We start from the raw sequence: 55,607 nt of genomic DNA, 5'->3' as shown, positions 1-55,607 counted from the left end.
TCAGGCCGGGCTCGACCCGGCATTCGCTGGGCACGACGAGGGGGCGGTCGAACTTGCGCAGGATGCGTTGTCGCACAGCCTTGTCGAGTTCGGTGAGCAATGGCTCCACGTTGGAAAGCCCACCACCGACCGGCACGATGGTTGCACCCGTAATGTTGATGGTCAGCGCTAATGGAGAGGCGACGAGATCGACAAAGACGTCGATCGTGCGCGTCGCCTTCTCCTCGCCCCTCAGCCAATCGTCAATGATCTCCTGGCTCGAGAAGTCGAGATCATGGAGGGTCTTGTGCAAGCGTTCCAGGCCACGGGCGCCGCCGACCGTGTCGACACAGCCTTTCTGGCCGCAGCCGCAGGGGTAGTGGGGAATTTCTACCGGCGGGTTGCCGGCACGCAGGGCGACGATCGGGCCGTGGCCCCATTCGCCGGCAAAGCCGCCGGCCTCGTTGATCAGCCGTCCGTTGGCGATCACACCGCCGCCGACGCCGGTGCCGAGGATCGCGCCGAGAACGATGCGATGGCCGCGGCCGGCTCCAAGGCCTGCTTCCGCCATGGCGAAGCAATCCGCATCATTGGCGACCAGCACCGGGATGCCAAGCTCGGCCTCGATATCGGCAGCGAAATTTCGCCCATGGATGCAGGGTATATTGGCGCAGGTCAGTCGCTGCGTGTCCGGATCGACAACGCCGGCGATCGAAAAGGCAAGGCGCGTCGGCTTTTCGCCAGCCTGGTCGATGATGGACCTCAGCGTATCGACGAAGGCGGCAAAGTCGTCGGTGGGCGTGGGGTATCGGCCGAGCGGCGTGATGTCGGTTTCGCAACGGGCGATCCCACCCTTGATGGCCGAGCCGCCAATGTCGAAAGAGATGATCATTCAGATTCTGCTTGTTCAAAGAAGCCCTGCGTCTGCTCGCACCGTTCCGGACGATTTGCAAGCCAAAATCAACGCTCACGCGGGCAGGCTCATGCGAGCCTCGAAACCCGATAGCTGGCCGGCTGCCGGAGACAGCAACTCCAGCGTGCCACCCATCTGCGAGACGATCCGATCGGCAATCGCCAGCCCGAGGCCGGAGCCGGCGGCGCTTGTCTTGCCGCGGCGAAAGCGCTTCTTGAGCGCTGCCATATCCATCTCTTGCACCACGGGCCCGCCATTGACAACGCGGATCGTCCCGTTCTGCTCCAGGCTGACCGTCACCAGCTGCTCCTGGTCGCCGTGCACGAGCGCGTTTTCGATTACGTTGCGAATTACGATACCGAAGGCATCCATGTCTGCGTTGCGGACGAGCGTCGCGTCCGGCTCTGCCGAATAGCGCAGCCGCCCACGCGACCGACTGTCGCGCTCGAAGTCGGTGACGATCATATCGAGCACGGGGCGAAGATCTGTGGCGCTTGCGCTTCCGCCGATCCCGGCTTCGGCGCGAGACAATTGCAGCAGCTTCTCCGCGAGGCGTCCGAGATTGATAAGCGAGGCCTCGACATGGTGTGCCCGAACCTGTGTCGGTCCTGGCGGAAGCTCGTCTGCCAGGCGCTGCGTCTGTGCCAGCGCGCCTGCAATCGGCGTTCGCAGTTCGTGGGCACTATTTGCGGTGAATTCGCGTTCCGCTTCAAGCGCTTGACGCAGCCGTCCGAGCAACAGGTTCACGGAACGGGCGATCGGTTTCAGCTCTTTCGGCAGTTTGCGGCCTTCGACCGCCGCTAGGTTGCCGCCGTCCTTGGTAGCAATATCCTGGCGAAGCGTGTCAAGCGGCTTCAGTGCGCGGCCAACGATGAACCAGATGGCGAAGATACTTGCGGGAATGAGCGCGATCAGCGGTATGAGCAAGGTGACGGCGCTTTCGCGCACGGCTTCGTAACGGTTCTTGAAGCGATCGGCGACCTGGAGGAAAAGCGCGCTGTCTGGGGTCTTCTCGGTATAGATGCGCGCCGTGTCCGTATCATGGAAGCCTGGATCGAGGGGCGCCTGGAAAGGCTCCGCTGGTGCATCGTTGGAGCGAAGGACGATCTTTCCGTTTGCGTCACGCAGCTGATAGGTCAGGTATTCGCGGCTGGCGGCGGTGTTCAGCATGGCTATTCCATGCGGATCGGTGGTCGTACGCTGATCAACGTCATCGAGGATCAGCGCGAGCAGACGTCCAGTTGTCTCCTGCTGGGCGCTGTCGAAGATCTCGTCGAATTCATGCTGCATCACGCGGATGCTCAGTCCGATGGCCAGCAGCCAGAAGACGACCATAACCGTTGTCAGCGCAAGAATAAGCGGGCGGGTGATGCTGCGTTCGAGTTTCATTTTCATCCAAGCGTATAGCCGATGCCACGTGCGGTCCGGATGCGATCCTTGCCGATCTTCTTGCGCAGCCGGCTGACGTAGACCTCGACCGTGTTGCTCTCGATTTCCGAGCCGAAGGCGTAGAGCGCTTCCTCGATGCGGTGTTTGGAAACGATCGCGCCGGGACGGGCGGTCAGCAGATCCAACACGGCCCATTCGCGGCTGGTCAGGATGATCGGCTCGCCGGCTACGGAGATCTTGTGCTGCGGACGGTCGATCTCGATGTCGGTGATGCGAATGACAGGATGCGGATTGGCGTCGTAGCGGCGCGCGACGGCCATGATACGCGCCTCCAGCTCCTCGAGATTGAAGGGTTTTACCAGGTAATCGTCGGCTCCGGCGTTAAGGCCCTCGATACGGTCCGATATCTGGTCTCGCGCGGTCAAAATGATCACCGGCGTTCGCAAATCGCGGCTGCGGATGCGTCTGAGAAAATCGATGCCGCTCCCATCGGGAAGTTGGAGATCGAGCAAGATCAGGCCGTACTCGACAGGTCCGGCGGCTGCGTCGGCGTTGGCGAGATTGCCTACCCAGTCCACAGCATGATTTGAGGCCGCGACGTGATCGCGCACCGCTTCGCCAATCATCCTGTCGTCCTCAACCAGTAGAATTCGCACGGGTATCCCTCTCAACCACAGTTAGCTTGCAGTTTGGCATACGGTCAAGCGAGGCTTCGAAGCCAAAGATGGCACGTTGATGGCGCGCATCGGGATTCCCGCGGCATCAAAATTGGGTTGCACATTTTCGCAACGCACTCGACATTTGTCCGAATTTTGTTTTGATCTGGTTTAATACAGACTCAAAGAGTGTTTTCTCCGGCAGACGCCGGTCCAGGCCGCGCGGTAGATAGAGTTGATGGTAAAACGATCCGAGACACCCGGAAGGCTGGACGACGCGGCGCGCGCCGGCTGGCTGTATTACGTCGCCGGACGAACCCAGGACGAAATTGCTTCCGCGATGGGCATTTCCCGGCAGTCGGCGCAGCGCTTGGTATCGCTTGCCGTTGCCGAGCGGCTGATCAAGGTACGCCTCGATCACCCGATCGCAGCCTGCCTGGAACTCGCGAATGCCGTTCGCAAGAAATACGATCTCAGGCATGTCGAGGTGGTGCCCAGTGATCCGGTTTCGGGTTCGACGACCGTCGGTATAGCGGAGGCTGCGGCGGCGGAGATCGAACGCTGGCTGAAAAAGCCCGATCCGATTGTGCTCGCGGTCGGAACAGGCCGTACGCTGAAGGCGGCTGTCGATCAGCTTCCTGCCATCGAATGTCCAAAGCATCGCATCGTTTCCCTGACCGGCAACATCGCGCCGGATGGCTCGGCCGCTTACTATAACGTGATCTTCAGCATGGCCGATGCTGTCAAGGCGCGGCACTTCCCGATGCCGCTGCCGGTTCTCGTTACCTCGGCGGAGGAGCGGGAAACGCTGCATGCGCAGCAGCTGGTGCGCGCCACACTGGAGATGAGCGCGCAGGCCGACGTCACCTTCGTCGGTATCGGCGAACTCGGCATTGACGGGCCGCTCTGCGTCGACGGTTTCCTCGAGAAGGACGAGATGATGGAGCTGATGCGCAACGGCGCAGTCGGCGAGATCTGCGGCTGGATTTTTGACGCCGAAGGCAAGTTGCTCGACAATCCAATCAATGAACGCGTGGCTTCCGCCTCAATCCCCTCGCGCGATTCGTCGACGGTGATCGGCATCGGCAAAGGGAAGCGAAAATTCAGGGCGATCAAGGCCGCCGTGACCGGGCATCGGATCAATGGTCTGATCACGGATGAAGAGGTAGCTGAGTATTTGCTCAAGCCGTGAGCAAAAATATTTTTCAGTAAAATCATATAGATGGCTCTCTCCTTCGCTGTTGCAGCAACGAATGGTGATTGACATTCTTTGCTTCGCGGTGAGTAATTGCCCATGAGCAAAGCGAATGCTCGCACTCATCTTCTGGGAGGAAGATATGACATTGAGAACTTTCCTGCTGGGCGCATGCTCGGCACTGGCGTTTGCCGGCATGGCTTCGGCCGAAACGCTGACGATCGCGACCGTGAACAACGGTGACATGATCCGGATGCAGAAGCTGACGGATGACTTCAAAACGAAGAATCCAGGTATCGACCTCGAGTGGGTTACCCTCGAAGAAAACGTCCTGCGCCAGAAGGTTACAACCGACATCGCGACCAAGGGCGGTCAGTACGATGTTCTGACGATCGGTACGTATGAAGTACCGATCTGGGCCAAACAGGGTTGGCTCCTGCCGCTCGACAACCTGGGCAAGGACTACGACACCGACGACCTGCTGCCGGCAATTCGCAGCGGTCTTACCGCCGACGGCAAGCTCTATGCGGCGCCGTTCTACGGCGAAAGCTCGATGGTCATGTACCGTAAGGACCTGTTCGAAGCCGCCGGCCTGAAGATGCCCGACGCTCCGACCTGGGATTTCATCGCGGAAGCCGCGAAGAAGATCACCAACAAGGACAAGGAAATCTACGGCATCTGCCTGCGCGGCAAGGCCGGCTGGGGCGAGAACATGGCTTTCCTGACGGCTATGTCGAACTCCTTCGGCGCACGCTGGTTCGATGAACAGTGGAAGCCGCAGTTCGATCAGCCGGAGTGGAAGGACACGCTGAGCTTCTACGTCGACCTGATGAAGGAAGCCGGACCTCCGGGCGCTTCTTCCAACGGCTTCAACGAAAACCTGGCGCTCTTCCAGACCGGCAAGTGCGGCATGTGGATCGATGCGACCGTTGCTGCGTCCTTTGTCAGCAACCCGAAGGAATCCACCGTGGCCGACAAGGTCGGCTTCGCGCTGGCTCCGGACAAGGGCCTCGGCAAGCGTGGCAATTGGCTCTGGGCCTGGAACCTTGCCATCCCCGCAGGTTCGCAGAAGGTCGAAGCGGCTGAGAAGTTCGTCGCCTGGGCAACGAGCAAGGACTACACCAACCTCGTCGCAGAGAAGGAAGGGTGGCTGAATGCACCTCCCGGTACTCGCTCTTCGCTCTATGCGAATGCCGACTACCAGAAGGCAGCACCATTCGCGAAGATGACGCTCGACAGCATCAACGCGGCTGACCCGACGAAGCCGACCGTAAAGCCGGTCCCCTATGTCGGCGTCCAGTTCGTGGCGATCCCGGAATTCCAGGGTATCGGCACGGCCGTCGGCCAGCAGTTTTCCGCAGCACTCGCCGGCCAGGTATCGGTCGACCAGGCTCTGCAGAGTGCCCAGCAGCTGACTACCCGCGAAATGACCAAGGCTGGTTACATCAAATAATAACCTCCTGAGAACGGTGGGAGCGTTGACCTCCCGCCCCTCTAGGCCGCCGGATGCCCGAATTGCGTCGGCGGCCCTTTTTACATAGCTGCCCAGCAGCCGTTCGCCCCTCCAGACATGATCGGTCGTCGCCATGGCAACGTTACATACCCGCTCCGCAGCCCGGCTGATGATAGCACCCTCCGTCGTGCTTCTCTTCCTGTGGATGATCGTCCCGCTTGTGATGACGATCTATTTCTCACTTCTGAACTACAACCTGCTCAGCCCGGGAATGGAGAGCTTTGTCGGCTTTCTGAACTACAAGTACTTCCTTACCGATCCGGCTTTCTTCGCAGCGCTGCTCAATACGCTGCTGCTGGTGCTCGGCGTGCTTCTGATCACTGTCGTCGGCGGCATCCTGTTCGCGCTGCTGCTTGACCAGGACATTTACGGTCAGGGGATCGTTCGCATCCTGGTGATCGCGCCCTTCTTCGTCATGCCGACGGTTGCGGCGCTGGTCTGGAAGAACATGTTCATGAACCCGGTGAACGGGCTCTTCGCCCATCTTGCCAAGGCGGTTGGTCTGCAGCCCTATGACTGGCTGGCGAACGCGCCGCTGTTCTCGATCATCCTGATCGTCGCCTGGCAGTGGTTGCCCTTCGCGACCCTCATCATGCTGACGGCGTTGCAGTCGCTCGACGAAGAGCAGAAGGAAGCCGCCGAAATGGACGGCGCCGGCGCGATCTCGAAGTTCATCTACATCATTCTGCCGCACATGGCGCGCGCGATCACGGTGGTAATCCTGATCCAGACGATCTTCCTGCTTTCCGTCTTTGCCGAAATCCTGGTCACCACCAATGGCGGCCCCGGCACGCAGAGCACGAACCTTACCTACCTCGTCTATGCACAAGCTCTGCTGCAGTTCGATATCGGCGGCGCTTCGGCGGGGGGTATCGTTGCGGTCATCCTTGCCAATATCGTCGCTATCTTCCTTGTCCGCCTTGTCGGCAAGAATCTGGAGGCTTGAGATGGCTAGAAAAGTCACCACTCGGCGCAAGGTCGTCATGACCGCGATCGCCTGGTCGATCGGCATCCTGATCTTCTTCCCGATCCTGTGGACGTTCCTGACGAGCTTCAAGACGGAGGCCGACGCGATCGCCTCTCCGCCGCAGTTCCTCTTCTTCCATTGGACTACGGAGAACTACGCCGAGGTGCAATCTCGGTCGAACTATCTGAACCACTTCATGAACTCCGTGATCATCTCGTTCGGTTCGACGCTGATCGGACTGATCATTGCGATCCCGGCCGCCTGGGCCATGGCGTTTTCGCCGACCAAGCGGACCAAGGATGTGCTGATGTGGATGCTGTCGACGAAGATGATGCCGCCGGTCGGCGCGCTCATTCCGATCTACCTGATGTTCCGCAACACGGGTCTCCTCGACAGCCGCCTCGGCCTGGTGATCATCCTGACGCTGATCAACCTGCCGATCATTGTGTGGATGCTCTACACCTACTTCAAGGAAATCCCCGGCGAGATCCTCGAGGCGGCGCGTATGGACGGTGCATCGCTCGCCAAGGAAATCATCTACGTGCTGACACCGATGGCTGTGCCGGGCATTGCCTCGACGCTGCTTCTCAACATCATCCTGGCCTGGAACGAAGCCTTCTGGACGCTGAACCTCACTGCTTCCAAGGCCGCGCCGCTGACGGCGTTCATCGCTTCCTATTCCAGCCCCGAGGGCCTGTTCTATGCCAAGCTCTCGGCGGCCTCCACAATGGCGATCGCTCCGATCCTGATCCTGGGCTGGTTCAGCCAGAAACAACTCGTCCGCGGCCTGACCTTCGGCGCGGTGAAATAAGACTTAAGGGAGAGAAACATGGGCAGCATTACCCTTCAGAAGGTTTCGAAGGTCTTCGGCGAAGCCAAGGTCATCCCTTCGATCGACCTCGAGATCAAGGACGGCGAGTTCGTCGTCTTCGTCGGGCCTTCGGGCTGCGGAAAGTCCACACTGCTGAGGCTGATCGCCGGGCTTGAGGACGTCACCGGCGGTAATATCGTTATCGACGGTAAGAATGCGACGGAGACCATTCCCTCCGAGCGTGGCCTTGCCATGGTGTTCCAGTCCTATGCGCTCTACCCGCATATGAGTGTGCGCAACAACATCGCGTTCCCGTTGAAGATGGCCGGTATGAACAAGGCCGAGATCGACCGCAAGGTTGCGGATGCCGCCCGCGTACTGAACCTCACCGACTATCTGGAGCGCAAGCCGCGCCAGCTCTCTGGCGGTCAGCGCCAGCGCGTCGCCATCGGACGTGCCATCGTGCGGCAGCCGTCGGCCTTCCTGTTCGACGAACCCTTGTCTAACCTCGATGCAGCGCTTCGCGTCAACATGCGCCTCGAGATCAGCGAACTTCACCAGCAGCTTAAGACGACGATGATCTACGTCACCCACGACCAGGTGGAAGCCATGACCATGGCCGACAAGATCGTGGTGCTGAACCGCGGCAACATCGAGCAGGTCGGCTCGCCACTGGAACTCTATAGCAGGCCGCGCAATCTCTTTGTCGCCGGCTTCATCGGCTCACCGAAGATGAATTTCATCATCGGACAGAACGCTGCCGCGCATAACGCCCATACGATCGGCGTTCGCCCCGAACACATGCAGCTTTCGACCGAAAGCGGCGAGTGGAAGGGTAAGGTCATTGTTGCCGAGCACCTCGGCTCCGACACTTTCCTGCACGTCGATGTCGCCGGCATCGGCCAGATGACGGCACGCGGCGACGGCAATTTCCCGGCAAGGGCGGGCGATACCGTCTACCTGACCCCGGACAAGTCGCGCATTCACAGGTTTGGCGAAGGCGGCCTCGCCATCTGAGGGCCGGTTGCCGGGTTGGGGACGACAGCGCGCGCCGGACAAGGTGCCCGGCGTGCGATACCGGGATCGTCAATGATCCCCGGGGTCAGCCGTGATCCCGAAGACCTTCAAGAGGACTGAGACATGACGTGCAAACTATCGCTGGCAACGCTTTCCGAAGCGGCAAAGACCGCCGCTGTACCGGCCTATGAGCGGGCGTCGCTGAAGGCAGGCATCGTGCACTTCGGCGTGGGGAATTTCCATCGCGCCCACCAGGCGGTCTATCTCGACGACCTTTTCAACGAAGGTCAGGATCACGACTGGGCAATCATAGGTGCAGGCATGCTGCCCTCCGACGCGGCCATGCGCGACAAGCTCGCCGCGCAGGATTTCCTGACGACTGTCGTCGAGCAGGACAACAACAAGACGGCAGCGCGCGTCACCGGGCCAATGACCGACATCCTGCCGGTCGGCGATTGCAAGGCGATCATCGCCAAACTCACCGATCCGGATATCCGCATCGTGTCGATGACGATCACCGAGGGGGGCTATTTCGTCGATGCTTCAGGCAAGTTCAATCCGGCCCACCCGGCGATCGCCGCGGATGGCGACAATCCGTCCGAGCCGAAGACGGTGTTCGGCCTTATCGTGGCCGGGCTGAAGGCGCGCAGGGACAAGGGCCTTGTCCCATTCACCGTCATGTCCTGCGACAACATCCCCCACAACGGCAGCGTCACCTCGAATGCCGTCGTCGGCACCGCCAAGCTGTCGGACCCGGTTTTCGCCGATTGGATCAAGGCGAACGTGGCCTTTCCGAATGCGATGGTGGATCGCATCACGCCGGCGACTGGCCAGCGCGAAATCGATCTGTTGAAGGATGCCTTCGATATCGACGACAACTGGCCGGTCTATTGCGAAGAGTTCAAGCAATGGGTGCTGGAGGACAAGTTCACCGCCGGTCGCCCGGCGCTGGAAAAGGTAGGCGTGACCTTCGTTCCAGATGTGACGCCATACGAGCATATGAAGATTCGCATCCTCAACGGCGGTCACGCGGCGATCGCCTATCCGGCGGCGCTGATGGACATTCATTTCGTGCACGATGCGATGATGGATCCGCTGATCCGTGCGTTCCTGGCCAAGCTCGAGAAGGATGAGATCATTCCGATCGTGCCGCCGGTTCCCAACACTTCGCTGGCGGACTACTTTGCCCTTATCGAACATCGCCTGCTCAATCCCAAGATCGCCGACACGATCCCGCGTCTGGCGCAGGACGGATCGAACCGTCAGCCGAAGTTCATCCTGCCCTCGACGGTGGACAACCTGCGTCAGGGGCGCGATGTCATCGGCCTTTCGTTGGTGTCGGCGCTATGGTGCCGCTATTTCGCGGGAAAGACCGACAGCGGCGCAGAGATCGCTTTCAACGACGCCAGTGCGGACCGGCTGCATGCAGCCGCTCTGAAGGCCGAGGACGATCCGATGGCCTTTCTCGCCTTCGACGACATCTTCGGCGAGGTGTCGACATCCGACCTGTTCCGCAAACGCTTCGCGCATGCACTGAAAACCTTGTGGGAAAAGGGCACGCGCGAAACGCTGCAACTCTATCTCGACAACAAGCTCGCGGTGTAAGGATTGGATGGCGGCATTCCTTGCAGCCGTCCGGCCCACCCTTGGTGAGGCTGGTTCTTTCGCACCAAACTCCGATTGGGTCTGCCATGGCTGACGCTGAAACACGGCTGGTTATTTTCGATTGCGACGGCGTGTTGGTCGATAGCGAGCCGATTTCCGTCAGCGTGCTCGTGAAGGCGATGAACGATCTCGGTGTGCCGATCACCGAGGCGGAGGTCTATGGCCGTTTCCTCGGGCGAAGTCTCGCGACAGTCATCGACACGATGAAGAACGAGTACAACGTTCATCCCGGCCAGGAATTCCTCGATCAGATCCGAACGGATCTCTATGCCCGCTTCCGAAACGAGCTGAAGCCGATCGAGGGGATTGCCGCGACGATCGACGGGATCGGCATCCCGTGCTGCGTCGCGTCGTCCAGCCAGGTGGAACGTATCCGCCTGTCGCTGACTGTGACCGGCCTGATCGACCGGCTGCCTGATATTTTCAGCGCCACGATGGTCAAGAACGGCAAGCCGGCACCGGACCTTTTCCTGCATGCGGCGCGCGAAATGAATGTCGAACCGGCCAACTGCCTGGTCATCGAAGACAGTCCCGCCGGGATCGAAGCAGCCAAGGCGGCCGGCATGACGGTCTTTGCCTTCACCGGCGGCTCGCACGCCAATTTTGCAGGCTATCGCGCTGAACTTGACCGGCTTTCCCCCGATGCCGTGTTTGACGCGATGCCGGATTTGATACACCTTGTCCTAAAACATAAGCAGGACGGGATGCACCTTTAATGCCGAAGCATGTGGTCGCGGTCGATATCGGCACGGGCAGTGCGCGCGCAGGCGTGTTCGACGCTGATGGCCATCTGTTGGGCAAGGCCGAACACCCCATCATCATGAACCGCCCGCGGGAGAACCACGCGGAACACGATTCCGAGGATATCTGGTCGGCCGTCTGCATCGCGGTACGCAAGGCGATGGAGCAGTCGGGTGCAGCGCCCGAGTCTGTCGGCGCGGTCGGGTTCGATGCCACCTGCTCACTCGTGGTTCGAGACATCGAGGGTGGCCAGATCAGCGTTTCGACAGGGGGCGAGCGGCGTTTCGATACGATCGTCTGGCTCGATCACCGGGGTCTCAAGGAAGCCGATTTCTGTACCGCCACGAAGCATCCCGTGTTGGAGCATTCGGGGCATTTCATGTCGCCGGAAATGGAAATGCCGAAGCTGATGTGGCTGAAGACGAAGCTGCCCGGCACGTGGATGAACACCGGCTATCTCTTCGATCTCGCGGATTTCCTGACCTGGAAAGCAACGGGCGCGCTTGCGCGCTCGCGCTGCACGCTGACGGCAAAGTGGAACTATCTCGCGCACATGGAAAAGGGGTGGCAGCCGGATTTCCTTGAGCAGATCGGACTTGCCGATCTGCAAGAGCGCGGGCGGCTGCCCGACGCTACGGTGCCGGTCGGCGACAGTGTGGGGACGCTGACGCAGGAGGCAGCCTCGGCGCTTGGCCTGACGATCGCCTGCCACGTGTCAGCAGGGATGATCGATGCCTATGCCGGCGCACTCGGCACGCTTGGCGGCGATGCGCACGACCCGCGCATGCTGGAGCGCCAACTGGCGCTCATTGCCGGCACGTCGAGCTGCATCGTGTCCTTTTCACGCGAGCGAAAGCCAAGCCACGGCATGTGGGGGCCATACTACGAAGCGGTATTGCCCGACTCCTGGCTGGTCGAGGCCGGCCAGTCGGCAACCGGCGCGCTGCTCGATCATATGGTCCGCATGCATGCGGCGGGTGGCGAGCCGACCGCCGCGCTGCATCAGAAAATCGTCTCCCGCATTGCGCAGCTTCGCGCCGAGGAAGGGGACGAGTTCGGCGCCCGCATCTTCGTGCTGCCCGATTTTCACGGCAACCGCTCGCCGCTTGCCGACCCGCATGCGGTGGGCGCCATCAGCGGGCTGACGCTCGATACGTCCTTCGACGGGCTCTGTGCGCTCTACTGGCGCACGGCCGTTGCGATCGCGCTCGGCGTTCGCCACATCCTCGAGCAGATGAAGGAATACGGCTATGTCCCCGATACGCTTCATGTCGCAGGCGGTCATGTGAAGAACCCCGTCCTGATGGAGCTCTACTCGGACGCGACGGGCTGCAAGGTGGTGGTTCCGAAAATGAACGAGGCCGTTCTGCTCGGCACGGCAATGGCCGCATCAGTCGCGTGCGGCCATCACAAGGATCTAGCTGTCGCGGGCATGGCGATGTATCCGGGCGGAGATGTGCGGGTGCCGGATGAGGGCAAGCGCGCGGTCTACGATCGGGATTACCGCCGGCTTCTGGCAATGTACCGCCACCGTGCCGAACTCGAGGCAATGGAGTGAGCGCACGCGCGGTCCGTCGATCAGCGAGCCTTTGAACTGTTCAGGTCTGCGGCGGCGCTTATGAGCGCCTTAAGGGCATCCTCATCTATCTCGTCATCCTCATGGATATCGATAGCGCGTCTGGTGTTGCCTTCGAGGCTGGAGTTGAACAGTCCCTTGGGATCCTTGAGCGAAGCGCCCTTGGCGAAGGTCAGCTTCACGGCGGCCTTGTAAGTCTCGCCGGTGCAGATCATGCCATCGTGATACCAAACCGGAACGCCTCTCCACTTCCACTCCTCGACCACCTCGGGGACAGCCTGTTTGATGAGAGTGCGGACGTGGGAGAGCGTTTTGCCTCTCCAATCGTCCAGCTCCCTGATTCTGGCATCGATCAGCCGAGAAGGGGATTGTGCGTTGCTGGTTTCACTCTTCTTCATCTTGCTTGCACCTCTTTTGGCGGCCTTTGCATCCTGGTACCCATCACGCATCATCCGCGCCCGCCCGAGTGAGGCCGGCATTCGTCTTCGCATTCTTTCTAAAATCCACTCTATGAACGGGCCAAGGCTTGATGTGTGCCGGCAAACTTCAATCCATCCGCGCCAAGACCTGATCCAGATTTGCAAAGAACTGCGGCCACCCGGCCTTGGCGCCCTTGTAGGCCTGCTGCTGATCCGGCCGGAAGCCTGACTGCTCCATGCGCAGATGTGTCCCGGTGCTCGTCGGGGTAAGTGTCCAGGTGACGACGCTCTCAAGACCATTGGCCGCCCATGTGTAAGACAGCGTCTTGTTCGGCTCTACGGCCATGACCTGGCAATTGACGGCGCCCCAATCTGCGCGAAGGTTGAAACTGTGGGCTACGACGGGCTTGAAATCGTTCTTCATAAGCCACTCCTCGATCAGGTGGGGTTGGGTGAGCGCGCGCCAGATTTTCTCAGGCGGAAAAGCTACCTCCCGTTCTACGACGACGGAAAGTGTTTCGGTCGCGGTGTCGGTCATTGGTCCATCCTTTTGAGTAGGTCTTCCAGGTCGTCGAACCGGCTCTGCCAGAATCCCGCCATCTGGCTTGTCCAGTCGATCAGCGGGCCAAGAGCGCCGAGCTGCGCGCTGTAGTGCGTGTTGCGGCCTTCGTGGCGGTCGCGCACCAAGCCTGCCTGCTTCAGGACCCCGAGATGCTTCGAGACGACCGGTTGCGAGACACCGGCCCGAGCCGTCAGAGCCCCGACTGTCTTCTCTCCTTCGCGGCAAAGCCGTTCGAAGAGCGCCCTCCGAGTCGGATCAGCGAGCGTTTTGAAGAGCACGTCGTGAGCGTCCGTCATCCTGCATGCATTCCCCGCTGGCTATTGATTTTCGTATAACCGAGAAGGTATGAAACTGTCAAGACGGGGAATCGGTAGCCCGTTCTGGACGAGTGAGGCTTGATTATATACCATGTTGGCTATGAATCATGCGCTGCCGTCCGCGATCCTTCGGGGTGACACGCTTAGTGCTGCCTCAGCCGCCGATGCCTTCGCCGAGCATGACGCCGAATTCGGACATCCGCCGGGTGCGCAGCGTCGCCTCGTCCCCCGCGGCGGCGACGGCGGCCGTGGACAGACAGTCGAGCAGAGCCATCAATGGTGGCAGGTTGTCGACATCGCCCGCTCGGGGGGCGGGCAAAGGAAGGATGAGATTGGCCTGGTCCGGCATCCAGTTTGTGCTCTGGGCCGTTATCAATATGACCTTGTATCCATAGCGTCTTGCGGTGCGCGCCAGCAGGCGCGCCTTGCTGAAACGGCGGCTGTCGATGATGACCAGCAATGCTTCGTTACCGTTCAGCCGTGCGAAGAGCTCGGCGAAACGGCTGCCTGTGCCGTTCAACGGATGGACGCCGTCGCGAGCATGGGTCAATTGCTGGCAGAAATGGGCGGCAAAACCCGAAAGAGCCGCGTGCGTCGCAACAAAGATCTCGCGGGCCGCTCCGATCATCGAAACGGCGTCGCTCCACTGTGGCTGGCCGGTCAGATGATAGATGTGATGCAAGCCCTGGATCTGTTCCGACACCAGAACGGCAAGCGGCTTGCCGTCCGACGCATCGCTCTGCAGTTCGGTCATCGCTGCCTGCATCTGCGTTGCCGAAACGGCGGAGGTTTCGCGGATCTGAAACTTGACGCTGTCGAGACCCTGGTAGCCGAGAGCCCGCAGAAAGCGCCCGACTGTCATCGGGCTCAGATCCAACCGGTCGGCCACGGAGGCTGCCGTTTCGAACGGCAGGTCGCTCAGATGTTCGGTGAAATATTTTGCAATGCGCCGCTCGGCCGGCGTGCCGGACTTCGCATATTGTCGAAGCTTGTGAACAAAGTCTTCCACGGCAGCCGTCCTGATCTTCCCGGAAGCGTTTCTCGGATCCGCGAGGGCAATCCTGCCGTTTGCAACTATTCCGGAAGCTGCGTCTCAGGCTCAAGCAATTTCACATGATAGATGACTATATATTAATATAGGTTTTCCGACAAGATTTGCGTTCATTCTGCCAATTTATTTCAGCCTTGCCGTTCAAACTTCATATTCCTACATGGGCGATACAACCGGAGACGCTAAATGATCTTTCAAGCTGCCCGCCTGTCTGCCGCCAATCTGTTTGCGCCGGAAACGCGTTCGGTCTTCTGGAAAGTACTGGGATTGACGCTGCTCGTCCTGTTCGCACTGTGGCTGGCGTTGCGCAGCGTCTTCCTGTCGGTCGTGTTTCCGTGGATAGCCGGTTTCCTTCCGGCCATGCCGGATTGGGCAGGCTGGCTGGGCTTCGTCCTTGCGATCGGGGCCGGTATCGGGCTTGCGCTCGGGCTGGCGTTGCTGCTCTCGCCGGTCACCGCCCTGATTGCGGGCCTCTTTCTAGACGACGTCGCAGAGGTGGTCGAGAAGCGCAACTACCCCTCGGATCCGCCAGGCACGGCAATGCCCTTGGGGCCCGCCATCGCAAGCTCCCTTAAATTCTTGGGCGTTGTCGTGATCGGCAATATCGCCGCGCTCTTCCTCCTCTTCATTCCTGGCGTCAATCTGATCGCATTCTTCCTCGTGAACGGATACCTGCTAGGGCGCGAGTTTTTCGAGTTCGCGGCCATGCGATTCCGCTCGCCCCAAGAGGCGCGGCTGTTTCGGGCCAAGCACGGCTCGACCGTCTTCCTTGCCGGGTTGGTGATCGCGGCCTTTCTGGCGGTCCCGATCGTCAACCTCCTGACCCCGCTTTTTGCCGCCGGGATGATGGTCCATCTTCACAAGCTGGTCTCGCGGAGCGATCCCGGCTTTCGCGGCTGACTGTCACGCCGGGAGGGCCGAGCCGTCGTACATTGCGGCGTAGTCGGCGCTTGGCGGGATCGGCTTGATGATGTCGATCAGAACCCCGTTCGGGTCGGCGGTTATAAAGTGCCGCTGGCCGAAGGCTTCGTTGCAGATCTTCTTGAGGACGGGCAGTCCGCCGTTGCGGCAGGTCTCATAGACGCTGTCGACATCTTCCACCTCGAAGTTCAACAGTAATCCCGAGACCTTGCCGCGGGCTATGCTCGGGATGGTCTCATGGTTGCCATCGTGAATGGCCAGGTTGACATGTTCGTCATCCCTGGATTGCAGATGGACGTACCAGTCGCTGGTGAACAGGGGCTGGAAGCGGAAATGCCTGCCGTAGAAGGCCGCGGTGCCTTCAACATCGCCTGTCATGATGACGGGGTAATAGCTTGTCGATTTCATCTCTTTCCCTCCGCTTGAAAATTACATACAGTCTGCATGTTTTTGACAGTTAACATACGTACAGTATGTATGTAAAGAGAAAGCCATGAGCCGGAGCAACCGCGAGCGCACGGAACAGACCAGGCAGGCGTTGCTCGATGAGGCGCGGCGGCTTTTTGTCGAACGGGGATACGCAGAGACCGCCACGCCCGATATCGTGGCGGCAGCTGGTGTCACCCGCGGCGCGCTCTACCATCATTTCGAGGACAAGAGGGCGCTCTTTCGAGCTGTGATCGAGCAAGAGGCCGCCGCAGTCGCAGCGGCGATCGAAGCCCGCTCCTCGGGTTCGGGGTCGCCGCGTCAGGCATTGCTCGACGGTGCGAGCGCCTATTTCGGGGCGATGGCGGAAAATGGCCGCACGCAGCTTTTGCTTCTCGAGGCGCCGGCCGTGCTCGGGCCGTTCGAGGCGGGGAGTATCGATCAGGAAAATGCCGAGGCAACGCTACGCCGCGGTCTGGAGCACTATCTGCCTGGTGCCGGACCGGTGCTGGAGCCATTGACCGCTCTGCTGTCGGCTGCCTTCGACCGGGCTGCGATCGCAATAGCCGCCGGCGGGGAGAAGGACCGGTACGAACAGGCGATTGCAGCCTTAATCGACGGCCTCGCCGATCACCTGCGGCGGTAGTTCGACCAGCGGGGCGGGAATGTCGCAGCTCTTGTCCGGCGACCTGCAGATGTCGGCGATGATGCAGCGCTCGCATTCCGGCCGACGGGCCTTGCACGTGTAGCGCCCGTGCAGGATCAGCCAGTGGTGGGCATGGTAGAGGTAGTGCCTGGGGATCACCTTCATCAGGCGTGCCTCCACTTCATCAGGCGTCTTGCCGGGGGCAAGCTTGATGCGGTTGGCGATGCGGAAGATATGGGTATCGACGGCCATCGTCGCCTGGCCGAAGGCCATCGACAGCACGACGTTGGCGGTCTTGCGGCCGACGCCCGGGAGCATCACCAGTTCGTCACGGGTTTGCGGCACGACGCCGCCGAAGACCTCGACCAGCATCTGCGAGAGCGCGATCACGTTTTTCGCCTTGTTGCGGTAGAGCCCAATGGTCTTAATGTAGTTGCGGACCCGCTCCTCGCCGAGGGCCAGCATTTTTTCGGGCGTGTCGGCGGCCTTGAACAGTGCTCGCGTCGCCTTGTTGACGCCGGCATCCGTCGCCTGCGCGGAAAGGGCAACGGCGACGACCAGCGTGAAGGGATTGGAGTGTTCCAGCTCGCCCTTGGGTTCCGGACGCTGAACGGAGAAGCGGCGGAAGATCTCGTCGCGCTCGGCTTCGGAATAGATCGAGCGGACCGTTGCCGGCTTCTTGCGGGGGACGATCACTTTTGAGCTCTGCGACAATGTGGCGGCGGATTTGAGTTTCGGATCGGGCATGGAGAACCTATACTCGTCAGCCATGATGGAAAGCAACGCCGACAGAGCCAACGAACAGCCTGTTTTCGCAGCCGAACTCTTCCCCTACCGGTCGCTGGGCCGCAAGGGTTTCAAGGTGCTTCTGCTGGTGACGGGCGGCGTCTGTCTGATGTACGGCATGTTCTTCGTCGCGACCGGTGCCTGGCCGATCGGCTTCTTCTTCGGGCTGGATTTCCTGCTGCTCTACGGTGCCTTCTGGCTGAACTACCGCTCGGCGCGGGCGCGCGAGGAAGTGACGGTGTCGCGCACCGATATTTCGGTGCGCAAGTTCGCGCCCTCGGGCCGCATGATCGAGCACCATTTCAATCCGTTCTGGACCCGCTTCTTCGTGCGCCGCCATCACGAAATCGGCATCCTGTCGATGCATATATCAGGCGAGGGACGCGGCACCGACGTCGGCTCCTTTCTCAACCCCGATGACCGCGAAAGCTTTGCAAAGGCGTTCAGGGGTGCTCTGGCGACAGTCAAGCAGCGGATCTGATCCTGCACTGACGGCTGGGCAAGAATCGGGTGGTTTGCGGACGGCCACTTGACTATCTCCTTGGTACAAGGAGAAAGATCATGAACATGATAGCCAACCTGAACAACGACATCACTCCGCACGGTCCCGACTACGAGACCGTCCGCCGGGTCATCGAGCTGATTACCGAGGACTACCGCGACCAGCCCTCGCTGGAGACGATTGCCGCGCGACTGAACCAGTCGCCGACGCAGCTTCAGAAGACGTTCACGCGTTGGGCCGGCCTCTCGCCCAAAGCCTTCCTTCAGGCGGTGACGCTCGACCATGCCAAGCGGCTGTTGCGCCAGGAGGAGTTGCCGCTGCTGGAGACATCGATCGAAGTCGGGCTCTCGGGCCCGAGCCGGCTGCACGACCTGTTCGTCACGCATGAAGCGATGTCGCCCGGCGAATGGAAGGCCCGGGGTTGTGGGCTCACCATCCGCTACGGCTTCCATCAATCTCCCTTCGGCGTGGCGCTCGTGATGGTCACCGATCGCGGTCTGGCGGGGCTTGCCTTCAGCGATATCGGCGACGAAGCCGCCTGCCTCGAAGACATGACGTGCCGCTGGCCGAACGCGGCGTATGTCAAGGATCGGCAGGCGACGCTGCCTTATGCCGAGAGGATCTTCGAGCCCGGCAAATGGACGTCCGACCGACCCTTGCGCGTCGTCCTGATCGGTACGGATTTTCAGGTGAGGGTCTGGGAAAGCCTGCTGAAAATCCCATTCGGCAAGGCGGTGAGCTACAGCGACATCGCCAATGACATCGGAAAGCCGACGGCAATGCGCGCAGTCGGTGCCGCGGTCGGCGCAAACCCGATTTCCTTCGTGGTGCCATGCCATCGCGCGCTCGGCAAGAGTGGAGCGCTGACGGGCTATCATTGGGGACTGACGCGCAAGCGGGCGATGCTGGGTTGGGAATCGGCGCACGCGTAGGTGCTGTGTTGGATCTTTTGGCACGCCACAACGGGTCTCGTCCCGCCAGCCGCATTCGCCAGCTTCAGAAGTTAGAAGCGCGGGCAGCCGGTAATGCCGAGATGCTGCCCTACAGTTTCGCGTTCTTTGCCAGTTGCCATTCACCTGTCGCGTCCGGCTCCACCCGCTTGTTGCCGCGATAGAAGATTGGCAGTCCGGTCTTCTTGTCCATCGAGAAGCGGCTCGGCGTAAATTTTTCGTTCTCGCGGCCCTGGACAGCGAGGCCGAGCGCGTCCTTGAACTTACCCGCCTTGCACAGGTTGATGAAGAGGGTCTGATCCATCGTTTGCTCCAGTATCCTTACGCATCCATTGATGCCTGCCAGCGTCAGCGGATCGGGTCAACCATTAATGACAATTCTGAAATCGGCATACTCGACCTCCTCGCGGCGCTTGCTGTCGCTCCGGCACTCCTCTCGGATGGGAGAAGAGGCAGTTGGTGCCTGCCGAAGTTGCTAGGCCGGCTCCGCCAATTCCAGCAATGCCCTGGCCGCACTCTCGTCGGTGATTAGTGTGTTGCAGCCGATGCGCCTGATCGTCGCGCGAATGGCGACGGCGCGGTGGGCGCCGCCAGATGAGAGCACGATGTGCTTTGCCTTCTTCAGGGTATCGAGATCGACCGACATGACGCGGCTGTTGATCGAATGGTCGACCGTGTTGCCGTCCTTGTCGAGGAAGTTGAACATCGTGTCGCAGACGCAGCCCGCGTCGATCAGCTGCTGCAATTCCGCCTTCGAGATCCAACCTTCGGACAGAGAGGTCGAGTGGGGGCCGATGTCGCCGCAGCTGACGATCGCGAGATCCAGTGTTTCGGCAAGCCGGTAGATCGCATCGAGGCCGCACTTCTCGATGAGGTTGCGCTTGGTCTCGACGGAATCGACCAGCAGCGGCGCCAGGAACATATAGCATTCCGCACCGAGCTGATTGGCGAGCCGCCAGGTGTAGTCGATCGGATTGGTCTGGTGGACGGCGACGATGCCGCCGAGCAGGGAGACAATTTTGCAATTGTCGCGGCGTGGCGGGCGGAAACTGGACAGCGACGCCGTCATCGTGCGGCCCCATCCGACGCCGATGGTGTAATTGTCCGGGATGGCCTCGGAGAGGAACTGGCCCAGCGCCAGGCCGACGCCCTTTGCCAGTGCGTTGGCATCGCTGCTTGGCGGCGCCGGCACGACGATTGCCTCGTCGAGGCCATAGGCGCGCTCCAGCTTGACGGAAAGCTCGACGCAATCATCGACGGAATCGTTGATCCAGATCTGAACTTCGCTGCGCTTCATTGCCTCGTCGAGCAGACGGATGACGGTAGTGCGACTGATGCCGAGTTGTTCAGCGACATCCTTCTGGGTCAGACCCTGATTGTAATAGAGCCACGCCGCGCGCAGCCTGAGCGACGAGGCTTCGGAATAAGCCGTATGCGTGCCCCGTTTGAGCTTTACCACATCTCCTCCGAAGCGAATTGCGCCCTAGATCTACTCTGAAGTCAGGACCGGTTGATTGTTCCGCCGATAATGACGGGTGTGACACTTATGTCAATTGAAATGCACAAATGTCCTTGACATATCCGGGTCGGAACAGCGATAGTCTCACCAAGAAGGTGCTCTCGTGCCACGAGGAGGAAATGTGCGGTCATACGGGAAGTCACGACCGGCGTTTGCGCCGTGGGCCGGAAGGTCCGCGCTTGCTCGCTCATCGCGTCCCCGAGGCGAGAACGACAAAGCCGTCCCCGGGCCCCAATTTTGCGTGCAGCAGACGGACTGACCGTCTGTAGATCACCTCTTTTCCGGGGCGGCATTCGCACCGGTTCGCAGCTCAAGTCAAAAGGACTATCGATCATGACATCCAAGCTTGACCAACTCCGCGAGATTACCACGGTCGTTGCCGATACCGGCGACATCGAAGCCGTTGCCCGTCTGAAGCCGGTCGATTGCACGACCAATCCGAGCATCGTCCTCAAGGCACTCGGCACGCCGATGTTTGCCGACGCGATCAAGGAAGCCGTTGCCTGGGGCAAGAAGCAGGGCGGCAATCCGGAAGCGGTATCGTCGGCCGTTGCCGACCGTCTGGCGATCTCCGTCGGCGCCGCTCTCGTGAAGCTCGTCCCGGGTCGCGTCTCGACCGAAGTCGATGCGGATCTCTCCTTCGATACCGAAGCATCGCTGGCCAAGGCGCGGGCCATCATCGCGGCCTACAAGGAGCGAGGCATCGAGAAGGACCGTATTCTCATCAAGCTCGCATCGACCTGGGAAGGCATCCGCGCTGCCGAAGTCCTGCAGAAGGAAGGAATCGACTGCAACTTGACGCTTCTGTTCTCGAAGGCGCAGGCCGTCGCATGCGCAGATGCCAAGGTGTTCCTGATCTCGCCCTTCGTCGGCCGTATTCTCGACTGGTACAAGAAGTCGACCGGCAAGGACTACACGCCCGAGGAAGATCCGGGCGTTGTCTCAGTCCGCGACATCTACAACTACTACAAGGCAAACGATATCAAGACGATTGTCATGGGCGCGTCATTCCGCAGCGCTGGCGAGATCGAGGCGCTGGCCGGTTGCGATCGCCTGACGATCGCGCCGAACCTGCTCGATGAGCTTGCCAACGATCAGGGCAAACTCGAGCGCAAGCTTTCGCCTGAAATCACCAAGCCGGCCGCGAAGATCAAGGTCGACGAGAGGACCTTCCGCTGGATGATGAATGAAGACGCCATGGCGACCGAAAAGCTTGCCGAAGGCATCCGTGCCTTCGCCAAGGACCTCGGCACCCTGCGCACCATGGTTCAAAAGGAACTGCAGCTCGCAGCCGCCTAAGGTTCCCGAGCGTTGAAATGAAGAAAGGGTGGTGCCGATGGCGCCGCCCTTTTTCTTTGCTGATGACCGGTTCGCTGGAATTGGGCGCGAAACCTCCTCCACCCTGCCCGTGCCCCGTGCTTGTCACAGGCATCCAGCTGCGGTGCGTCGGCGCTGTGAATGGCCCCTTCGCAACGCGAGGCAGAACGGTCTCTCGCGGCGCAGACGCGCAGCGGCCGGATTCCCGCCAGAAGGGGCGAGAATGAGGGAGGGACGGGACTGGAGCGGACCATCGCCCGCTCTCACCTCTCAGATTGACCAGATGCGCTTGGCGTTTGCCTGGTAGAGCCTGTCGCGCTCTTCTGCGCTGCAGCCTACCGTCAGCGCATGGGTGGCGGCAACCCAGGGTGTCAGGCCGCCGCCCAGCGTGCAGACCGGCCAGTCGCTGCCCCAGACGACGCGGTCCCAGCCGAAGCTTCCGATCGTGTGCTCGACATAGGGACGCAGGCTCTCCACGGACCAGCTTTCGAGATCGCCATAGGCGACAACGCCGGAGATTTTTGCAGTCACGTTCGGGCGGCGGGCGAATTCGGCAATGCCTTTGCGCCAGATATCACTCATGCCATCCTTGATCGGCGGGTTGGCGCAGTGATCGAGGATGAAACGTACGTCCGGGTTGATGTCGACCAGCCTCATGATGCGCTCGAACTGATGCGGCAGGACGCAGAGATCGAAAGTCATGCGCGTCCCGGAGAGACGCTTGATGTTCTCGCGAAACAGCGGCTGCTCTGATGTGTCGTCGGGGGCGACATGCAGCACGCGGCGAAAACCCTTGACGAAGGGATCGGCGAGCAAGCGCTCCAGGTGGGCGGCAAAGCCATCCTCTTCCGGCCGGCATGCGGCGATTGCGCCGCGCACCAGACTTCCAGGCCCGCAGCTGATCTCCTTGACGTAGGCGGTTTCGTCGTCGATGCGCGCGGGTGCGACGTCGACCTCCATGTGAAAGACATTCGAAATGCCGCAACGGAGCGCATCGCGCGCATAGTCTTCGTAGAGATTGTCGCGGTCGAGCGCGCCGGCACCGGAAAGCCAGGGGTAGTCCAGGTTCTTCCTGTCGACGATGTGCAAGTGTGTATCGAAAAGCATGCGATTCCTCCCATTGATACCGGCTATCATGTCGGGTGCGCTCGACGAGCGTCATAGGGCGGAAGATCGATCGACCTTCTTACCTCGCACTGCAGATTGCGGCGGACAATATGATTGACGGCATTCTGAATATAATGTTTGCATATGAATGGATGCGCCGCAAGCGCTTGAATCGCGAGGAGGAATCATGAGCCACGGTTTGCAGGGCAAGAAGGTGGTCATAACGGCGGCCGGCCAGGGTATCGGTCGCGCCAGTGCCGAGCGCTTCATTTCGCTCGGCGCGCATGTCTATGCGACCGATATCAACGAGGCCACGCTTTCCACGCTCGATGGCGCCGACAAGCATGTCCTGAATGCCCTGGATGGCGACGCAGTGCGTGCCTTCGCGGCGCAGATCGGACCCATCGACGTCCTGTTCAATTGCGCCGGCTTCGTCCATGCCGGGACGATTCTCGAGTGCGAGGAGAAAGACTGGGACTTTTCGTTCAATCTCAACGCCAAGGCAATGTATACGACCTGCCGCACCTTCCTGCCCGGCATGCTGGACAAAGGAAAAGGTTCGATCGTCAACATGGCTTCGGTGGCCTCCAGCGTGAAGGGCGTACCGAACCGCTTCGCCTACAGCGCCTCCAAGGCCGCCGTGATCGGCCTTACCAAATCGATCGCTTCCGATTTCGTCGCCAAAGGTATTCGTGCCAACGCTATCTGCCCCGGTACTGTGGATAGCCCCTCGCTGCACGACCGGCTTCGGGCCACCGGCGACTACGAAAAGGCGCTGAAAGATTTCATTGGCCGCCAGCCGATGGGTCGGATCGCAACTCCGGAAGAGATCGCCGCGCTTGTTACCTACCTCGCCGGAGACGAAGCGGGCTTCACCACCGGCCAGATCCACGTCGTCGACGGTGGCTGGACGGGCTGAGTTCATGTTGCTCTTGCTGGTAGCGAGCTGATATCAAAGGCGATCTCGCACAGCGGAGCAATCGATGGTGGACGATACGAACAGCGCGACAAGCCGCTGGATCCAATTGGCGCGCAAGCACGCGGTATTCATCGTGGCTCTGGTGGCTGGTCTGCTTGTCTTCCTGCTCCTGACGACGCGGGAGTTCAATGCCAGCAATCTCCTTGCGGGGTGGAATGTGGCAGCGGTTGCCTTCGTCGCCATCACCTGGCGGCGAATGCTTCGGGCAAATGTGGACAGCATCAGGAAACGCGCCGAAGACCTCGATTTCTCCGATTCCCTGCTGCTGTCGCTGTCGATCGCGGCGGCACTCGCCAGCATTGCCGGTATCGGGCTCGAACTGCATTCCGTGAAAGAGGCCGCGCCGGGCGAGGCGCTCGCAAGAGCCGGCGCGGCGATCGTCACGATCATGATTTCATGGGTTTTCCTTCACACGCTCTTCACGGTGCACTACGCGCATCGATATTATGGCGGTGAAGACACAGCAGAAGGGCTCAAGTTTCCCGACGCGGTGAGCGAACCCATCTATTGGGACTTTCTCTACTACTCGTTCACGATCGGCGTAGCTTCGCAGACCGCCGACGTGTCGACCACGACAACCACCATGCGAAAGCTGACGCTGCTGCATTCGGTGCTGTCGTTCCTCTTCAACACGACAATCCTGGCGCTGGCGATCAACGTCGGCGCGAGCCTGCTCTAATCCAATCTGGGGCGCGGATGGCGGTCTGTGCGTACGCTATAGAACCGCCTGGCCGGCCATCAGGGCAAGAACCAGGAAGATCACGAAGATCACCAGCGCGATGAAGAAGAGGACGCGCGCAATTGTCGCCGTCGCGGCTGATACGCCTGAGAAGCCCAGGAAGCCGGCTATCAAAGAAACCACGAAAAATATGATTGCCCACTTCAGCATGACATCTTCCTCTGTGTTGAACGTCTATAAAGACGCGGGCCAGCGGAAAATGTTCCATGTCAAAAGACACTGGCGTTGGATTGACGCTGGAAGTCGGGCACATGCGTGCGAGGGATGCCCCGCAGTATCCAGCGGCGGCGCCACGGTTGCCTGCGCGGCGACGCCGGATTTCGAGACGGCAGGCCGACTTCAGCCGTGATTGATCATCACGTGCCGAACCGCCGTGTAGTCTTCCAGTGCGTAAACGGACATGTCCTTGCCGTAGCCGGATTGCTTCAGGCCGCCATGCGGCATTTCGTTGGTGAGCATGAAGTGGGTGTTGATCCAGGTGCAGCCGTATTGCAGGCGGGCAGCGGTCTTCATGCCTCGGCTGATGTCCTTGGTCCAGACTGAGGAGGCGAGGCCGTAGTCGCTGTCATTCGCCCACGTGACGGCATCCTCGACATCGGTGAAACGGGTGACCGACACAACGGGGCCGAAGACCTCGCGGCGGACTATCTCGTCGTCCTGCCTGGCGCCGGCAACGACGGTCGGCGCATAGAAGAAGCCCTTGTCGCCAGAGACCTTGCCGCCGGTGGTGATTTCCATGTGCTTGTGTTCGGAGGCGCGGGCGACGAAACTTTCGACCCGGTCGCGTTGGCGCTTGGAGATCAACGGGCCGATCTCGTTTTCGGTGTCGTCTGCCCGGTTGAACTTGATCGAGGAGACCGCCGAAGAAAGGTCGGCGACGAATTTGTCGTAGACCTTGGCGTCGGCATAGACGCGGCATGCGGCCGTGCAATCCTGGCCGGCATTGTAGTATCCGAAGGTGCGGATGCCTGAGACGACCGCATCAATGTCGGCGTCGTCGAAGACGATGACGGGGGCCTTGCCGCCGAGTTCCAGATGGGTCCGCTTGACGGTCTTGGCAGCTGCCTGCAGCACCTTCTTGCCGGTGGCGACATCGCCTGTTATCGAGAGCATGCCGATCTTCGGGTGGTTGATCAGCGCATTGCCGACGCTCTCGCCGCGACCGAGAATGACGTTGACGACACCCTCCGGCAGGATTTCCGAGAGCAGCTTCGCCATCTTCAACGCCGTCAGCGGGGTCTGCTCCGAGGGCTTGAAGACGACAGTGTTGCCGCCGGCAATCGCAGGCGCCAGCTTCCATGCCATCATCATCAGCGGGTAGTTCCACGGCGCAATCGAACCGACGATGCCGATGGCGTCGCGCCGGATCATCGAGGTATGGCCAGGAAGGTATTCGCCGGCGACAGGGCCGTGCAGGTTGCGGACGGCACCGGCAAAGAAGCGGTAGCAATCGACGATCGCGGGGATTTCGTCATTGAGCACGGCGTTTATCGGCTTGCCGCAATTCAGAGCTTCGAGCGCTGCAAAGCCGGCCGCGTCCTTCTCGATCGCGTCGGCGATCTTCAGGAGATAGCCGGAGCGTTCGCCGGGCGTCGTTTGCGACCAGCTCTTGAAGGCCTTTTCCGCGGCGTCGACGGCGTCGTCGATCTGACCGAGCGAGGCCTCCGGGAGCTTCAGCACCGTCTCGCCCGTCTTCGGGTTCAGGACGAGCTCTTCCGTCTCCGTGCCCGCTTCGAAGCGGGATCCAATCAGCATAGCGGTGTCCATGATGTTCTCCCTTGTCGTTGGTCGAGTGGGATGTGGGCGGAAAACCGCTTCACACTTTTCCGCATCCCGCTCTGGGTTATTTGCCGGCTCCGGCGATCTGGTCGCCTTCGCGCGTGAGGTAGTAGGCTGCCAGGATCGGCAGGAAGGTGACGAGTACAACGACCATGGCGACCACGTTGGTGACTGGGCGCTGGCGCGGGCGGATGAGCTCTTCCAGCATCCATATCGGCAGGGTTGATTGCTGGCCGCCCGTGAAGGTGGTGACGATGACTTCGTCGAAGGAAAGCGCAAAGGCAAGCATACCGCCGGCCAGAAGTGCCGTTCCGATGTTCGGCAGGATGACATGCCGGAAGGTCTGGAAGCCGTCGGCGCCGAGGTCCATCGAGGCTTCGATCAGCGACCCGGAGGTGCGGCGGAAGCGAGCGACGGCGTTGTTATAGACCACCACGACGCAGAAGGTGGCGTGGCCGAGCACGATCGTCCAGACCGAGAACGGAATGTCGAACAGGCTGAAGGCCGAGCGCAGCGCAATACCCGTGATGATGCCTGGGAGCGCGATCGGCAGGATGACGAGCAGCGAAATCGCCTCGCGTCCGAAGAACTTCGTCTGGCTGACCGCAGCCGCGCAAAGCGTGCCGAGCACCAGCGCAATCGTCGTCGCGATGACGGCGACCTGGACCGAGAGCCCGAGTGCCGCCCAGACATCCGGGCGATTCCAGGCGATGGGAAACCACTGCAGCGTCAGGCCCGGTGGCGGCCATTGATAGCTCTTCTCCTCCGTCGTGAAGGCATAGACGAAGATCAGAAGGATCGGCAGGTGCAGGAACAGCAGGCCGCCGGCTGCAGCTGTCTTCAAGAGGAGGGGTGAGCGTTGTCCACGGTCAGAGCGCATCGAAGGCTCCCTGTTTCTTCGCAAGCCAGAGGTAGATGGCCATGATGACGATCGGCACGACTGAGAAGGCTGCGGCGAGCGGCACATTGCCGGCGGTGCCCTGTTGCGCATAGACCGCTTGGCCGATGAAGAGACGCGACGAGCCGATGATCTGCGGGATGATGTAATCGCCCAGCGTCAGCGAGAAGGTGAAGATCGAGCCGGCGACGATGCCAGGCAGCGCCAACGGAAACAGCACGGTTCGGAAGGTCTGGCTTGGTGTAGCGCCGAGATCGGCGGAGGCTTCGATCAAGTTTCCCTGAACGCGTTCCAGCGCTGCCTGCGTCGGCAGGATCATGTAGGGCAGCCAGACATAGACGAAGACGAGGAACGTGCCGATATAGCTCACCGACAGCGAGCTGCCGCCGATCACAGGCAGGCCGAGGACGCCGTCGAGCAGCCAGGTGAGGTGCAGCTTCTCGAAGATCCAGGTAAGAATACCTTCCTTGGCGAGGATCAGCTTCCAGGCGTAGATCTTGACGAGGTAGCTCGACCAGAGCGGCAGCATGATGCCGAGATAGAATAACGCCTTCCATTTTCCCTGGGCGTAGCGTGCCGCATAATAGGCGATCGGGAAGGCGACGACAGCGGAGGCAAGCGTCACGAGCGTGGCCATCAAAACGGTGCGGACGATGATGTCGAAGTTCGTCGGGCTCAGGAGTTGAGCATAAGTGGCCAGCGTGAACTCGTAGTTCACGAGGCCGGAGAAATCGTCGATCGAGAAGAAGCTCTGCAGCAGAAGCGCAATCAGGGAGCCGATGTAGATGATGCCGAGCCAGAGCAGCGGTGGGGTGAGCATCAGGAACAGCAACAGCTTCGGATGCCGCCAGAAGGCGTCCGACAGCCTGCCGAAGAAGCCGCCGCGGCCGGGCAGGATCGAGGTGGCGATGTCGGGTTTCGTGAGTGCGAGGGCTGTCATGCCGCATCGTCCATGTAGTGCACGTCGAGAGGCTGCCAGGCGAGGCGCACGCTGGAGCCGACATCGGGCACCTCGGCGCCGGCAGGCAGCATGACGTGCAGGCGATTGCCTCTGACGGCGACGGTCAGGCGCGTTGCAGCACCGAGGAAGCTTGCGTTCTCGACCCTGGATTCGATGCCGTCGCCGGTGAGCCGGATGGCTTCGGGGCGCAGGCTTGCCCAACGTTTTTCGCCTCCGAGCGAGCCCATCATATCGGGCGCGATCACATTCGAGGAGCCGACGAAATCGGCGACGAAGCGGGTCTTCGGGCGGCGGTAGATATCCTGCGGGGCGCCTTCCTGGACGATGCCGCCATTGTTGAAGACGGCGACACGGTCCGCCATGGAGAGCGCTTCGCCCTGGTCGTGGGTGACGAAGACGAAGGTGATGCCGAGTGCGCGCTGCAGGCTCTTCAGCTCCTCCTGCATCTGTTCGCGCAGCTTCAGATCCAGTGCGCCGAGCGGCTCGTCGAGGAGCAGTACCTTCGGCTTGTTGACCAGGGCGCGGGCAAGCGCCACGCGCTGCCGCTGGCCGCCGGAGAGCTGGCCCGGCTTGCGGGCGCCGTAGCCGGGGAGCTTCACCAGTTCCAGCGCCTGTTCGGCGGCCTTGGTGCGCTCTGCCTTGCCGATACCTCTGACCATCAGTCCGTAGGCGACGTTGTCGAGGATGTTGAGGTGCGGGAAGAGCGCATAGTCCTGGAAGACGGTGTTGACGTTGCGGCGATAGGGCGGAACGCCTTCGGCAGTCTCGCCGAAGATCTGGATATGGCCTGAGGTCGGCTGCTCGAAGCCGGCGATCAGGCGCAGGCATGTCGTCTTGCCGGATCCGGAGGGGCCGAGCATCGCGAAGAATTCGCCGGGCGCGATTTCGAGATCGACGCCGTCGACGGCGCGAACCTGGCCGAAGTGGCGCGAGACCTGTTGGAAACGGACGGCGGGGGTCATTGTGAGGCTCCGGTATTCTCGATTGAGGTTAAGTCCCCTCCCCAGGCCCTCCCCACAAGGGGGAGCGGCTTGACTTGCCGCAGCGTTTTAGAACGCCACCACCCTCGTATGCGGGAGGAATGAGGCGGTGCCGCGCAAGCCCCCGCCTTGTGGGGAGGGGTCTTGTGACGCCTACCGTCCGCCTATGACGCCGATATAGTCCGACACCCAGCGGTGGTAGGGCACGCATTCGTTCTGCGTCGTGCACTTCGCCGTCGGGGTTCTCCAGAACTTGATCTTGTCGAAGTGGTCGTAGCCGTTGGTGGCGCAGCCGGTGTCGGTCATCAGCTCGTTACCCTTGCAGGCGGCGGGAACTGAGGGAACGGCGCCGAACCAGGCGGCGGCGTCGCCCTGCACCTTGGCCTGCAGCGAATGCTCCATCCACATGTAGGCGCAGTTCGGATGCTCGCTGTCGGCGTGCAGCATGGTGGTGTCGGCCCAGCCGGTCGCCCCTTCCTCTGGGAAGGTCGAGGCGATCTTCTGCTTGTCGAGCTGCATCAGGTTGACCTGGAATGGCCAGGAGCCGGAGGCGACCACGCCTTCATTCTTGAAGTCGTCGATCTGGATCATTGCGTCGTGCCAGTAGCGCGAGACGAGCTTGCGCTGGCCGCGCAGCAGGTCGAGGGCGGCCTTGTACTGGTCTTCGTTGAGCTCGTAGGGATCCTTGATGGCAAGTTCAGGCTTGTGGGCCATCAGGTAAAGCGCGGCGTCGGCAATATAGATCGGGCCGTCATAGGCCTGGACGCGGCCCTTGTTGGACTTGCCGTCGGGAAGTTCCTGTTCTTCGAAGACAACGTTCCAGCTGGTCGGCGCCTTATCCTTGAAGGCGTCGGTGTTGTACATCAGGACGTTCGGTCCCCAGAGATAGGGAACGCCGTAGTGAACGCCCGATACCGTGTACCATGGCGCGTTCTGCAGGCGCGGATCGACGTTCTTGAAGCTCGGGATCAGATCGGTGTTGATCGGCTGGACGCGCTTGCCGGCGACCAAGCGGAGCGAGGCGTCACCCGAGGCGGTGACGAGGTCGAAGCCGCCTTCGTTCATCAGCGAAACCATTTCGTCGGAGGTCGCGGCGGTCTTTACGGAGACCTTGCAGCCGGTTTCCTTTTCGAAGGAGGTAACCCAGTCGTAATTCTTGTCGCTTTCGCCGCGCTCGATATAGCCGGCCCAGGCCACGATGCTGACCGCACCTTCGCCCTTGCCCAGTGCCTTCAGCGGTTCAGCCGCTGCAACCTGCGTCACGAAGCTCAAGCTCGCGAGCGCAACCGTGCATGATTTCAGAAGATGCTTCATCGTCTGTCTCCCGGTTGGATGCCACTTGTGTGGCGCTTTGTTCCCGGCAGAAAAGGTGACGCGAAATGGTCGCTTTCGCAAATTCATTTATCAGAAAGCCGATATCGGAAATTCCGATATCGTGGTCGCCAAAAGGCTAGCGCGGGCGGCCCGAACGCATCGCTTCGGCAATCCCAACGAAATCACGCGCCGCCTGGGGCAGGCTCGAGCCCTTTCGCCAGACCATGCCGACCTGGACGACCGGCAGGGAGCCGGAGACGTCACGGCTTTCGATGCGATCGCCTTCCAGCGACCATGGTCGATAGACGAGGTCCGGCAGCAGTGCCACGCCGGCGCCCGTCGCGACAAGGCTGCGCACCGCTTCGACCGACCGGGTGCGGAAGGCGACATGCGGGCGGGCGCCAAGCGCCGAAAGCAGCTTGCCGGTGTTCTCCTCGATTTCGTCGACCGTCAACATGATCAGCGGCTCGCGGCCGATGTCGGCAATCGAAATGATGTCGGCCGAAACCAGGGGATGGCCCATCGGCAGCCAGAGGCGATAGGGCGAGGTCTCGAGGATTTCAGCCTGAAGGGCCATGCGGTCGCGAAGGTTCGATATGACCATGACGGCGACATCCAACTCACCACCGACCAGCAGATGCTCCAGATAGCCGCCATTGTCCTCGATGGCGCTCACCTCGACGCCCGGGCAGGCGCGGCGGTAGCGGGCCAGGAGATCGGAGAGCACGTAGCCCGCGACCAGAGACGTGACGCCGATATTGAGCTTGCCCGAAAGTTCGTTCTGCTTGCCGGAGAAGCTGCCGCGTGCGTCGGAAACGCTCGCGAGGATCTTCGTGGCGTGGCGCAGGAACTGGTGGCCGTTGTGGGTGATTGTCAGCCCCCGCGGGTGCCGGTCGAAAAGCTCCACGCCCAGATCGGTTTCCAGCTCCTTCAGCGCCTCTGTAACCGAGGATTGCGAGATCGAGAGATTCTGTGCGGCACGCGTTACCGAGCCCTGCTCGGCGACGGCAATGAAATACTGAATTTGACGCAGCGTGAAGGCCATGCGCTGTTAGAGCATGGCCGCAAGCGCAATGGCAAGCACCCGGAAAGACTGGACCTTTTTTGGTACTAATCCCACACTGACGCAAAGTTGAGGTGCCGATTTAAGTATTCGGAAACGTCATTTCTCTAGCGTCGAACGCAATTATATCGCGTTGGAGTTTTTTGATGGCGGAGCAGTTGGCGTGAAGGCCTTACTGCGCATCTTCCGGCCTTCCCGGAAATTGGTGTTGATTATCGGCGGAGTTGCCCTTCTCACGGGCGTTTCCGGCGGCGCGGCACTTTATATCGGTAAGGACAATATTCTCGGTCCCTCAACAGAGACCGTGAACGGAGCCGCATGCACTGACGTCACTCTCGTCACCATCAAAAAGGAGAACCGGACCTGGATCCGTAAGTATATCAAGACCGAGCCGACGGATGGCGTGACCCGCGTGAAGACCGCGCTCAGGGTGGCAAAGGCAATCTACGACGCGCAGAAGCCGGATCTCGTCCAGGTCGTCGTTCTGGATGCCAACGGGCCAACGCTGCGTTCCGACATCAGGGGCCGGGCAATCGGCGCCGACGTCCTCTATATTCCGCATCCCGATCCGGTCGTGGAAAGCCTGGAAGGGAAGACCTTTACCGCGCGCTACTACGATGGAGCGGCCGCGTCCAACGGGCTCTTCTTCGGCGAGCGGATCGATCTGCCGGAAGACGAGATCGCCGCGCTGAACGCATCGTTCGAGGATTACTCGGATTGCATCGATCCGATCGCCGTCGCCGCAACCGAAGGAGGCGAGGGTGGGGCAAAGGCTGCAAAGGGCAAGGCCAAGCAAGAGAAGCCTGCGGAAAGCGGCGAGGGGGCAGAATCGGCCTCCGCGGAAGCTGCTCCCGCCGGGCACTGATATCGAACTTCATTTTACACGGGAAGAGGGTGCGTCCCTTTCGCGCTGCCGCGTCGTGGCTGGATTCCTGTCACGAGGACAGGAATGAGGGACTTGGAAATTCAATCGGTGGGAGTTGAAATCCCTTGCTGCTACAAACAAAGCGGCAGGCCCTTGCGGGCGGCCGCTCTGTCCGTTCAGCGTCCAGTATCAATCCGTCTTGGCGCGGCGGGCCGGGAAGAGGATGATGTCGCGGATTGAAGGGGCGTTGGTCAACAGCATGATCAGGCGGTCGACGCCAATGCCGAGACCGCCGGCGGGCGGCATGCCCTGGTCGATCGCATCGAGGAATTCGTCATCCAGCTGTTTTTCCTTTTCGCCACGGGCGTGGGCCTGTTCAAGCTGTTCGACCATGCGCTTGCGCTGCTCTTCCGGATCGTTGAGTTCCGAGAAGGCGTTGCCGAGTTCCCAGGCGTTGCAGTAGGTCTCGAAGCGCTCCACCAGCCTCGGCTCGCCCGGCACCTCCTTGGCGAAGGGCGAGATGTCCTTCGGGAAATGCGTGACATGGGACGGCTGGATCAGCGTACCTTCGACCTTCTCCTCGAATATGAAGGCCAGGCATTCGCCCCAGGTCCAATCCTTCTCGACGGCAAAGCCGGCGGCCTTGGCGGCAGTGCGCGCCTCTTCGTCAGTCTTCATCGCGAGGAAGTCGATGCCAGTCGTTTCCTTGACGGCGTCGGGCATGGGCACGCGCTTGAACGGGCCCTTGAAGGAGATTTCATTGTCGCCGAACATGAATTCGGTAGTGCCGTGGATCGATATGGCGAGCGTCGAGAACAGGCGCTCGACGAGGTCCATGATGTCCTCGTAGTCGGCGTAGGCCCAGTAGCACTCCATCATCGTGAATTCAGGATTGTGCCGGGTCGAGACGCCTTCATTGCGGAAGTTGCGGTTGATCTCGAACACCTTGTCGGTGAGACCGGAGACCAGCGTGCGCTTCAGGAACAGTTCCGGCGCGATGCGCAGGTACATGTCGAGCTTCAGCGTGTTGTGATGCGTCTTGAAGGGCTCGGCGGTCGCGCCGCCATAGACCGAGTGCAGCATCGGCGTTTCGACTTCCATGAAGCCGTCGTTTTCCATGAAGCGGCGGATGCCGGAGACGATCTTCGAGCGCTGCTGGAAGCGGAGCTTCGACTCTTCGTTGGTCATAATGTCGAGGTGACGCTTGCGATAGCGGATCTCGATATCGGAAATGCCGTGCCACTTCTCCGGCATGGGAAGCAGCGACTTCGTCAGCATGGTGATTTCGCGGGCGTTGATCGACAGCTCGCCGCGCTTGGTGCGACGCACCGTGCCGGTTACGCCGATGATGTCACCGATGTCGATCAACCCCAGCATATTGCGGGCTTCTTCCGGCGTCACGTCCTTGTGGCTGAAGATCTGGATCTTGCCGCCGGCGTCATGGATGTCCATGAACATGCCGGAGTTGCGGGAGGAATAGACACGGCCGGCGACGGTGACGACGTCCTGCGTCTCGACGTCGGGCTCAAGGTCCTTGTACTTCTCGACCAGTTCCGCGTTGGTGATGGTGCGGTGGAAATGGGCCGGATAGACGTCGCCGATCTGCTCGCGCAGCAGCTTCAGCTTCTGGGCGCGGACTTCCGTCGCGTCGGAGGAAAGGGCGGTCTCTTTTGTCGTGTCGGTCATGTCATTTGCCTCATTGATGCGGCGGCATGGAATTTTGTCGGGTGCGGCTTGCCCGGCTTAACGATCCACCTTGTGGGGAGGGTCGGAGCAAAGCGGAGGGGAGGGGATTTCTTGGCGAAAGTGCCCTCCCCAACCCCTCCCAAAAGGGGGAGGGGCTGCCCGCGGTTCAGTTCTTCGGGCCAACCAGCGAGGCGACGGCCTGCGCGGCGAGCTTAAGGCGCTGGCGCACGACCGAGCGGCCGAGGATCGCCATCGAATCGAACAGCGGCAGCGAGCGCGACGAGCCGGAGACGGCAACGAAGAGCGGTGCCACGATGACCTTGAGCTTCTTGCCCATGCGATCGCTGATGGCCCGCAGCTCGGCTTCAATCGACTCGACGTTCCATTCGAGGATCTTTTCCAGATCCGGCTGCACGGTGTTCAAAATCTCGAGGATCTCCTCCGGCGGCGACTTGATCTTGGCGAAGGCCGAGGGATCGAGGTTGAGGTCCGACTTCAGCAGGAAACCCATCAGGTCGGGCAGTTCGCCGAGCTTGGAAATGCGCGACTGCGACAGCGCGAGGCCCGCCTTGAGCCGATCGTTTTCCATTGCCCAGTCGAGGACGCGGGCCTGGAATTCCTCTTCCGACATCTTCTCGCGGATCCAGCGGCCGTTCAGCCAGTCGAGCTTCTGGATGTCGAAGATCGCCCCTGCCTTGGAGAGGTTCTCAGGGTCGAATTTGCCGGCGAGCTCGTCGATGTCGAGCAGCTCCTCGCCTTCGGCGATCTGCACGAAGAACAGGCCGAGGAAGTTCATCAGCGCTTCGGGGATATAGCCCAGTGCCGTGTAATATGAAATCGAGGTCGGGTTCTTGCGCTTCGACAGCTTCGACTTGTCGGCATTGCGCATCAGCGACAGATGCATGAACACCGGCTGGTCCCACTCGAAATAGCGATAGAGCAAGATGTGCTTCGGCACGGAGGCCAGCCATTCTTCGCCGCGCGCCACATGGGTGATCTTCATCAGATGGTCGTCGATGACGTTTGCCATGTGGTAGGTCGGCATTCCGTCGCCCTTGATCAGGACCTGCATGTCAACGCTGTCCCACGGGATGGAGACATCGCCATAGACGCCGTCGGTGAAGTCGCAGGACCCTTCGGCCGGGATCTTCATGCGGACGACGGAGCTTTCGCCCGCTGCGATCTTGGACGTGACTTCCTCGGCCGACAGGTTCAGGCAGAGACCGTCATATTTTGGCGCCTTGCCGGCGGCGCGCTGGGCTTCGCGCATCTCGGTCAGGCGCTCGGGCGTGCAGAAGCAGCGGAAGGCATGGCCCTTCTCCAGCAGCTGTTGAGCGTAAGGCTGGTACATGTCCTTGCGGTCGCTCTGGCGATAGGGGCCATAGGGGCCGCCGACGTCAGGGCCTTCCGACCACTTCAGGCCGCACCATTTCAGCGCGTCGAGCACCTTGGTTTCAAATTCCGGCGTCGAGCGCGTGGCATCGGTGTCTTCGATGCGCAGGATGAACTCGCCGCCGTGCTTCTTGGCGAAAAGGTAGTTGAAGAGTGCGATGTATGCAGTACCAACATGCGGCTCGCCAGTCGGCGAGGGAGCGATGCGGACGCGGACGCCGGAAGCTGTCATTTTATGTGCCCGTCAAATGAATGCCGGACGGCTTTCCTTAGAAAGCGACGCTCGGCCGGAAGGAATACAGATAACTGGATCAGGAAACCGGCTGGAAAAGGGCATTTTGCGCGCTTTTGCGGCCAATTATCCATTTGGCTGGCCTTAGGCCATATTCATCCGTGCGCGTCAAGGAAAATGGCGCCCGACGTATCAGGTCGCTGCCCAGACGGGCATCAATGCCAGGACATGGTCAAAGTGTGGACGTGTCCCGTTATTGCTGGATTTCCGCCAGCGCGCGCCGCAGCGGTTCGTCGGAAATCTGGATCAGGCCGGCGAACGGAATGTCCATATCAAGCACGAGGTAGAGCGAGGCCGAAATCAGCAGCGCGGACACGACGAACATTGCAACGACGACGATGTTTTTGGGAGCGCGATAGCCGAAACTTGCAAAGATCAGAGTGAGCCATGCGGCGAGCATGACGATCAGTGGCCGGGGGATGACCCCTTCAGACTGTTCGACGATGATCCACCGCTCCTCGACGATTTTCTGGTATTGCAGCCGGGCGTCGTTCCAAAGCGCGACGTGTCCGGGATCGGATGGCGTGATCAGCGAGAGGCTGTCGCCAACTGTGTTGAGCGCAAGTTCGCTCGTCCGGTCGGCCCTGACAAGCGGATCCCGGAGACGGGCCGGGTTGGTCAGTGCCTTTTCGACATACTCGGTCAGCCTCTGGCGAGCCTCGTTGCTCTCCAGGCCGTAGGTGCGCAACGTTCGATCGAGAAGAATAATCTCGGTCGCGAAGGCGTGGACGTTGTTGTCGATCTCCTCGAAGGTATTCTTCGACGAGTTGATCATCAGGCCGAACACCAGAGATGTCATGACGACGAAGATGTTGGCGACCAGCCTGACGACCGCGTTCGTTTCGTCCTGGCGGTGATGTATCGGGAGCTTCGAATAGGTCAGCATCGTTCCGATCGATGCCGCCACGAGACAGACAAAGACCAGGGCAGTCACAAGCAATTCCCGCACCGATTTCCTCCCCCGGATGCATGCCGCCGCCGTTTCGAAGGCAAACTACCCGCTTTGAAACATTTTGCCAGCATGGGGCCACCTAGCCGCTGGACAAACGAGGGAGCGGGTATAGCTTCCGCGTCACGATTTCATCCCGGAGAATGGCAATGACCGATCTTTTGAGTGTTCCCGTCACGTTGGCCGACGGCCGTCAAACGACGCTGAACGAATATCGCGGCAAGGTGGTGCTTGTCGTCAACGTCGCGTCGAAATGCGGGCTGACCGTACAATACGACAGTCTCGAAAAACTCTACGAGGACAAGCGTGGGCGCGGTTTTGTGATCGCGGCCTTTCCGGCGAACAATTTCAAGGGCCAGGAGCCGGGAACGGACGCCGAGATCGTCGAATTCTGCACGCTGACCTATGACGTGAAATTCCCGATCTTCTCGAAGATCTCCGTCAAGGGCGCAGACCAGCACCCGCTTTACAAGAGCCTGACCGGCTCAGGCGTTTCTACGACCGGCGACGGACCGATGCGGGAGAGGCTGCGCGGCCACGTCGAGACCGGTACCGACACCGATATCCTCTGGAACTTCGAGAAATTCCTGATCGGCCGCAACGGCAAGGTCGTCGCGCGTTTTGCGCCCGACGTGACCGCAGACGACCAGCGGCTTGTGTCGGCGATCGACAGGGAACTGGCTGCGGGCTGAGGCGCCACGTTGCGGCGTATGACCTAGGAACGGCGGTGCCGCTGGCGAAATTCGCTCGGCGAGCACCTCTCGCGATCCTGAAACAGCCTGGAAAAATAGAAAGCGTCGTCAATGCCGACAGTCGCCGCGATCGCTTCGATCGAAAGGTCGGATGTGGTGAGCAACTGCTTGGCGCGGTCGATACGCAAGCGCAGTTGAAAGGCCTTGGGCGACAAGCCTGTGGCGGCTGCAAAGCGCCGGCGCAGCGTTGCCGGCGACATGGCGAACTCCTCAGCGAACGCACTGATGTCGACAGGTTGGAATGCCCGTTGCTGCAGTGCATCGATTGCCAGTTCGATCGTGGCATCCGACGCTTTATTGCCTGGCGCGGCGGCTTGCCGCGCGGACTGCACCGCAATGCGATGCAGTGTTGCCGCCGACGAGGCGAGACTGAGCGGATTGTCCTTGGCAAACTCGGAATGAAGAATGGCGAAGAGCTGCTGCATCTCGCGCAGATTGCGCAGAGGCACCAGCGGCGCTGCCTCGACGATCAGCCGCTGGCCAATGAGCGCGCTGGCGAACGATCCGGTGAATAGCGCCCAGCGCTCCTCCCAGCTCTCGCCGTGCAGCGGTCCGTAGCTGTGCAGCGTGCCGGCAGGCAGCCAGAACAGGGAAGGGCCTATGACCTCCTGTGCGCCGGCCTTATCGGTGGACAGCGTGCCGTTCCCCGACTCGATCAGCACGACGGCATGCATGGGTAAGCGCCGGTTGACGACGCGCATTGCAATGCGCTGGCGGCCAAAGCCGACGACCGCGAGCGCCGCGCCGCCGGAAGGTTGCGACCGATAGAGGGCAATTGCTGCGCCTGTCATGAGCGAAAAGTCCAGATACTCTTTCTGTCCATGGTAGAATGCTCTTCCACAAGGGAGACTGCTACATGCTATTTCGCTTTTGGAGTGATCGAAATGTCAAGTCTTGTCCGGAACGAGGAATTCAACGAAGCGCCGGCGGTCCGTCTTGTCGCCAACGGCAAGGTACTTTCGGCAGCGCCGGATCGCCTTGGGCGGCTCGTGCCGACGGAACCGGGCGTCGGCCTTGAAGCGATCCGTGCCCGCTACGAGGAGCACGGCTATGTCTGGCTCAAGGGATTTCTGAAACGAAGAGACGTCATTGCGTTTCGCGGCTGGGTGTTCTCGCATCTGGCGGCTGCAGGTCTTATCGAGGCGGGTTCTGACCCTGCGCTGGGGCTGAATTCCGGCGGGGCCTTGGACAAGGGGCTGGTCGACCGTATCCTGATGTCGCTGGTCCGCTCCGTCGCCTTCGAAGGATTCTGCGCGCAGCCGCGGCTTGCCCGCTTCATGGACGAGTTCCTGTCGGGGATTTCCTACCTGCACAAGCGCAAGATCATGCGCTTCACCCAGCCGGGCACCGCAACGGCTACGCCGGCGCATTACGACCTCGTCTATCTGCGTGGCGGCACCAGCCGGATCGTGACCGCGTGGGTTCCGCTCGGTGACACGCCGGTCGATATGGGCGGGTTGGTCTACCTCGAGGGCTCGCACGCGATCGGCACGCGGATGGAAGCGGAGTTTCGGCAGAAGAACGACGAACTCACGCCCGACGAGCGCATCAGCGCGTTCAATCGCAACATGACCGAAGGTGGCTGGGTTTCGAAAGACCTCCCCGACATGGCGGAGCGATTCAGCTCGCGATGGCTGACCGCCGACTACGAGGCCGGCGACGTGGTCCTGCATAGTCCCTACATGATCCATGCATCTACGACGAACCAGAGCGCCGACAACCGAATCAGGTTATCGACAGACATTCGCTACCAGAACGTCGATGACGAGATCGACGCGCGGTGGGGCAATCACTGGAGTCTTGGAGACATGCTCTAGGGAGAACAATATCCTCTTGCTTCAAATCCGGACACTGATGGATGGAACCTTTCGCATTTGACATTGGCGGCCTTAGCCAACGTGCCGCACACCGCGACGATGCCTCCGTCGTTGCCGGATGGTTTCCTGCCCACGAGGATGCAACCCGCTGGGGCGGTCCTGACATCCCAAACCCGCTGACCGCAGGCTGGCTGGCGAGCGAATTCGCGGATGGCTCTCATTTCATCTGCGATCACAAGGATGAGGTTGCCGCAATATACAGTCTCAAGCGGATGGACGGGGCAGCCGTCCACCTGCGGCGTTTTGCGATTGCGCCGGCCCTGCGCGGCAGGGGCGCAGGAAAGGCGATTGTCGGAGAAATTGCTGGTCTCGCGCGGTCGAAATGTGCACCGTGGCTGTCGCTTTGGGTCTATGGGTCGAACAAGGCTGCTATTAGCCTCTATGAAAACGCAGGATTCGGGGAGGTCGGGAGGCGCGTGGCGGAGGAGGATTCCAGTGGTTTGTGCATCCGCATGAGGCTCGATCTCTGAGCGCCGCTCGTGCGTTGCATGATTGCTTGACACCGAACAGCCCGCAGCGGCCAGCTTCGCTGCGGGTTGTTGTCATCTGTCGGCCTCAGGGAGTTATCCTCAGTGGCCGCCGGCCCTCTTCCGCTTCCGCGCGTTGCGGGCCATCATGTTGAGCACCTCGACGAGCGCCGAGAAGGCCATTGCCGCGTAGACGTAGCCCTTCGGCACATGGAAGCCCATGCCTTCGGCGATCAGCGTCGTGCCGATCATCATCAGGAAGCCGAGCGCGAGCATGACGATGGTCGGGTTCCGCTCGATGAAATTGGCGAGCGGCGTGGCGGCGACCAGCATCACCGTGACGGCAAAGATGACCGCGACGACCATGATCGGCAGATGCGGCGTCATGCCGACTGCGGTGATGATGCTGTCGACCGAGAAGACGAGGTCGAGCACCAGGATCTGGCCGATCGCGGCGGCAAAGCCTGTCGTTGCCGAGCTGGCGATAAAATCCTCTTCATGGTCGGCAGGATCGACACTGTGATGGATTTCCTTGGTCGCCTTCCACAAGAGGAAGAGGCCGCCGGCGATCAGGATCATGTCTTTCCACGAGAAGCCATGGCCGAAAAGTTCGACGACCGGCGTGGTGAGCTTGACGATCCAGGCAACGGTGCCGAGCAGCGCAAGGCGCATGACCAGGGCAAGGCCGATACCCATCTTGCGGGCCCTCTCACGATGCTCGGGCGGCAATTTGTTGGTCAGAATTGAAATGAAGATGAGGTTGTCGATCCCGAGGACCACTTCCATTACCACCAGGGTGACAAGCGCCACCCAGGCGGCTGGGTCCTGAACGAGCATCATGATGTCTTGCATCGGCATATATCCCCTTGCGCCACATAAGCTGACGCCCGCAATGTAAGGACGCGGCCTGCCTTGGCAAGCGCGCAAGGGAGTATACGAAAGCCGAATGGCTTTTATTCCTTTACCGGAATCCAGATTTCCGTCAGGCCCATGCCGGTAAAGGGGTCGAAACGCTCGTCGTAGCGTTCAAACATGTCCGGCGTATCGCCGAATTCGACGCCGGCGTTCGGCATCCAGGTGCCGAAGATCTGATGCATCGTTGCGGGAATGCCGGAGACGTGCCCGTGATGGGCAAAGACGGCATAGCGTTGCGCCGGGATCTTCAGCGTTGCGAAACCGGCCGGCAGGTCGCTTGTATCCTTGACGGCCACTGCGGCCATGTAGCGGAACGTCTCCGTTTCGCCGTCGATATGCGTGCAGAGGCCGTAGCCCGCGCTGCCGTGCTGGCCGGGAATATTGCCTGCGTAGGTGTTGAACCTCTGCCATAGCGAGGGGATTGCGGCGTTGCCGCCGTAGACATAGGTTTCCTGCAAGCCGGCGAAGGTCATCGGCGGCAGGGTTTCGAAGCGGGGCGGTTCAAGTTCGATAGGGCGCGCGGGGTCCATTCTGATCGGCTCCAGGAGTGCGAGGTTGCGAACGTGCCCCTGTTTGCGCACCGTATCAGGGGTAACGCCGAATTGGTCGCGGAAGGCACGGGTGAAAGCCTCGTGCGAGCCGTAGCCGGCGCCGAGGGCAACCTCGAGAATGGTGGACGAGCTGCCGATCAGCGCCAGCGCGGCGCCGCTCAGGCGACGGCCGCGGATGTAGCCACTGATCGAATGACCCGTCACGAGCCCGAAGACCCGCGACAGGTGGTAGCGCGAAAGCCCGGCGGCGTCGGATATCTGGTCCAGCGAGATATCGCTTTCGAAATGGCTTTCGATGAACCATATCGCTCGCCCTATGGCACTCATGTCCGCTCCCTTGGTTGCGCTTCCTTCATAGAGAAGCGGCTGCAGCCGGGTTTGATCGCGATTGCGGGATTCTGGCGCGGAGGGCGAGAAAAATCAAAGGGTCAGACGCGTTCGGTCTGCGTGACGCCATAGGCGGCCATGAAAACGCGGATGGCACCGGAGATCACGCGTTCCATCTCGGCCATCGACGGTGGGTGTTCCATGCTACCGAAGAGGCGGAACTTGAAGAAGCTGCCACTTGCGAGATCGAGGAATTGCCCCGCTGCCAAATCAATGTCGTCGATCTTGAGCTTGCCTGCCTGGACGTGCTGCTCGAGGTAGTCGTGCAGGATGGTTCGTAGATTCTCGGGGCCCTTGAAGAAGCGCTGACAGAGAACCGGCATGCGGTCACGGACGCCGAGTACGGTGCGCATGGCGCTGATGACCTTTTCCTCGGTCATATGAGAGATAAAACTAATTCCGAAATCGTGAAGGCCGGCCTCGACATCGTCATGTTCGGCAAGCGCCGTACGCATGGACGCGATGAAAGCGGCTCGTTCGCTTTCGATCATGGCCGTAAACAATTCTTCCTTGTTGGCGAAGTAAACGTAGAGTGTTCCCTTTGAAACTCCAGCCTCGCGCGTTACATCGTTCATGCTCGCGGCATCGAAGCCGAGTTTCATGAAGACGAGCCGCGCGCCGTCGAGAATTTGCTTGCGCTTCGCAGGGTCTTCGCCTGCGGCCCACCTGCCGCCGGTCGTGGGGAACTCGTCTGCGTGCGTGTCGGAAAGTTGTGTCATCGCTCCTTAACCATATTCGCATTTGCGAATGTTTCGTTAACAAAATCGAACCGGGTGGTTCGATACATCTTGATATGAACGTAAAAAGGTTCTATGTCAACTGAACCGAACCGTTCAGTTCGATTAGTTTCACTCGTTTTACCGGTAGTCGCACATGTCGTCCAGCCAAAATGCCAATGTCGCCCGCATTGTCAGCGAACCCGCTGACGCCGAGGGCCGGGCTGAGAAAGCAGTTGTCACAACCGCCGAAGCCCCGCGCACGGCGCAGGCGCCTGCCAACACGCAGGCAGCACCCGGCGAAAAGAAGAAGAAGCGCGGCCTCGCGCTGCCGATCATCGGGATCGCTCTTCTGGCCGGCGGCGCCTGGTATGGCTACGAATGGTGGACCACGGGCCGTTTCATGGTTTCCACGGATGACGCCTATATCGGCGGTGACATCGCGACGATCTCGCCGAAGGTGACCGGCTATGTGGCGAAGGTGAATGTCGTCGCCAACCAGCAGGTCAAGGCCGGCGACGTTCTCGCCACGCTGGACGACGGCGACTACAGGATCGCGCTCGCGCAGGCGGAGGCCTCGCTCGAAACCGAAAAGCTCTCGCTGCAACGGATCGACGCCCAGATCGCCGGCGGCGAGGCCAGCCTCGACCAGGCGAAGGCGCAGAAGGTGGCCCTGCAGGCGACCGTTCGCGGCGCCCAGATCACACAGACACGCGCCAGCGATCTTCAGGCGAAGTCCGTCGGCACGACGGCATCCCTCGACAGCGCGAACATCTCGCTCGATCAGGCACGGGCCAACCTCGTCGGCGGCGATGCCGCCATCGCTTCGGCCGAGGCGAACGTCACGCTCCTCCATGCCCAGCGCCGCGAGGCCGAAGGTACGATCCGCCAGCTCGAGCTTGCTCGCGACAAGGCAGCGCGCGATCTTTCCTTCACAATTCTGAAGGCGCCTTATGACGGCATCGTCGGCAATCGCTCCGTTCAGGAAGGCGACCTCGTATCGCCTGGCCAGCGCCTGATGGCGCTCGTTCCGGTGCGACAGCTTTTTATCGACGCCAACTTTAAGGAAACGCAGATCCAGCATCTCGTTCCGGGTTCGAAGGTCAACGTGCATGTCGATGCCTACGACAGTCATCCGATCGTAGGCACGGTCGAGTCGATCGCGCCCGCATCGGGCTCGGTCTTCTCGTTGCTGCCGCCGGAAAATGCGACTGGCAATTTCACCAAGATCATCCAGCGCGTTCCTGTTCGTATCGCGCTTCCGCAGGATGCGCTTGACAGCGGCCGACTGCGCGCAGGTCTCAGCGTCGTCGTCGACGTCGACACACGCACCGCACCGGAAGCCGGCAAGTAGTATCGTCTGACGAGGTAGGCCAATGGCCGCGAGCGCAACAATCGGAACCGTTCCGGCCGCACCGGCTGCGGTCGACCACATGGATCCCCGCAAGCTCATCGCGTTCTTCGCGATGGTGCTCGGCATGTTCATGTCTATCCTCGACATTCAGATCGTCTCGGCGTCCCTCGCCGAGATTCAGGCGGGTCTCAGCGCCGGCTCAGACGAAATCGGCTGGGTGCAGACATCGTATCTGATTGCCGAAGTCATCATGATTCCGCTGTCGGGAACGTTGGCGCGCATCATCTCGACGCGATATTTATTTGCGCTCTCGGCTGCCGGCTTCACGATGGCGAGCGCGCTCTGCGCGACGGCAACGAACATCGACCAGATGATCGTCTACCGCGCCATCCAGGGCTTCATCGGCGGCGGCATGATCCCGTCGGTGTTCGCCGCGGCGTTCACGATCTTTCCGCCTTCCAAGCGCAGCATCGTGTCGCCGATCATCGGCCTGATTGCGACGCTGGCGCCGACCATCGGCCCGACGGTCGGCGGTTATCTCAGCCACGCCTTTTCCTGGCACTGGCTGTTCCTCGTCAATATCATACCGGGCATCATCGTTACCTTGGTGACCTGGAACTTCATCGATTTCGACAAGCCGGAATTTTCGCTTTTCAAGAAGTTCGACTGGTGGGGCCTGCTCTCCATGGGCGTCTTCCTCGGCGCGCTGGAATATGTGCTGGAAGAGGGCAATTCCAACGACTGGTTCAACGATGGCCATATCACGATGGCCGCCGTTGCCTCCGCGATCGGTTGCGTGGTGTTTTTCTACCGCGCGTTCAAGGTCGACTTTCCCGTCGTCGATCTCAGGGCCTTCAGCAACCGGAATTTCTCCGTCGGCTCGCTGTTTTCCTTCGTCATGGGTATCGGCCTCTACGGCCTGACCTATATCTATCCGCTCTACCTCGGGCGCATCCGCGGCTACGATTCGCTGATGATTGGCCAAACGATGTTCGTATCGGGCCTTGCGATGTTCGTTACCGCGCCGATCGCCGGCAAGCTGTCGACCAAGATGGACCTGCGCATGATGATGGTGCTGGGCTTCGTGAGCTTCGCGGCGGGCACCTACATCATGACGGGCGTAACGACGGACTGGGATTTCTACGAACTCTTCATTCCGCAGATCCTGCGCGGCTTCGGACTGATGATGTGCATGGTGCCGATCAACAACATCGCGCTCGGCACGATGCCGCCGGCACGCATGCGTGGTGCGTCCGGCCTCTTCAATCTGACGCGCAACCTCGGCGGCGCGGTCGGGCTCGCGGTTATCAACACCGTGCTCACGAACCGCCAGGACGTGCATTACCAGCGGCTTCGTGAGGGTTTCGACTGGGGTCATCCCGCAGCGATCGACCAGATGAAGAACATGGCAGCGAAATTCGATGCCTATGGCATGGACGGGGCGGCAGTTGCGATCAAGCAGATGGTCGGGCTGGTGACCAAGCAGGCGATGGTGCTGTCGTTCGGCGACATCTTCCTGATGCTGACCGTGCTTTTCCTCGCGATGATCCTCGGCATCGTGCTGATCGACAAACCCGCACCGCAAGGCGGCGGGGGCGGCGGCGGCCACTAATTTCCATGACGAAACCATAATATCGCCGGCTTGGGAAACCAAAGCCGGCGTCTTTGCGTCATTTCGCGCGGCTGGTCTAGAAACATGGGCACGAGTCCGGCTACATGGCCGGCGAGGCGGCTGTGGCCGCCACCGAAAACGATGCGGGAAAGCGCCGCGACATTGGAAAAGCTGCGCGGCAAGTGGAGGCCGAGAGCACTGCAGATCACGAAAACAGGGACGACTCTTTCGAGAAAAAACAACTGCCTGCAGATTTTGATTTACGTACATCAAATTTGGAGTTAAAGGTCTCGCAGGAGGAGTGATGAGACCAACAGTTCATGATATCGCCGCTGTCGCCGGCGTCAGCCTTGCGACCGTCGACCGGGTGCTGAACCAGCGTCCGGGCGTACGCCACGTGACGCGCGAGAAGGTGGAGAACGCCATCCGCGAGCTCGGTTACGTGCGCGATGTGGCAGCCGCCAACCTTGCCAAGGGTCGCACATACCCGTTCGTATTCATCCTTCCCGCCAGCGACAATTCCTTCATGTACGCGCTGAATGCCGAAGTGCGCGCCGCAGTCGCGCGCTCCCCCGTTGACCGTACGGAGATCCGGACGATCGAGGTTCCGGCCTTTGATCCCGCAGCACTTGTCGCCGTGCTTGAAAAGCTCGGCGAAGAGAGGCCCGCCGGGATCGCTCTCGTGGCGACCGACGCACCTGAGGTGCGCGATGCCGTCGACCGCCTGGTGAAGGGGGGCATTCCTGTTGTCACCGTGGTGTCCGATCTCACGGGTTCGCAGCGTCATCACTATGCGGGCGTCGACAATATCGCGGCCGGCCGCACGGCCGCGAGCCTGCTCGGCCGGTTTCTCGGCGGCGCCAAGGGCGATATCGCCGTTCTCGCCGGCTCGATGCTGGTGCGCGACCATCGGGAGCGTCTTGAGGGGTTCGCAGCCGTCATCGCCAAGGACTTTCCGTCCCTGTCGCTCCTGCCTGTTATCGAGGGTCGCGACGATCCTGAGATGGCGCATATGCTGGTTGCCGATGCGCTCTCGAAACAGGGCGGGATTATCGGCGTGTACAGCCTGGGCGCCGGCAATCGCGGCTTGATCAGGGCGCTGAAGGAAAAGGCGGGCGATCGACCGCTGACCGTCGTCGCCCATGAACTGACCACTCATACCCGAGCCGCTCTTCTGGACGGCACGATCGATGCGATCCTCAATCAGGACGCCGGGCACGAGGTGCGCAGCGCCATTCGCGTCCTCAAGGCGAAGGCGGACGGGCTTGCCGTCATCGACGGCCAGGAGCGTATCCGCCTCGACATATTCCTGAAAGACAATCTGCCGTAACGGCAAGGGAGAAACACATGTATCTGGGTCTCGATCTCGGAACCTCCGGCGTGAAAGCAATGCTGATCGACGGCGGTCAGAGGATCATCGGTTCGGCCAACGGGGCGCTCGATGTCTCGCGTCCGCATTCGGGTTGGTCGGAGCAGGAGCCGTCGCACTGGATTCGCGCGACCGAAGAGGCAGTTGCCGGTTTGAAGGCGAAGCATCCCAGGGAACTCGCTGCCGTCAAGGGCATCGGTCTTTCCGGCCAGATGCACGGAGCGACGCTGCTCGATGCCGACGACAAGGTGCTGCGTCCTTGCATCCTCTGGAACGATACGCGCAGCCACGTTGAAGCGGCGGCACTCGATGCCGATCCGAAATTCCGCCAGCTGACCGGCAATATCGTTTTCCCCGGCTTCACCGCGCCGAAGCTCGCCTGGGTCGCCAAGCACGAGCCTGAGATTTTCGCCAAGGTCGCCAAGGTGCTGCTGCCGAAGGACTACCTGCGCCTCTGGCTGACCGGTGAGCACATCTCCGAGATGTCGGATTCGGCTGGCACCGCCTGGCTGGACACCGGCAAGCGCAAATGGTCATCCGATCTTCTGGCCGCAACCGGCCTCGATGAAAGGCAGATGCCGACGCTCATCGAAGGCACCGAGCAAGGCGGCGAGCTGCGTTCCGAGCTCGCCTCCAAATGGGGCATCTCGGGCGTTGCAGTCGTCGCCGGCGGGGCTGGCGACAATGCGGCGTCGGCCTGCGGCATGGGGACGGTCAGCCATGGTGCGGCCTTCGTCTCGCTTGGGACCTCGGGCGTTCTTTTTGCGGCAAACGGCGCCTATCTGCCGAAGCCGGAAAGTGCCGTGCATGCCTTCTGCCACGCGCTGCCCAACACCTGGCACCAGATGGGTGTCATTCTTTCCGCCACGGATGCGCTGAACTGGCATTCCGATGTGACGGGCAAATCGCCGGCGGAGCTGACCTCCGAACTCGGCGAGACGCTTAAGGCGCCCTCGGGCGTCACCTTCCTGCCCTATCTCTCCGGCGAGCGCACGCCTCACAACGATGCAGTCATCCGCGGTGCCTTCATCGGCCTCGCGCATGAAAGCAGCCGCGTCGTACTGTCCCAGGCGGTGCTTGAAGGCGTGTCGTTCGCGATCCGCGACAATCTCGAGGCGCTGCGTTCGGCCGGCACCGACATCAGTCGCGTCACGGCCATCGGCGGCGGCTCGCGCTCGCGCTACTGGCTGGCCTCGATCGCGACGGCGCTCGGCGTTCCTGTCGATCTGCCTGCCGATGGCGATTTCGGCGCGGCCTTCGGTGCTGCCCGCCTCGGCCTGATCGCCGCCACCGGTGCAGACCCGGTTGCCGTTTGCACACCGCCGGAAACGGACGGCACGATCGAGCCGGACAAGGCTTTGAGCGGTGCCTACGAGGATGCCTACAGGCGCTACCGCGCGCTTTATCCGGCGATCAAGTCGCTGGGAGCTGTGCACTAAGATCGCGGGCATGGAACTTCAGGCTGCCCCCTCACCCTACCCTCTCCCCGAGGGGAGAGGGGGCGCCCGCAGCGTTTGCACCTGAAGGAGTCGCAAGCGTTGCCGTACGTCTCTTCTCCCCATTGGGGAGAAGGTGCCGGCAGGCGGATGAGGGGGCTGCCCCAGGCGAAAACAAGAGATCAGAACCGCTTCGAATACCACCAAGGAGACAGATCATGAGCACCGGATTTTTCGGCGATACCCAGAAAGTAAAATACGAAGGCCCCGACAGCACCAACCCACTGGCCTTCCGTTACTACCAGCCTGACGAAATCGTCATGGGCAAGCGCATGGAAGATCATCTGCGCTTTGCCGTGGCCTACTGGCACACCTTTACCTGGCCGGGCGGCGATCCCTTCGGCGGTCAGACCTTCCTGCGTCCGTGGTTCGAGGACACGATGAAGGCTGCGAAGCTGAAGGCGGATGTCGCCTTCGAATTCTTCCAGTTGCTCGGTGCGCCCTACTACTGCTTCCACGACGCCGACGTGCGTCCGGAAGGCAAGAACTTCGCCGAGAACACCAAGAACCTCAACGAGATCGTCGACTACTTCGCCGAGAAGCAGGCCTCAACCGGCGTCAAGCTGCTTTGGGGCACGGCGAACCTCTTCTCCAACCGCCGCTTCATGTCGGGTGCCGCGACCAATCCGGATCCGGATGTCTTCGCGTTCTCCGCAGCAACCGTGAAGACCTGCATGGACGCCACGCAGAAGCTCGGCGGCGAGAACTACGTTCTCTGGGGCGGCCGCGAAGGCTACGAAACCCTGCTCAACACCGACCTGAAGCGCGAACTCGACCAGCTCGGTCGCTTCCTCAACCTCGTTGTCGAATACAAGCACAAGATCGGCTACAAGGGCACGATCCTGATAGAGCCGAAGCCGCAGGAGCCGACCAAACATCAGTACGACTACGACGTCGCGACGGTCTACGGCTTCCTGAAGAAGAACGGCCTCGAAAACGAAGTGAAGGTCAATATCGAGCAGGGCCATGCGATCCTCGCCGGCCACTCCTTCGAGCACGAGCTGGCGCTTGCCAACGCGCTCGGTATCTTCGGCTCGATCGACATGAACCGCAACGACTACCAGTCCGGTTGGGATACGGACCAGTTCCCGAACAACGTTCCTGAAATGGCGCTCGCCTACTACCACGTTCTGGCAGGCGGCGGCTTCAAGACGGGCGGAACCAATTTCGATTCGAAGCTGCGCCGTCAGTCGCTCGATCCGGCAGACCTGCTGATCGGCCACATCGGCGGCATGGATTGCTGCGCCCGCGGCCTCAAAGCCGCTGCCAAGATGATCGAGGACAAGGCGCTGTCGCAGCCGCTCGAAGATCGCTACGCAGGCTGGAACTCGGCCGATGCTCAGAAGCTGCTGCGCGGCGAGTATTCGCTCGAGCAGATCGCCGAATGGGTCGAAAGCAAGGACATCAACCCGCAGCCGAAGTCCGGCAAGCAGGAACTGCTGGAAAACGTTGTGAACCGTTACGTCTGATGCGGGTTTGACTTTTTGAGGAGAGAGCCGGGGAGCGAGAGCTTCCCGGCTTTCTTGTTTCCTGGCGTGGCGGCAAAGGGATGGCCTTCTATCATCGGTGGCCGCAATTGAGCCTTCAACACGTTTGCTCTTCAGCCAGATCCATCCGCAGCTTGATCTCACCGCCCGTCGTCCTCATAATCAGCGCTTCGTCCACCTCCGTGAAGGCGCCGACACCGAGTTGCGAACCACCAGATCGGGCCGAAGCAGAATTTCCGTTTCGGCGGGCTGGCCGTCCGACAGGAGCTCCAGCAGAAGCGCCATGGCCTGCTTGCCGATTGCCGTTCGCGGCTGGCGGATCGTCGTCAACGGGGGGGACATGAAGACGGCTTGCGGTACGTCGTCGAAGCCGGTCACCGAGAAATCGCGCGGGATGTCGTAGCCGCGGGCGTTGAGGCCGATCATCACGCCAATCGCGGTCTGGTCGTTAACGCACATGAAGGCGGTCGGCAGCGTGTCGCGCATGAAAAGCTGCTCGACGGCGTGGCGTCCGCTTTCAAGCGTTCCGTCGCCTTCAATCACGATGCGAAGATCCGGGGTCACACCGGCTCCATCCAGACCGTCGTCATAGCCCTGACGCCGTCGGCTATAGGCTAGTCTGGTGCGCGAATCGCCGATGAAGGCGATCTTGCGGTGGCCCTCGGCGAGCAACAGGTCCACCGCCTTGCGGGCGCCCTCGGTATCGTCCACGCCGACATAGGGGATGCCGCCGTTGAAGACCGGTTCGAAGACGCCGACGCTCGGCGGCAGCCTGGCCGTCATCGTCTGGTGGCCGAAGGGCAGGATGCCGGTGAAAAGGATCAGCCCCGCCGCTTGGTTTGAATTCAGAAATTTGAGATATTCAAGGCCACGCTGGGCGTCGTTCTGCGTGTGGCCGATGAGGATGCCGTAGCCATGGGCGCGAGCCTCGTTCTCAAGGCCGACCAGAATGTTGGAGAAATTGGGGTCGCCGATGTCGGGTGCCACGACCAGAATCATGTTGGACCGGCCAAGCCGCAGGCTGCGCGCCATGGCGTTGGTCGTGTATCCGGTAATGGCGATTGCCTGGTTCACCTTGAGCCGCGTGGAATTTGCGACCTTCTCCGGCGTGTGGATCGCCCGGGAGACCGTCGCGATGGAAACCTCGGCGATTCTGGCGACGTCTTCGATTGTGGCGGGTGCGGAATTCGACACTGCGTTCTGCCTTGGGGCTGCATTCGCGGCGACACTACACAGACTGAGCGATACGTCAAAGGCTGACGGCGACAGATCTGTGTAAAGCACGATGTAAACCTTTACATCGCGTATGTAAAGGTTTACATAGGTGCTTAAGCGGCCGGGAGCCCGCAGGGAGGAAATCATGAGTGTGGAGACTGTCGAGGCAGCGCCCGTGGTGTTGTCCGCGAGGCGCATATGCAAATCCTTCAGTGGGGTGCAGGTTCTCTTCAGCGTCAACTTCGATCTCCGTGCGGGTGAAATCCATGCGCTGATGGGTGAGAACGGCGCCGGAAAATCGACGCTGGTCAAGGTCATGTCCGGCTTCGAGGAGCCGACGTCCGGCGAGATCCTGCTCGACGGCAAGCCGGTGACGCTGCCCCCCAACGGTGCGGCCGAGGCACTCGGCATCGTCATCATCCACCAGGAATTCAATCTCGCAGAACATCTGACCGTCACCGAGAGCCTGTTTCTCGGCCGCGAGGTCACCCGTTTCGGCATGCTGGACCGCAAGTACATGCGCGCGGAAACCCGCAAGGCGCTCGATCTGCTCGGTTCGCATGTCGACGAGAACGCATTGATCAGCACGCTTTCCATCGCCGACAAGCAGATGGTGGAAATCGCCAAGGCGATCAGCCGCGATGCGCGCGTCGTCTTCATGGATGAGCCGACGGCGGTGCTGTCACGCGAGGAAACCAATTTTCTGTTCAAGCAGGTCCGCAAGCTTCGCGACAAGGGCACGAGCTTCGTGTTCGTGTCACACAAGCTGGACGAGGTCATGGAGCTGACCGACCGGATCACGGTGCTGAGGGACGGTCAGTGGGTCAAAACGTCGCCCACAGCGATCCTCGACGGGGAATCGATCGCGCAGCTGATGGTCGGTCGCGAGCTTTCCAGCCTTTATCCGACCAAGGTCGAGCCCGACGTCGACGAAGAGGTCGTGCTCCGTGTCGATGGCGTTTCGACGGGCTACGTCCAGGACGCCAGCTTCGAGCTTCGCAAGGGAGAGATCATCGGGTTTTCGGGCATGATCGGGTCCGGCCGGACCGAGCTGATGGAAGCGATTGCTGGCCTGCGGGCGCGTACATCGGGCGAGATCAGCATCAAGGGTGAAGCGATCCCCGCCGGTGATGCGCATGCCGCCAATCGCAGCGGGCTCGCCTACATGACCAAGGACCGCAAGTCGAAAGGTCTTCTGCTCGGCTCGGGCATGATGGCCAATCTGACCCTGCAGTCGCTCGGGCAGCATTCGTATCACGGCTATCTCAACCCCAGGAGCGAAGCGGCCGCCTTGGCAAAGGCAACTCGTCGCTTCGATATCCGAGTTCGCGACAGCAATATTGTGGCCGGCCGCATGTCGGGTGGGAACCAGCAGAAGCTGCTTCTTGCCAAGGTCATGGAGACCGAACCTGACATCATCATCATCGACGAACCGACACGCGGTATCGATGTCGGCACGAAGCAGCAGATCTATCATTTCATCTCGGCGCTGGCCCGCGACGGCCGGTCGATCATCGTCGTCTCATCCGAAATGCCGGAGGTCATAGGCCTTTGTACGAGGGTGGCCGTGATGCGTGAGGGGCGTATCGTTGGCGTGCTGGAGGGAGACGAGATCTCCGAGCAGGAGATCATGCGCTATGCGGCGGGCCTGAAGAAGAAGGCCGCCTGACGCAGGCCGCACAAATAGCAAACAGCCGCCGATCAGGCGGCAGGAGACACAAAATGCCCAGCAGGGATGGGACGGGAGGTTGGTTTTGGAGATGAGTGTGAACGAGGAGACCAGGGAGATCAGACGGCGCTCCTGGCGGGATATCGACCTCAGGGCAGTCGCGCCCTTTGCAGCGCTCGCCCTGTTGCTCGTCGTCGGCGCGTTGGTGAACCCGAATTTCATCGGTATCACCAACCTTGCCAATGTCGCCACGCGCAGCGCGTTCATCGCCATCATCGCGGTCGGTGCAACCTTCGTGATTTCGTCCGGTGACCTTGATCTTTCGGTCGGTTCGATGGTGGCCTTCGTCGCCAGCCTGATGATCCTGCTGATGAATTCCGGGATCGTTGCCAATCCCGTGTTGATGCTTGTCGTTGCGGTGGTCTTCACGGTCGTTGCCGGCGCGCTCTGCGGCCTGGCCAACGGCCTGATCACGACGCTCGGCAAGATCGAGCCGTTTATCGCGACGCTCGGTACCATGGGCATATATCGCGGTCTCACGACCTGGCTGTCGCAGGGCGGCGCAATCACGCTGCGGTCGCCCGAACAGCAGGCGCTTTACCGTCCGGTCTATTTCGGTTCCATTGCCGGCATTCCCGTACCGATCGTGGTAATCCTCGCGGTCACGGCCGTTGCCGCTTTCATCCTCTATCGTACCCGCTATGGCCGGCATGTCGTGGCCGTCGGTTCGAACCGCGATGTGGCGCGCTATTCCGGCATCGCGGTCAACCGCGTTCGTACCATCGCTTTCGTCATCCAGGGGCTCTGCGTCGCCATTGCTGTTCTGCTTTACGTGCCGCGCCTCGGCTCGACCTCTGCAACGACCGGCATTCTGTGGGAGCTCCAGGCAATCACCGCCGTCGTCGTCGGCGGAACGGCGCTCAAGGGCGGTGCCGGCCGGGTATGGGGCACGATCTGCGGCGCCTTCATTCTCGAACTCGTCGGCAACATCATGCTGCTGTCGAATTTCATCAGCGAGTATCTGATCGGCGCCATCCAGGGCTCGATCATCATCATCGCCATGCTCGTGCAGCGGTCGCTGGCACGCAGATAAGGAATTGATTGGGTCAACGGGGCGCCCGGTCGGAAGTCTGCAAGCCCCGAAGTTCGTTGGGAGGAGAATAAACATGCGTAAGACAATGTATGGCTTGGCGGTTGCGGCGGCCTTGCTCGCCGGCGTCGCCCACGCCGAAGACAAGAAAGTGACGATCGGCGTTTCCATTCCGGCAGCCGACCACGGCTGGACCTCGGGCGTGGTGTTCCATGCCGAGCGGGTTGCCAAGCTTTTGATGGCCGAGCATCCTGGCCTCAACGTCATCGTCAAGACATCGCCTGATGCGGCGAGCCAGGCGAATGCGGTGCAGGACCTTGCAACGCAGGGCATGGACGCTCTCGTCATCCTGCCGTCCGATCCGGATCCGCTTGTCAACGCCATCAAGGAAGTGAAGAGCAAGGGCACCTTCGTCGCACTCGTCGACCGCGCACCAAGCGCGAACGACGATTCCGTCCGGGATATCTACATCGCCGGAAATAACCCCGCGCTCGGCGAAGTCGCTGGCAAGTACATCAAGGACACCACCCCTGATGCACAGGTCGTCGTCATCCGCGGTCTGCCGATCCCGATCGATCAGCAGCGCCAAGATGGCTTCGACAAGGGTATCGCCGGCTCAAACGTCAAGGTCCTCGACCGCCAGTTCGGCAACTGGAACCGCGACGATGCCTTCAAGGTGATGCAGGACTACCTGACCAAGTACCCGAAGATCGATGTAGTTTGGTGCCAGGATGACGACATGGCCGTGGGTGTGCTGCAGGCGATCGAGCAGGCGAAGCGTACCGACATCCAATATGTCGTCGCCGGCGCCGGCTCCAAGGACATGGTCAAGAAGGTCATGGACGGCGACAAGCTGATCCCCGTAGACGTTCTCTATCCGCCGGCGATGGTTGGCACGGCAATGGAACTGACCGCTGCTTCGCTCTACGATCAGGTTCCGGTTCGCGGCACCTATATCCTTGACGCGACGCTGGTGACGAAGGACAACGCGAAGGACTTCTACTTCCCGGATTCTCCGTTCTGATCCTTGCGAGGATTGAGGCGCTCATCCGAAGGGGTGGGCGCCTTTCCCGATGACTATTGCGGTAGACCGGCGCTTGCGAGGTCGGCGGTGAACTGCTCGACGAAAGCCTCGGTCATGGTGGCGTTGTCACCGAAATAAAACTCGCGCCGCGCCGCAGCGAGGTTCATTCCCGGGCGGAAACGATGAAGCGTTCCGATTGCTTCCCTTGCCTCGTCGACTTTGCCCTGCCGTCCAAGAACCGCCACCAGAATCATCGCCGGCCAGAAGGTTACGTTCGGGGAACGCAGCGATGCGCGCGCGGCCTGGGCAGCGTCCGCCATATTGCCCAGCTGATAATGGGCGATCGCAAGCATATTGTAGAAAGTCCACAAATGCGGATCACGGGGACTGAGGCGAAAGGCTTCCTTGATTTCCGGCATTCCCTCCTCGGGCCGCTGGATGTAGCACAGAGCCTGACCGAGCGCGAAATGCGCCTGGGCGAAACTGTGGTCCAATTCTATCGCATTGCGAAGATGGGCAATTCCGGCCGCGGTCGCGCCGTCAAGCGCAAGCGCCCGGCCAAGCGCCAGATGTGCCGCCGGCTCTTTCTGGTCGAGCGCGATCGCACGCTCGGCAAGATCGATCGCCTCGCATATGCGTCCGGCGCGGTCATCGATGGAGCCATACCAGCCGAGCTGGATATGCACATAGGCAAGGCGCGCCAGCGCCAGCGCAAACGTCGGATCAATGCGGATTGCCTGTTCGAACAGCTCCTTGGATGTATTGAGCTCGTCGAGCGTGAATT

At 61.0% G+C, this 55,607-nt stretch carries 56 protein-coding genes (2 of these 56 only partly in view); 28 read left to right on the top strand and 28 right to left on the bottom strand.

Features of this window, described 5'->3' with window-relative positions:
• The 3 genes from AC1D2R_RS15120 to AC1D2R_RS15110 all read right to left on the bottom strand — a co-directional run.
• Positions 1–871 carry the 5' portion of an ROK family protein gene (locus AC1D2R_RS15120; protein WP_477968080.1) on the bottom strand. 50 nt of this gene lie to the left of the window's left edge, so only the first 871 of its 921 coding nucleotides appear in the window; it begins with the start codon at positions 869–871; the stop codon falls past the left edge of the window.
• Between the two features lie 75 nt (positions 872–946).
• A complete protein-coding gene (locus tag AC1D2R_RS15115; protein ID WP_477968079.1) occupies positions 947–2,281 on the bottom strand; it encodes a sensor histidine kinase in 1,335 nt (444 codons plus the stop codon).
• 2 nt (positions 2,282–2,283) lie between these two features.
• Positions 2,284–2,937 (bottom strand): response regulator, encoded by a 654-nt coding sequence (locus tag AC1D2R_RS15110; protein WP_477968078.1) that lies wholly within the window; start codon positions 2,935–2,937, stop codon positions 2,284–2,286.
• Positions 2,938–3,175: 238 nt separating this feature from the next.
• Between AC1D2R_RS15110 and AC1D2R_RS15105 the strand changes: the two genes are divergently transcribed.
• From AC1D2R_RS15105 to AC1D2R_RS15070, 8 genes are all read left to right on the top strand, one after another.
• Complete coding sequence (locus AC1D2R_RS15105) at positions 3,176–4,129, top strand: sugar-binding transcriptional regulator (RefSeq protein WP_477968077.1); 954 nt, start codon at positions 3,176–3,178, stop codon at positions 4,127–4,129.
• Positions 4,130–4,274: 145 nt separating this feature from the next.
• Positions 4,275–5,585, top strand: coding sequence for an ABC transporter substrate-binding protein (locus AC1D2R_RS15100; protein ID WP_477968076.1), 1,311 nt, complete (start codon positions 4,275–4,277; stop codon positions 5,583–5,585).
• Between the two features lie 133 nt (positions 5,586–5,718).
• On the top strand, positions 5,719–6,591 hold the full coding sequence (locus AC1D2R_RS15095) for a carbohydrate ABC transporter permease (RefSeq protein WP_477968075.1): 873 nt from the start codon (positions 5,719–5,721) through the stop codon (positions 6,589–6,591).
• A gap of 1 nt (position 6,592) precedes the next feature.
• The gene (locus AC1D2R_RS15090) at positions 6,593–7,423 is read left to right on the top strand and encodes a carbohydrate ABC transporter permease (protein WP_477968074.1); all 831 of its coding nucleotides are present in this window, start codon (positions 6,593–6,595) and stop codon (positions 7,421–7,423) included.
• Positions 7,424–7,441: 18 nt separating this feature from the next.
• Positions 7,442–8,440 carry an ABC transporter ATP-binding protein gene (locus AC1D2R_RS15085; protein ID WP_477968073.1) on the top strand — a complete coding sequence of 333 codons (999 nt, stop codon included), beginning with the start codon at positions 7,442–7,444 and terminating at the stop codon, positions 8,438–8,440.
• A gap of 123 nt (positions 8,441–8,563) precedes the next feature.
• Positions 8,564–10,045 (top strand): mannitol dehydrogenase family protein, encoded by a 1,482-nt coding sequence (locus tag AC1D2R_RS15080; protein WP_477968072.1) that lies wholly within the window; start codon positions 8,564–8,566, stop codon positions 10,043–10,045.
• A gap of 86 nt (positions 10,046–10,131) precedes the next feature.
• Complete coding sequence (locus AC1D2R_RS15075) at positions 10,132–10,821, top strand: HAD family hydrolase (protein WP_477968071.1); 690 nt, start codon at positions 10,132–10,134, stop codon at positions 10,819–10,821.
• Entirely contained in the window at positions 10,821–12,404 is a 1,584-nt protein-coding gene (locus AC1D2R_RS15070; RefSeq protein WP_477968070.1) for an FGGY-family carbohydrate kinase, read from the top strand. Before AC1D2R_RS15075 ends, AC1D2R_RS15070 begins: the two co-directional genes overlap by 1 nt.
• Positions 12,405–12,424: 20 nt before the next feature.
• Here AC1D2R_RS15070 and AC1D2R_RS15065 read toward each other — a convergent pair whose 3' ends face one another.
• The 4 genes from AC1D2R_RS15065 to AC1D2R_RS15050 all read right to left on the bottom strand — a co-directional run bounded on the left by AC1D2R_RS15065 (position 12,425) and on the right by AC1D2R_RS15050 (position 14,729).
• Complete coding sequence (locus AC1D2R_RS15065; protein WP_477968069.1) at positions 12,425–12,820, bottom strand: DUF1801 domain-containing protein; 396 nt, start codon at positions 12,818–12,820, stop codon at positions 12,425–12,427.
• A gap of 148 nt (positions 12,821–12,968) precedes the next feature.
• Entirely contained in the window at positions 12,969–13,379 is a 411-nt protein-coding gene (locus AC1D2R_RS15060) for an SRPBCC family protein (protein ID WP_477968068.1), read from the bottom strand.
• Positions 13,376–13,699 (bottom strand): ArsR/SmtB family transcription factor, encoded by a 324-nt coding sequence (locus tag AC1D2R_RS15055; protein ID WP_477968067.1) that lies wholly within the window; start codon positions 13,697–13,699, stop codon positions 13,376–13,378. The genes AC1D2R_RS15060 and AC1D2R_RS15055 overlap by 4 nt, the downstream gene beginning before the upstream one ends.
• Positions 13,700–13,874: 175 nt before the next feature.
• Positions 13,875–14,729, bottom strand: a complete 855-nt coding sequence (locus AC1D2R_RS15050) for a MurR/RpiR family transcriptional regulator (protein ID WP_477968066.1) — start codon at positions 14,727–14,729, stop codon at positions 13,875–13,877.
• Between the two features lie 228 nt (positions 14,730–14,957).
• On the opposite strand from AC1D2R_RS15050, the gene AC1D2R_RS15045 reads away from it, so the two are divergent.
• Entirely contained in the window at positions 14,958–15,671 is a 714-nt protein-coding gene (locus AC1D2R_RS15045; protein ID WP_477968065.1) for a sulfate transporter family protein, read from the top strand.
• Between the two features lie 3 nt (positions 15,672–15,674).
• Here the strand turns inward: AC1D2R_RS15045 and AC1D2R_RS15040 are convergent, their stop codons facing one another.
• Positions 15,675–16,100: a VOC family protein gene (locus tag AC1D2R_RS15040; RefSeq protein ID WP_477968064.1), complete on the bottom strand. Its 426-nt coding sequence runs from the start codon at positions 16,098–16,100 to the stop codon at positions 15,675–15,677.
• Between the two features lie 85 nt (positions 16,101–16,185).
• Here AC1D2R_RS15040 and AC1D2R_RS15035 point away from each other — a divergent pair, with 85 nt between their 5' ends.
• A complete protein-coding gene (locus tag AC1D2R_RS15035; protein WP_477968063.1) occupies positions 16,186–16,764 on the top strand; it encodes a TetR/AcrR family transcriptional regulator in 579 nt (192 codons plus the stop codon).
• On the opposite strand, the gene nth is transcribed toward AC1D2R_RS15035, so the two are convergent.
• Complete coding sequence (gene nth, locus AC1D2R_RS15030) at positions 16,729–17,535, bottom strand: endonuclease III (protein ID WP_477968062.1); 807 nt, start codon at positions 17,533–17,535, stop codon at positions 16,729–16,731. The genes AC1D2R_RS15035 and nth overlap by 36 nt on opposite strands.
• On the opposite strand from nth, the gene AC1D2R_RS15025 reads away from it, so the two are divergent.
• Positions 17,534–18,031 carry a DUF2244 domain-containing protein gene (locus tag AC1D2R_RS15025; RefSeq protein WP_477968133.1) on the top strand — a complete coding sequence of 166 codons (498 nt, stop codon included), beginning with the start codon at positions 17,534–17,536 and terminating at the stop codon, positions 18,029–18,031. The genes nth and AC1D2R_RS15025 overlap by 2 nt on opposite strands.
• A gap of 80 nt (positions 18,032–18,111) precedes the next feature.
• Positions 18,112–18,984 (top strand): methylated-DNA--[protein]-cysteine S-methyltransferase, encoded by an 873-nt coding sequence (locus AC1D2R_RS15020; protein WP_477968061.1) that lies wholly within the window; start codon positions 18,112–18,114, stop codon positions 18,982–18,984.
• 109 nt (positions 18,985–19,093) lie between these two features.
• Here AC1D2R_RS15020 and AC1D2R_RS15015 read toward each other — a convergent pair whose 3' ends face one another.
• Together AC1D2R_RS15015 and AC1D2R_RS15010 are read right to left on the bottom strand one after the other, a co-directional pair.
• Positions 19,094–19,306, bottom strand: a complete 213-nt coding sequence (locus AC1D2R_RS15015) for a hypothetical protein (RefSeq protein ID WP_477968060.1) — start codon at positions 19,304–19,306, stop codon at positions 19,094–19,096.
• A gap of 171 nt (positions 19,307–19,477) precedes the next feature.
• Entirely contained in the window at positions 19,478–20,461 is a 984-nt protein-coding gene (locus tag AC1D2R_RS15010) for a sugar-binding transcriptional regulator (protein ID WP_477968059.1), read from the bottom strand.
• Between the two features lie 393 nt (positions 20,462–20,854).
• Here AC1D2R_RS15010 and tal point away from each other — a divergent pair, with 393 nt between their 5' ends.
• Complete coding sequence (tal, locus tag AC1D2R_RS15005) at positions 20,855–21,820, top strand: transaldolase (protein WP_477968058.1); 966 nt, start codon at positions 20,855–20,857, stop codon at positions 21,818–21,820.
• A 288-nt stretch (positions 21,821–22,108) separates the two neighbouring features.
• Here tal and AC1D2R_RS15000 read toward each other — a convergent pair whose 3' ends face one another.
• Positions 22,109–22,945 carry an amidohydrolase family protein gene (locus tag AC1D2R_RS15000; protein WP_477968057.1) on the bottom strand — a complete coding sequence of 279 codons (837 nt, stop codon included), beginning with the start codon at positions 22,943–22,945 and terminating at the stop codon, positions 22,109–22,111.
• Positions 22,946–23,132: 187 nt separating this feature from the next.
• Here AC1D2R_RS15000 and AC1D2R_RS14995 point away from each other — a divergent pair, with 187 nt between their 5' ends.
• A complete protein-coding gene (locus tag AC1D2R_RS14995) occupies positions 23,133–23,864 on the top strand; it encodes an SDR family oxidoreductase (RefSeq protein ID WP_477968056.1) in 732 nt (243 codons plus the stop codon).
• 64 nt (positions 23,865–23,928) lie between these two features.
• Positions 23,929–24,603, top strand: coding sequence for a DUF1345 domain-containing protein (locus AC1D2R_RS14990; protein WP_477968055.1), 675 nt, complete (start codon positions 23,929–23,931; stop codon positions 24,601–24,603).
• Positions 24,604–24,639: 36 nt separating this feature from the next.
• On the opposite strand, the gene AC1D2R_RS14985 is transcribed toward AC1D2R_RS14990, so the two are convergent.
• From AC1D2R_RS14985 to AC1D2R_RS14955, 7 genes are all read right to left on the bottom strand, one after another.
• Entirely contained in the window at positions 24,640–24,813 is a 174-nt protein-coding gene (locus AC1D2R_RS14985; RefSeq protein ID WP_477968054.1) for a DUF1328 domain-containing protein, read from the bottom strand.
• Between the two features lie 189 nt (positions 24,814–25,002).
• Complete coding sequence (locus tag AC1D2R_RS14980; protein WP_477968053.1) at positions 25,003–26,430, bottom strand: gamma-aminobutyraldehyde dehydrogenase; 1,428 nt, start codon at positions 26,428–26,430, stop codon at positions 25,003–25,005.
• 76 nt (positions 26,431–26,506) lie between these two features.
• Positions 26,507–27,322 carry an ABC transporter permease gene (locus AC1D2R_RS14975; RefSeq protein ID WP_477968052.1) on the bottom strand — a complete coding sequence of 272 codons (816 nt, stop codon included), beginning with the start codon at positions 27,320–27,322 and terminating at the stop codon, positions 26,507–26,509.
• A complete protein-coding gene (locus tag AC1D2R_RS14970; protein ID WP_477968051.1) occupies positions 27,312–28,280 on the bottom strand; it encodes an ABC transporter permease in 969 nt (322 codons plus the stop codon). Before AC1D2R_RS14970 ends, AC1D2R_RS14975 begins: the two co-directional genes overlap by 11 nt.
• Positions 28,277–29,263 carry an ABC transporter ATP-binding protein gene (locus tag AC1D2R_RS14965; protein WP_477968050.1) on the bottom strand — a complete coding sequence of 329 codons (987 nt, stop codon included), beginning with the start codon at positions 29,261–29,263 and terminating at the stop codon, positions 28,277–28,279. The genes AC1D2R_RS14970 and AC1D2R_RS14965 overlap by 4 nt, the downstream gene beginning before the upstream one ends.
• A gap of 171 nt (positions 29,264–29,434) precedes the next feature.
• Positions 29,435–30,595: an ABC transporter substrate-binding protein gene (locus AC1D2R_RS14960; protein WP_477968049.1), complete on the bottom strand. Its 1,161-nt coding sequence runs from the start codon at positions 30,593–30,595 to the stop codon at positions 29,435–29,437.
• 136 nt (positions 30,596–30,731) lie between these two features.
• Positions 30,732–31,640 carry a LysR family transcriptional regulator gene (locus tag AC1D2R_RS14955; protein ID WP_477968048.1) on the bottom strand — a complete coding sequence of 303 codons (909 nt, stop codon included), beginning with the start codon at positions 31,638–31,640 and terminating at the stop codon, positions 30,732–30,734.
• A 181-nt stretch (positions 31,641–31,821) separates the two neighbouring features.
• Between AC1D2R_RS14955 and AC1D2R_RS14950 the strand changes: the two genes are divergently transcribed.
• The gene (locus AC1D2R_RS14950) at positions 31,822–32,523 is read left to right on the top strand and encodes a hypothetical protein (protein ID WP_477968047.1); all 702 of its coding nucleotides are present in this window, start codon (positions 31,822–31,824) and stop codon (positions 32,521–32,523) included.
• A gap of 189 nt (positions 32,524–32,712) precedes the next feature.
• Here the strand turns inward: AC1D2R_RS14950 and lysS are convergent, their stop codons facing one another.
• The 3 genes from lysS to AC1D2R_RS14935 all read right to left on the bottom strand — a co-directional run bounded on the left by lysS (position 32,713) and on the right by AC1D2R_RS14935 (position 36,842).
• Positions 32,713–34,209, bottom strand: coding sequence for a lysine--tRNA ligase (gene lysS, locus AC1D2R_RS14945; RefSeq protein ID WP_477968046.1), 1,497 nt, complete (start codon positions 34,207–34,209; stop codon positions 32,713–32,715).
• A 166-nt stretch (positions 34,210–34,375) separates the two neighbouring features.
• Positions 34,376–35,833: a glutamate--tRNA ligase gene (gene gltX / locus AC1D2R_RS14940; RefSeq protein ID WP_477968045.1), complete on the bottom strand. Its 1,458-nt coding sequence runs from the start codon at positions 35,831–35,833 to the stop codon at positions 34,376–34,378.
• A 253-nt stretch (positions 35,834–36,086) separates the two neighbouring features.
• Positions 36,087–36,842, bottom strand: a complete 756-nt coding sequence (locus AC1D2R_RS14935; protein ID WP_477968044.1) for a bestrophin-like domain — start codon at positions 36,840–36,842, stop codon at positions 36,087–36,089.
• A gap of 149 nt (positions 36,843–36,991) precedes the next feature.
• Between AC1D2R_RS14935 and AC1D2R_RS14930 the strand changes: the two genes are divergently transcribed.
• Complete coding sequence (locus tag AC1D2R_RS14930) at positions 36,992–37,534, top strand: glutathione peroxidase (RefSeq protein WP_477968043.1); 543 nt, start codon at positions 36,992–36,994, stop codon at positions 37,532–37,534.
• A 23-nt stretch (positions 37,535–37,557) separates the two neighbouring features.
• On the opposite strand, the gene AC1D2R_RS14925 is transcribed toward AC1D2R_RS14930, so the two are convergent.
• On the bottom strand, positions 37,558–38,385 hold the full coding sequence (locus tag AC1D2R_RS14925; protein ID WP_477968042.1) for a helix-turn-helix domain-containing protein: 828 nt from the start codon (positions 38,383–38,385) through the stop codon (positions 37,558–37,560).
• A gap of 93 nt (positions 38,386–38,478) precedes the next feature.
• On the opposite strand from AC1D2R_RS14925, the gene AC1D2R_RS14920 reads away from it, so the two are divergent.
• A complete protein-coding gene (locus AC1D2R_RS14920; RefSeq protein ID WP_477968041.1) occupies positions 38,479–39,411 on the top strand; it encodes a phytanoyl-CoA dioxygenase family protein in 933 nt (310 codons plus the stop codon).
• A 41-nt stretch (positions 39,412–39,452) separates the two neighbouring features.
• A complete protein-coding gene (locus AC1D2R_RS14915) occupies positions 39,453–39,941 on the top strand; it encodes a GNAT family N-acetyltransferase (protein ID WP_477968040.1) in 489 nt (162 codons plus the stop codon).
• A gap of 99 nt (positions 39,942–40,040) precedes the next feature.
• Here the strand turns inward: AC1D2R_RS14915 and AC1D2R_RS14910 are convergent, their stop codons facing one another.
• The 3 genes from AC1D2R_RS14910 to AC1D2R_RS14900 all read right to left on the bottom strand — a co-directional run bounded on the left by AC1D2R_RS14910 (position 40,041) and on the right by AC1D2R_RS14900 (position 42,510).
• A complete protein-coding gene (locus tag AC1D2R_RS14910; RefSeq protein WP_477968039.1) occupies positions 40,041–40,790 on the bottom strand; it encodes a TerC family protein in 750 nt (249 codons plus the stop codon).
• Positions 40,791–40,891: 101 nt separating this feature from the next.
• Positions 40,892–41,731, bottom strand: a complete 840-nt coding sequence (locus AC1D2R_RS14905) for a GyrI-like domain-containing protein (protein ID WP_477968038.1) — start codon at positions 41,729–41,731, stop codon at positions 40,892–40,894.
• 101 nt (positions 41,732–41,832) lie between these two features.
• Entirely contained in the window at positions 41,833–42,510 is a 678-nt protein-coding gene (locus AC1D2R_RS14900) for a TetR/AcrR family transcriptional regulator (RefSeq protein WP_477968037.1), read from the bottom strand.
• 154 nt (positions 42,511–42,664) lie between these two features.
• Between AC1D2R_RS14900 and AC1D2R_RS14895 the strand changes: the two genes are divergently transcribed.
• The 6 genes from AC1D2R_RS14895 to xylA all read left to right on the top strand — a co-directional run bounded on the left by AC1D2R_RS14895 (position 42,665) and on the right by xylA (position 49,807).
• Positions 42,665–43,861: an HlyD family secretion protein gene (locus AC1D2R_RS14895; protein ID WP_477968036.1), complete on the top strand. Its 1,197-nt coding sequence runs from the start codon at positions 42,665–42,667 to the stop codon at positions 43,859–43,861.
• A gap of 22 nt (positions 43,862–43,883) precedes the next feature.
• The gene (locus AC1D2R_RS14890) at positions 43,884–45,473 is read left to right on the top strand and encodes a DHA2 family efflux MFS transporter permease subunit (RefSeq protein WP_477968035.1); all 1,590 of its coding nucleotides are present in this window, start codon (positions 43,884–43,886) and stop codon (positions 45,471–45,473) included.
• A 104-nt stretch (positions 45,474–45,577) separates the two neighbouring features.
• A complete protein-coding gene (locus tag AC1D2R_RS14885) occupies positions 45,578–45,778 on the top strand; it encodes a hypothetical protein (protein WP_477968034.1) in 201 nt (66 codons plus the stop codon).
• Positions 45,778–46,803: a LacI family DNA-binding transcriptional regulator gene (locus tag AC1D2R_RS14880; RefSeq protein WP_477968033.1), complete on the top strand. Its 1,026-nt coding sequence runs from the start codon at positions 45,778–45,780 to the stop codon at positions 46,801–46,803. Before AC1D2R_RS14885 ends, AC1D2R_RS14880 begins: the two co-directional genes overlap by 1 nt.
• 17 nt (positions 46,804–46,820) lie before the next feature.
• Entirely contained in the window at positions 46,821–48,281 is a 1,461-nt protein-coding gene (gene xylB, locus AC1D2R_RS14875) for a xylulokinase (RefSeq protein WP_477968032.1), read from the top strand.
• Between the two features lie 215 nt (positions 48,282–48,496).
• Positions 48,497–49,807, top strand: coding sequence for a xylose isomerase (gene xylA, locus AC1D2R_RS14870; protein WP_477968031.1), 1,311 nt, complete (start codon positions 48,497–48,499; stop codon positions 49,805–49,807).
• A 180-nt stretch (positions 49,808–49,987) separates the two neighbouring features.
• Here the strand turns inward: xylA and AC1D2R_RS14865 are convergent, their stop codons facing one another.
• Positions 49,988–51,019 carry a LacI family DNA-binding transcriptional regulator gene (locus AC1D2R_RS14865; RefSeq protein ID WP_477968132.1) on the bottom strand — a complete coding sequence of 344 codons (1,032 nt, stop codon included), beginning with the start codon at positions 51,017–51,019 and terminating at the stop codon, positions 49,988–49,990.
• Between the two features lie 166 nt (positions 51,020–51,185).
• Between AC1D2R_RS14865 and AC1D2R_RS14860 the strand changes: the two genes are divergently transcribed.
• The 3 genes from AC1D2R_RS14860 to AC1D2R_RS14850 all read left to right on the top strand — a co-directional run bounded on the left by AC1D2R_RS14860 (position 51,186) and on the right by AC1D2R_RS14850 (position 54,823).
• Positions 51,186–52,709 carry a sugar ABC transporter ATP-binding protein gene (locus AC1D2R_RS14860; RefSeq protein WP_477968030.1) on the top strand — a complete coding sequence of 508 codons (1,524 nt, stop codon included), beginning with the start codon at positions 51,186–51,188 and terminating at the stop codon, positions 52,707–52,709.
• A 91-nt stretch (positions 52,710–52,800) separates the two neighbouring features.
• Positions 52,801–53,802: an ABC transporter permease gene (locus AC1D2R_RS14855; RefSeq protein WP_477968029.1), complete on the top strand. Its 1,002-nt coding sequence runs from the start codon at positions 52,801–52,803 to the stop codon at positions 53,800–53,802.
• 73 nt (positions 53,803–53,875) lie between these two features.
• Positions 53,876–54,823 carry a substrate-binding domain-containing protein gene (locus tag AC1D2R_RS14850; protein ID WP_477968028.1) on the top strand — a complete coding sequence of 316 codons (948 nt, stop codon included), beginning with the start codon at positions 53,876–53,878 and terminating at the stop codon, positions 54,821–54,823.
• A 53-nt stretch (positions 54,824–54,876) separates the two neighbouring features.
• Here the strand turns inward: AC1D2R_RS14850 and AC1D2R_RS14845 are convergent, their stop codons facing one another.
• Positions 54,877–55,607: the end of an adenylate/guanylate cyclase domain-containing protein gene (locus tag AC1D2R_RS14845; protein WP_477968027.1), read on the bottom strand. The gene runs 1,042 nt beyond the window's last position; 731 of the gene's 1,773 nt are visible here — the last part of the coding sequence; its start codon lies off the right edge, out of view — the gene reads right to left on this strand; it ends in the stop codon at positions 54,877–54,879.

The sequence above is a fragment of the Rhizobium sp. P1_C7 genome, from assembly GCF_056406295.1.
Note: the sequence above shows the minus strand (reverse complement) of the source record. Positions and strands in the feature narration are given on the sequence as shown.

Excerpts from the sequence above, each read along its gene's own strand:
- AC1D2R_RS15040 (WP_477968064.1), bottom strand. The coding sequence starts at position 16,100 with ATGAAATCGACAAGCTATTACCCCGTCATCATGACAGGCGATGTTGAA.
- AC1D2R_RS14980 (WP_477968053.1), bottom strand. The coding sequence starts at position 26,430 with ATGGACACCGCTATGCTGATTGGATCCCGCTTCGAAGCGGGCACGGAG.
- AC1D2R_RS15115 (WP_477968079.1), bottom strand. The coding sequence starts at position 2,281 with ATGAAACTCGAACGCAGCATCACCCGCCCGCTTATTCTTGCGCTGACA.
- AC1D2R_RS14955 (WP_477968048.1), bottom strand. The coding sequence starts at position 31,640 with ATGGCCTTCACGCTGCGTCAAATTCAGTATTTCATTGCCGTCGCCGAG.
- AC1D2R_RS15045 (WP_477968065.1), top strand. The coding sequence starts at position 14,958 with ATGATCTTTCAAGCTGCCCGCCTGTCTGCCGCCAATCTGTTTGCGCCG.
- AC1D2R_RS14975 (WP_477968052.1), bottom strand. The coding sequence starts at position 27,322 with ATGCGCTCTGACCGTGGACAACGCTCACCCCTCCTCTTGAAGACAGCT.
- AC1D2R_RS14860 (WP_477968030.1), top strand. The coding sequence starts at position 51,186 with ATGAGTGTGGAGACTGTCGAGGCAGCGCCCGTGGTGTTGTCCGCGAGG.
- AC1D2R_RS15080 (WP_477968072.1), top strand. The coding sequence starts at position 8,564 with ATGACGTGCAAACTATCGCTGGCAACGCTTTCCGAAGCGGCAAAGACC.
- AC1D2R_RS15000 (WP_477968057.1), bottom strand. The coding sequence starts at position 22,945 with ATGCTTTTCGATACACACTTGCACATCGTCGACAGGAAGAACCTGGAC.
- AC1D2R_RS15015 (WP_477968060.1), bottom strand. The coding sequence starts at position 19,306 with ATGGATCAGACCCTCTTCATCAACCTGTGCAAGGCGGGTAAGTTCAAG.
- AC1D2R_RS14925 (WP_477968042.1), bottom strand. The coding sequence starts at position 38,385 with ATGACAGGCGCAGCAATTGCCCTCTATCGGTCGCAACCTTCCGGCGGC.
- AC1D2R_RS14990 (WP_477968055.1), top strand. The coding sequence starts at position 23,929 with ATGGTGGACGATACGAACAGCGCGACAAGCCGCTGGATCCAATTGGCG.
- AC1D2R_RS15060 (WP_477968068.1), bottom strand. The coding sequence starts at position 13,379 with ATGACCGACACCGCGACCGAAACACTTTCCGTCGTCGTAGAACGGGAG.
- AC1D2R_RS15070 (WP_477968070.1), top strand. The coding sequence starts at position 10,821 with ATGCCGAAGCATGTGGTCGCGGTCGATATCGGCACGGGCAGTGCGCGC.
- AC1D2R_RS14970 (WP_477968051.1), bottom strand. The coding sequence starts at position 28,280 with ATGACAGCCCTCGCACTCACGAAACCCGACATCGCCACCTCGATCCTG.
- AC1D2R_RS14920 (WP_477968041.1), top strand. The coding sequence starts at position 38,479 with ATGTCAAGTCTTGTCCGGAACGAGGAATTCAACGAAGCGCCGGCGGTC.
- AC1D2R_RS14885 (WP_477968034.1), top strand. The coding sequence starts at position 45,578 with ATGGCCGGCGAGGCGGCTGTGGCCGCCACCGAAAACGATGCGGGAAAG.
- AC1D2R_RS14965 (WP_477968050.1), bottom strand. The coding sequence starts at position 29,263 with ATGACCCCCGCCGTCCGTTTCCAACAGGTCTCGCGCCACTTCGGCCAG.
- lysS (WP_477968046.1), bottom strand. The coding sequence starts at position 34,209 with ATGACCGACACGACAAAAGAGACCGCCCTTTCCTCCGACGCGACGGAA.
- AC1D2R_RS14915 (WP_477968040.1), top strand. The coding sequence starts at position 39,453 with ATGGAACCTTTCGCATTTGACATTGGCGGCCTTAGCCAACGTGCCGCA.
- AC1D2R_RS14850 (WP_477968028.1), top strand. The coding sequence starts at position 53,876 with ATGCGTAAGACAATGTATGGCTTGGCGGTTGCGGCGGCCTTGCTCGCC.
- nth (WP_477968062.1), bottom strand. The coding sequence starts at position 17,535 with ATGGCTGACGAGTATAGGTTCTCCATGCCCGATCCGAAACTCAAATCC.
- AC1D2R_RS14880 (WP_477968033.1), top strand. The coding sequence starts at position 45,778 with ATGAGACCAACAGTTCATGATATCGCCGCTGTCGCCGGCGTCAGCCTT.
- AC1D2R_RS14900 (WP_477968037.1), bottom strand. The coding sequence starts at position 42,510 with ATGACACAACTTTCCGACACGCACGCAGACGAGTTCCCCACGACCGGC.
- AC1D2R_RS14855 (WP_477968029.1), top strand. The coding sequence starts at position 52,801 with ATGAGTGTGAACGAGGAGACCAGGGAGATCAGACGGCGCTCCTGGCGG.
- AC1D2R_RS14985 (WP_477968054.1), bottom strand. The coding sequence starts at position 24,813 with ATGCTGAAGTGGGCAATCATATTTTTCGTGGTTTCTTTGATAGCCGGC.
- AC1D2R_RS14910 (WP_477968039.1), bottom strand. The coding sequence starts at position 40,790 with ATGCAAGACATCATGATGCTCGTTCAGGACCCAGCCGCCTGGGTGGCG.
- AC1D2R_RS15035 (WP_477968063.1), top strand. The coding sequence starts at position 16,186 with ATGAGCCGGAGCAACCGCGAGCGCACGGAACAGACCAGGCAGGCGTTG.
- AC1D2R_RS14930 (WP_477968043.1), top strand. The coding sequence starts at position 36,992 with ATGACCGATCTTTTGAGTGTTCCCGTCACGTTGGCCGACGGCCGTCAA.
- AC1D2R_RS15025 (WP_477968133.1), top strand. The coding sequence starts at position 17,534 with ATGATGGAAAGCAACGCCGACAGAGCCAACGAACAGCCTGTTTTCGCA.
- AC1D2R_RS14890 (WP_477968035.1), top strand. The coding sequence starts at position 43,884 with ATGGCCGCGAGCGCAACAATCGGAACCGTTCCGGCCGCACCGGCTGCG.
- AC1D2R_RS15085 (WP_477968073.1), top strand. The coding sequence starts at position 7,442 with ATGGGCAGCATTACCCTTCAGAAGGTTTCGAAGGTCTTCGGCGAAGCC.
- AC1D2R_RS15065 (WP_477968069.1), bottom strand. The coding sequence starts at position 12,820 with ATGAAGAAGAGTGAAACCAGCAACGCACAATCCCCTTCTCGGCTGATC.
- AC1D2R_RS15105 (WP_477968077.1), top strand. The coding sequence starts at position 3,176 with ATGGTAAAACGATCCGAGACACCCGGAAGGCTGGACGACGCGGCGCGC.
- AC1D2R_RS15095 (WP_477968075.1), top strand. The coding sequence starts at position 5,719 with ATGGCAACGTTACATACCCGCTCCGCAGCCCGGCTGATGATAGCACCC.
- xylB (WP_477968032.1), top strand. The coding sequence starts at position 46,821 with ATGTATCTGGGTCTCGATCTCGGAACCTCCGGCGTGAAAGCAATGCTG.
- AC1D2R_RS14895 (WP_477968036.1), top strand. The coding sequence starts at position 42,665 with ATGTCGTCCAGCCAAAATGCCAATGTCGCCCGCATTGTCAGCGAACCC.
- AC1D2R_RS15100 (WP_477968076.1), top strand. The coding sequence starts at position 4,275 with ATGACATTGAGAACTTTCCTGCTGGGCGCATGCTCGGCACTGGCGTTT.
- AC1D2R_RS15055 (WP_477968067.1), bottom strand. The coding sequence starts at position 13,699 with ATGACGGACGCTCACGACGTGCTCTTCAAAACGCTCGCTGATCCGACT.
- gltX (WP_477968045.1), bottom strand. The coding sequence starts at position 35,833 with ATGACAGCTTCCGGCGTCCGCGTCCGCATCGCTCCCTCGCCGACTGGC.
- AC1D2R_RS14995 (WP_477968056.1), top strand. The coding sequence starts at position 23,133 with ATGAGCCACGGTTTGCAGGGCAAGAAGGTGGTCATAACGGCGGCCGGC.
- AC1D2R_RS14905 (WP_477968038.1), bottom strand. The coding sequence starts at position 41,731 with ATGAGTGCCATAGGGCGAGCGATATGGTTCATCGAAAGCCATTTCGAA.
- AC1D2R_RS15075 (WP_477968071.1), top strand. The coding sequence starts at position 10,132 with ATGGCTGACGCTGAAACACGGCTGGTTATTTTCGATTGCGACGGCGTG.
- AC1D2R_RS15090 (WP_477968074.1), top strand. The coding sequence starts at position 6,593 with ATGGCTAGAAAAGTCACCACTCGGCGCAAGGTCGTCATGACCGCGATC.
- tal (WP_477968058.1), top strand. The coding sequence starts at position 20,855 with ATGACATCCAAGCTTGACCAACTCCGCGAGATTACCACGGTCGTTGCC.
- AC1D2R_RS15020 (WP_477968061.1), top strand. The coding sequence starts at position 18,112 with ATGAACATGATAGCCAACCTGAACAACGACATCACTCCGCACGGTCCC.
- AC1D2R_RS14960 (WP_477968049.1), bottom strand. The coding sequence starts at position 30,595 with ATGAAGCATCTTCTGAAATCATGCACGGTTGCGCTCGCGAGCTTGAGC.
- xylA (WP_477968031.1), top strand. The coding sequence starts at position 48,497 with ATGAGCACCGGATTTTTCGGCGATACCCAGAAAGTAAAATACGAAGGC.